Genomic DNA, 56,555 nt, shown 5'->3' on the forward strand with positions numbered 1-56,555 from the left:
CCGCCGCAGCTTGGCCTCCGACATATCGAACCCGAGCGGCTCGACAAGATGCAGTTCACTGCCCGTGCCGGCGGCGATCCTGATGGCGTTACCGGTGTTCCCCGGTATCCGGGGCTCATGGAACATCAGCTTGAACACAGCAGGTCAGCTTGTCACGGGTGGCCGCCCGATCCGGTGCCGGGTGGGGCGATCTACGCTGTGGCCGGACCGGCGCACACCACCGGCGAACCGCACCTCGGCCGTCGCCGGGCACGCGGACGCCAATAGGCTGCACCGGCGTGCGGTAGCCCCGCTCACACTGCACGAGGTTGTGGTTGATGATCGAATGGGCTGTCCGACTGATTCCCGGAGGGAGAACAGGAACATGGCCGTGTTGCAGGGCCAGGGAAACACTGGGGACGATGCGTACGGGGGCGGTCCACACAAAGAGCCGGGACTGCGCCGGCAGTTGGCGAATCGACATATCCAGCTGATCGCGATCGGCGGCGCGATCGGCACCGGGCTTTTCATGGGGTCGGGTAAGACCATCTCGCTCGCCGGCCCCTCGGTGATCCTGGTCTACATGATCATCGGCTTCTTCCTCTTCTTCGTCATGCGGGCGATGGGGGAGGTGCTGCTTTCCAATTCCAGTTACAAGTCGTTCAGCGATTTCGCGGGTGACCTGCTCGGGCCGTGGGCGGGGTTCTTCACCGGCTGGACCTATTGGTTCTGCTGGGTGGTCACCGGTATCGCCGATGTGGTCGCGATCGCCGGGTACGTGCGGTTCTGGTGGCCCGGCATAGATCTGTGGATACCGGCGCTGATCTGTATCGCGGTGCTGCTGGTGCTGAACCTGCCGACGGTGCGTGCCTTCGGAGAAACCGAGTTCTGGTTCGCGCTGATCAAGGTGATCGCCATCGGCGCGCTGATCGTGACCGGGCTGGTCATGGTGATCACCGGGTTCACCGGTGACGGCGGAACCCCCGCATCGCTGGCCAACCTGTGGAACGACGGCGGCTTCTTCCCGACCGGACCCATGGGTTTCGTGGCCGGATTCCAGATCGCGGTGTTCGCGTTCGTCGGTATCGAACTGGTGGGCACCACCGCCGCCGAGGCCAAGGATCCCGAGCGCACTCTGCCGCGTGCGGTGAACTCGATCCCGGTCCGGATCCTGCTGTTCTATGTCGGCGCTCTCCTCGTGATCTGCGCGGTGACCCCGTGGCGGCAGGTATCGCCGGACGAGAGTCCGTTCGTGGCGATGTTCACCCTGGCCGGACTCGGTATCGCGGCGAGCGTGGTCAATTTCGTGGTGCTCACCAGCGCCACCTCCAGCGCCAACTCCGGTATCTACTCGACCTCCCGGATGGTGTACGGGCTGGCCGGTGACGGTGACGCTCCGGCGCTGTTCGCCAGACTGTCCCGGCGCCGGGTCCCGGCCAACGCGCTGCTCTTCTCCTGCGCGTTCCTGCTGATCGGGGTGGTGCTGCTCTACGCCCAGTCGATCGTCGAAGCGTTCACCGTGGTCACCACGATCTCGTCGCTGTGCTTCATGTTCGTCTGGACGATGATCATGGCCAGCTATCTGGTCTACCGGAAGCGCCGCCCGCATCTGCACGCCGCATCGACCTTCAAGATGCCCGGTGGGATCCCGATGGTCTGGGCGGTCCTGGCCTTCTTCGTGTTCATCGTCTGGGCCCTGACCCAGGAGAGCGACACCCTGCAGGCCCTGCTGCTGACCCCGATCTGGTTCGTCGTACTGGCCCTCGCCTATCTGGTTGTGCGGCGCACCCCGCACCATGCCGCGCTACGCGAGCAGCATCGCCAGAAGGTTCTCGCCGAGACCGACGCGTTGGGCTGAGCTTTCGGCGCGCCGGCGCGCGCGGGGTTTCGGCCCCCTTGGGCCCTGCCTTCGGCCCTCGAGACTCGCGGCTGCGCCGCATGCGCTTCGAGGACTGAAGGCAGGGCCGGGCCAAAACCTCTCAGGGCCTCGTAGGACTCGGCGGCGCCGCTGGGCACGTTCGGTTGGTCCATGAGCTGACCCCTCCGAGTGCCGAGGGTTCGGTGTCGCCGCTGGTAGGGTCACCCTCCGCGGTCACGGCTGCCACCAACCGACCCGCGTGCCGCGAGCACGGACCCTCGAGCCGGACGGTACGAGCCGCACCTGCTGGCCGCGGTGACCGCCGGCTGCCCGCACTGCCCGCGGGGCTTCGCGTGGACATTCGGCCTGATCGGCCCCAGTACGAACCGGTCACGCGGACCTGACCGGCGGCATCTGGAACAATCGCATCCGTGACCGACGCCGAGACTGTGACCGAGGACCATCCCGGCACCGGCAGCCGCCTGGCCGTGTTCCTGCGCTGCCATCTGCCGATGGTTGTGGTTGTCGCGGTGATCGCGGTGGCCGTGGTTTTCGTCGCGCAGGATCGGTGGCGGCGCGGGGCTTTCTTCTTCGGCGGCGCGACGCTGATCGCCGCCGCGTTCCGGCTGTGCCTGCCGACCCTGCGGGTAGGTCTGCTCGCGGTGCGCAGCAGACCGTTCGATGTGGGTGCGCTGACCCTGCTGGGTGGTGCGATCGTCTTCCTCGCCGCCACGATCAATACGCTCGGCGTGGGCTGAACCGGCTGCTCAGCGGCTGGAGCGGGCCAGATCCATCGTCTGATCCAGCAGTTTGCCGATGGCCTCGGCTTCGGTGAGGAACGCGTCGTGGCCGTCCCGGGAGGCGATGATCTCGAAATGCCGGCAGCCCGGCAGCCCGTCCGCCAGCTCCCGCTGGGTGTGCAAGGGATACAGCCGGTCGGAGTCGATACCGCCCACGATGCACGGCACCTGGCAGCTCGCCATCGCCGCGTCGATCCCGCCGCGACCGCGCCCGATATCGTGGCGGTTCATCGCCTCGCTGAGCAGCACATACGTCGAGGGGTCGAAACGTCTGCCCAGCTTCTCGGCCTGGTATTCGAGGTAGCTCTGCACGGCGTATCGGCCGCCGTCCCAGGGATCCTCACCGGTCTGCGGGCTGTTGGCGAACCGGCTGTCCAGTTCGACCTCGGTGCGATAAGTAAGGTGCGCTATCCGCCGCGCGATGCCCATCCCGGCCATCGGCGCGCGGCCGGTGCCGTGATAGTTCCCGCCCTGCCAGTCGGGGTCGCTGGTGATGGCGGCGATCTGGGTGGTCTGCGTCCCGATCTGATCGGCGGTGGCGCGGGCGCCGACCGCGAGGATCAGCGCCGAGGCGATGCGTTCGGGTGCGAGGAGCATCCATTCCAGCACCCGCATCCCGCCCATCGACCCGCCGACCGCAGCGGCCAGACGGTCGACGCCGAGCAGATCGCACAGTCGTAGTTCGGCGCTCACCTGATCGCGGATGGAGATCTCCGGGAACCGCGCCCCCCAGGGCATCCCGTCCGGGTGGGGCGACGCGGGCCCGGTGCTGCCCTGACAGCCACCGAGCACATTGGTCGCGACCACACACCACTCGTCGGTGTCGATGGGCGCCCCCGGCCCGATCATTCCGTTCCACCACCCGGGCGACGGATTATCCGCATCCGGTTCGCCCACCACATGGGAGTCGCCGGTCAACGCATGCTCGATCAGCACCACGTTGTCCCGGGCCGCCGACAGTTCCCCCCACCGCTGCACGACCAACTGAACACCGGGCAGCTCGGCCCCGTTCTCCAGCGTGATATCGCCGATATCGATCAGACCGCGGGTGCCGCCGTCCGGGGGCAGCTGCGCGACGGGTACGTCCGTGACTGGTTTGCTCCCCACCTTCACGCGATGACTTCCACTAGCCCCGCGCCGCCGAAAGCGGCGCCGAAAGTACAGCACCGGCACATAACGGTGACCTCCTGACGTGCGCTTGCTCCCGGCTTTCGGGAGCCCGGTCATCACCCGGAGCACCCCGCCGCAGCAGGAGGGTTGCCGACCAGCGAGCCGGGGCTTGGCGCTGGCGCTCATGACCTGCTCAACATGGTAGCGGTGTGCTCTGGCGTACCGAAATCGGCATATGTCCCCACCAGGTAATCTTGTGGCGCGGTTCACCCGTGTGAAATTTCACGACCGGGGCTGGCTGCACCGTGAGATCACCCGAAGCAGTACGCTCGTCTTGGTTACACCAGACGTCTCGTGGACAACGCGGGATGTATACGTTGTCTATTGAACAGCTGGGGTCCGCTCACAAGCGTGTTCGCCTGGCCGTGCAATGAGGGCACCAGTCTTAGGAGGACACGAAGATCCATGTCCAAGATCAAGGTTGAAGGCACCGTCGTAGAACTCGACGGCGACGAGATGACCCGGATCATCTGGCAGTTCATCAAGGACAAGCTGATCCACCCGTACCTCGATGTGAACCTCGAGTACTACGACCTCGGCATCGAGTACCGCGACAAGACCGACGACCAGGTCACCGTCGACGCCGCCAATGCCATCAAAGAGCACGGTGTGGGCGTCAAATGCGCCACGATCACCCCCGACGAGGCCCGGGTCGAGGAATTCGGTCTCAAGAAGATGTGGCGGTCGCCCAACGGCACCATCCGCAACATCCTCGGCGGCACCATCTTCCGCGCGCCGATCATCATCTCCAACGTTCCGCGCCTGGTGCCCGGCTGGACCAAGCCGATCATCATCGGCCGTCACGCCTTCGGTGACCAGTACCGCGCCACCGACTTCAAGGTCTACGAGGCCGGCACCGTCACCCTCACCTTCACCCCGGAAGACGGCAGCGAGCCGATCGTGCACGAGGTCGTGAAGATGCCCGAGGACGGCGGCGTCGTGATGGGTATGTACAACTTCAAGAAGTCCATCGAGGACTTCGCGCGCGCCTCGTTCAACTACGGGCTGCAGCAGAACTACCCGGTCTACATGTCGACCAAGAACACCATCCTGAAAGCCTATGACGGCATGTTCAAGGACACCTTCGAGGCGGTGTTCGAGGCCGAGTTCAAGAGCGAGTTCGAGGCCGCCGGTCTCACCTACGAGCACCGGCTGATCGACGATATGGTCGCCTCCTCCATGAAGTGGGAGGGCGGCTACGTCTGGGCCTGCAAGAACTACGACGGTGATGTGCAGTCCGATACCGTCGCGCAGGGCTTCGGTTCGCTGGGCCTCATGACCTCCGTACTGCTCACCCCGGACGGCAAGACCTGCGAGGCCGAGGCCGCGCACGGCACGGTCACCCGGCACTACCGCCAGCATCAGCAGGGCAAGCCGACCTCGACCAACCCGATCGCGTCGATCTTCGCCTGGACCCGCGGCCTCGAACACCGCGGCAAGCTGGACAACACCCCCGAGGTGATCGGTTTCGCGCAGACCCTCGAGGACGTGGTCATCAAGACCGTCGAAGGCGGCCAGATGACGAAGGATCTCGCCGCACTGGTCGGCGGCGACCAGGGCTACCTCACCACCGAGGAATTCCTCGCCGCGCTCGACGCCAACCTGGCCCGCGCGCTCAAGTAAGTAGTACCCGGAAACGACCTCGCCTCCGCGGCGTCGGCATGAGATCCGCATGCCGATTCCCAGGGAGGCGGGGTCGTGGTTTCCGTGCCGCAGCCGGACCGCCGGAGATGTGTGAATGGACTGGTCGAGATGCGGACCTCCACAGCGCTGCGATATCGGTCGGCAGAGCCGGGAGGAGCGGGCCACCGGCGAGGTCGCAGGAGGGCAGGCGGTCCAGCCACCGGAGCAGCAGTCCGCCGAAATCCTCGCCCTGCGTCCACTGTTCGAAGAACATACTCGGCCGGACTGGGTATCGAGGGGCCAGCCCCCTTGCCTGGTACGACAGCGTTGTGTCGCGACTCGGCGGATACGCGAGCATGCCACCCGGTCTTGATTTTCGTCGACTCGGGATCGCCGCTTCCCTCGGCGCGAGCGTGGCCGGTCAGTAGTTTGTGTAGTCTCCGGTGCTGTTCAGGGACTTCATGCCGGGCGTATTTTCCAGCGATCCGTAGCGACTGATTGCGTACCGGGTGCCTGCGATGATGTTGTCGACCGGATTCCAGATGTCCTTGTGGCCGGGTAGGGAATGAGCATCGAAGGTGGGGTCGATGCACTGCATGATCCCCTTGGACGGAGTCCCCTTTTCCCAGTTGCTGTCCCAGTCGTTCAGTGCATGGGGGTTGCCGCTGGACTCTTTCTCGATCATGGTGGCGATGATGGCGGCGTCTGATTCGTCGACCGGGACACCGTTCTCCTGCATGATTTTTATCGCCTCGTTGATCCATTCCGCCACCTCGCCCTCGGGCTTCGTGAGGGGCGGTCCGCCGGATCCGGCGGACATACCACTGCCACCGGCGTCGTCGCTCATCAGCGAAGAGCTCGGTGATCCGCCGCCGATGGGCACCCCGGGAGATCCGCCGAGACCGCTGTAATTGTTGTTGGTCGGGGCCGGCTCGTCACGGTTGATCTTGAGTGCCTGGGCCGCCGCCTGATCAGAAACGCCGGTGACCTGTCCGTAGGTCTTGTCCAAGGTATCCCAGAGCCCATTGAAGAGCCTGTCCACGGAAGCCTTGGGCATTGCCTGCTGCTCATTGCCGTTCGCATCCAGCACCGGTTCGCCGTTCTTGGTCACCGTGTATACCGAGGCGTTGGCGTCCTTGATCGTTTTGTTGAGTTCACCGACCGAGGTTTCGATGGCGTCGTAGGCATCCGTGACTGCCTTGCCGATCTCGGCCGTCTTCACGGGAATGCCGCCGTCTTTCTCCTTGTAATCGTCTTTGACCCGGTTCACCTCGTCCTTGTGCTCGTTGTAGCGATCGAGCATCTCCGACTGGTTCTCGGGCTTGGCGATTCCTTCTCCGCGCAGCAATTCCTGCAGGTCAGGGGCTTTGGATGGAGTGCCCGACCCCAGTAGCTGGATCTGTCGTTGAATAACTCCCTCGGCCAGCGGGAACAGAAATTTCAACCCCTTGGGCGCGCACGGATGAAGGGGTATCAGATCGCCCATCTTCTTGGTGCCGGCAGGGCTCATCAGCGTTCCGCTCTCACCTGGGAAGGAATACTCGACACGACCCCATTATCGGATGTCCCCGGACGTGGGAACTGCTGTCCGGTCGGGCCGCGGCTTGCGCCGGCCGGTGGATTTCGTCGGAGTTCTTCGGGAGCGCAGCGCTGTGGGCCGGGAACTGGCAAGCTGTCAACAAGGCGCTCGTGCTGCGCCCCTGGATTTACGCTGTAACACTGCTGGTGATACCGGAGGGACGACGATGTTCGAATGGTCCGATACCGACCTCATGGTCCGCGACGCGGTCCGCACTTTCATCGATAAGGAAGTACGGCCCCACCTCGACGCGCTGGACAGCGGGGAGATGCTGCCCTATCCGGTGCTGCGCAAGCTGTACGCGGACTTCGGTATCGGCGCCATGGCCGAGGAAGGCCTGAACAAACAACTGGCCGCGAAGCGTGCGGCCGCGGAAGGCGGGGAAAAGCCGGCTTCGGGGGAGAAGGACCAGGGCGGCGGATTCGATCAGCAAACGATGATGGCCGTGGTGACCAGTGAACTATCGGGCGTGTGTATGGGCCTGTGCAGTTCGCTGGGCGTCAGCACCGGGCTCGGCGGCGCCACCATCCTGTCCCGCGGCACGCTCGCGCAGCAGGAGCGGTGGGTGCCCGATATCGTCAGTCTCCGCAAGATCGCGTGCTGGGCGATCACTGAACCCGATTCCGGGTCCGACGCCTTCGGCGGTATGAAGACCTATGTCCGCCGTGATGGTGACGACTACATCCTCAACGGTCAGAAGACATTCATCACCAACGGTCCGTTCGCCGACACTCTGGTCGTCTACGCGAAACTCGACGAGGGCGACGGCACCCCCGCCCGGGACCGCAAGGTCTTGACGTTCGTGCTCGACAAGGGCATGCCGGGCCTTACCCAGGGCAAACCGTTCAAGAAGATGGGCCTGCACGCTTCCCCGACCGGGGAGTTGTTCTTCGACAATGTGCGCCTCGGCCGCGACCGCTTGCTCGGCGAAACCGAGGAACACCGCGGCGGTGACGGCCGCGAGAGCGCCAAATCCAGTTTCGTGGCGGAACGCGTCGGTATCGGCTTCATGGCCCTCGGCGTGATCAACGAATGCCTGCGGCTGTGCACCGAATACGCCCGCAACCGCAAGCTGTGGGGTCAGGAGATCGGCCGGTTCCAGCTCATCCAGCTCAAACTGGCGAAGATGGAGGTCGCCCGGATCAATGTGCAGAACATGGTCTTCAACATCATCGAACGCGGGAAAGCCGGTAAACCACTGAGCCTTTCGGAGGCCTCCGCCGTAAAACTGTATTCTTCGGAAACCGCCACCGAGGTCGCGATGGAAGCCGTGCAACTCTTCGGCGGCAACGGCTACATGTCGGAATACCGCGTCGAACAACTCGCCCGCGACGCCAAATCCCTCATGATCTACGCCGGCAGCAACGAGATCCAGGTAACCCACGTAGCGAAGGGCCTCCTCGGAACCTGATCCCCGCGCCCCCGCCCCACCCCACCCCACCTTCCCGGGTGGGGCCCGCCCGGTTCTGGAGCGACCAGAGCGAAGGAGCGCAGCGACTGAGCGCCGAGAGTGAAGAACCGGGTTAATAGGGCCCCGCCCTCGAGCCGCGGAGCGGCTCCAAAATTACAGCCCGCCCCTTCACGGAAGGTCTACGCGGAATGCTTCCAGGGATGGTCTTCGCCGAATGCTTCCAGGGGTGATCTTCGCCGGGTGGTCTACACCGAGAGCAGCGACAGATGGACCTCGGTGAGAGCTTCCACGGCTGGTCCACGCCGAGAGCAGAGCTGATGGGCCCCGACCCACGACATCAGAGGCGACGCCGAAGCCACAGCTCGCGGCGCGCGATTACACGGCCCGCAGGTGGTCCCGGCTCGCATAGACGTGCTCCGCGATGAGGTTCGCAACCCGTTCCGGCGCCTCGAGCATCGGCACATGCCCCGCCCGGTTCAGCATGATCCGGTCCGCCGACTCCGGCAGTTCGCGCAGGAACCGGCGCCCGTGCACCGGCGCGGGCAGAACCCGATCCGAATCCGCCAGGATCACCCGGACCGGAGTCGTCAGGTCCGACATATCCGCCAGGGACGGTCCGCGCAGAGTGCCCGCGGTCAGCGCCGCGAGTGCGGGGCAGTGTATGGCCGCCAGGACCACAGCCTCGATATCCGCCCGGGACACCGCCCGCGTGTTCTTGGTGAGCAGATGCGCCATGGCCCACCGGACGATCCGGCTCTCGACCGGGAAACCACCCAACTGCCTGAGTATTTCGGCGATCGGGATCATCGGCGCGATCTTCGCCGCGGCGAGAACCTGTGTCGCCGACGGAGTTTTCCAGCCCCCGGCCGGCGCGATGGCCGTGAGCGTGCGGGCCCGGCCGCGTCGTGCCAGTTCGAAACCGACCCAGCCGCCCAGCGAATTCCCGGCGATATGGCAGGTTCGCCAGCCGAGATCGTCCAGTTGCGCCTCGACTCGATCGGCGAGGGTGGCGGCCGAATAGTGGCCGTCCGGCAGCTCCGGTCCACCCCAGTGCCCGGCGAGTGCGGGGGCGAAGACCTCGCAGCGGGCTGCCAGCAGATCGGCGGTCTGCTCCCAGCAGTGCGGCGAGAGGAGGACACCGTGGAGTAGCAGCAGCGGGGCGCCCGATCCCAGGTGCAGAGCCGTGACAGGCTCGGGTGCTGTGGTTGCGGAGGTGCCTGACATCGACGTCACCACCCCTTCCTGGCAAGTAGCGGTGACTTGTCATTGTACGGTCGGTTGGTGCCGTACATCCTCTCCACCGTCAACGTCAATGGTGTCCGGGCCGCCGCCGGAAAGGGCCTGCTGGCCTGGCTGGGCCGGACCGAGGCCGATATCGTCTGCCTGCAGGAGACGCGCGCCGACGATACCCAGATCGCCGCCGCCCTCGCCCCGGCGCTGGCCGAGGGCTGGCAGCTGGCGCATGCCGAGCCCGGTTCGAAGGGCCGGGCCGGTGTCGGGATCCTGTCGCGCCGGCCGATGCGGTCGGTACGGGTCGGGGTCGGGCCGGACAGCGAATTCCTTTCCACCGGAAGGTATATCGAGGTCGAATTCGACGATGTGACCGTCGCCAGTGTGTACGTGCACACCGGCGAGGCGGATACGCCCCGCCAGGACGACAAATACCGGTTCCTCGACGAGATCGCCGCCCGGATGGCCACGCGCACCGGCGCTTTCGTTATCGCGGGTGACTGGAATATCGCGCACACCGAGCGGGACCTGAAGAACTGGAAGGGCAATCTGAAGAAATCCGGTTTCCTGCCCGCCGAACGCGCCTGGCTCGACCGGCAGCTGGCCGCCGGATATGTGGATGTGGTGCGCAAACTTCATCCGGAGGGGGATGGTCCGTTCAGCTGGTGGTCGTATCGTGGGCGCGCGTTCGACAACGACACCGGCTGGCGGATCGATTATCAGCTGGCGACGCCGGAGGCGGCCGAGCGGGCGAAACAGGCCGTGGTCGAACGCGCCGCGACCTATGCCGAGCGCTGGTCCGATCATGCTCCGGTGACCGTTCAGTATCGATGAAGGGGAAACTGTGCGCGCGAGAGTTATGAAGATCCTGTCGGCGGTGGGCGCTGTCGTGGTGGCGATCGTCGTCGCCCTGCTCAGCACCCAAGGGGGCGGGGACGAGAGCGGATCGGCGGCCCCGGCATCCTCGCCGGGTGCAATCGCTTCCTCGACCGTGAGTGCCCCGGGTGGTGCGACAGACGCTCCGATGGCGTCGCGGACGTCCGGTGTACCCGAGCGTGCGTACGTGACCCTCGCGGAGATCGATGCGGGCCGCTGGCCGGATTCGGCGAACGCGCCGGGAACGAAGGGCGGTATCGACTTCCGGAACCGGGAGGGCCGGCTGCCTGCTACGGACGGCTCCGGAAAGAAGATCGCCTATCAGGAATGGGATGTGAACCCGAAGAAGGCCGGCCGGTCCCGCGACGCGGAACGGATCGTCACCGGCAGCGACGGTTCGGCCTGGTACACCGGCGACCACTACGACACCTTCACAAGGATGCGCTGATGCCCGAACCCCTCGCGCTCGCGGATTTCCTGGACTTCTCCTACGACGCCGAGCTCCGGCCGTCCAGGGATCACTTCACCGCCCTGGGCGCGGTGGATGTGGACGCGGCCGAGTTCAGCCGGGTCCGCTATCAGGCACCCGAGGGGTTCCAGGTGCGCGAACTCCGGGGCAGCCGGATGCGCACTGTGCCCGCACTCTTCGACGAATTCGCGGCGGCCCTGCAATTCCCGTATTACTTCCGGCCGAACAAGGACGCGTTCGACGAATGCCTGCTGAACCTCGAGGACACCCTCGGGGAGGCGGCCGGCTATGTGCTGGCGATCCGCGACGCGCACGAGTTCCTCGCGGACACACCGGGAGAACGGGAATGGTTCGCATCGGTGGTCGAGGACTGCGCGGATTTCTGGCCGTCGCGCGAGGTGGTTTTCCGGGTCGTCCTGCAGGGCGAGCCCGTGGGAGTGACCGCGGTCCTGCTTCGGCTCTGAACGATCGACTTGTGTTGATGCGCTCAGCGCATCCACTCCTACGGCGTTTGCACTCAGGCAGCGTCGGTGTGGTGGCTGGTGAAGTTCACTCGGGTCTCGCCCGCGTCGAGGGCAATATTGAGGGTGGCGTCCAAAGCATCGGCGAGCTTGGCCAGCAGGGGCAATGTCGGCACGGTGTCGGAGCCCTCGATGCGCGAGATTTTGGCTTGGGTGAGACGGGCGCGTTCGGCGAGTTCGGACTGGGTGAGTCCGAGCTCGGTCCGGCGGTCGTATACGGCTCGAGCCAATGCCATGGAGAGCCGGATTTCACGGCGAGCCTCGGCCACATCGTCGGGCTCGGTGTAACCCTCTGCGAGCTTCCGTTCCCGGAGGGTCTTCCAGCGCTATCTGATGGACGGTCGTGGTTTCTCGTCGGTATCAGCTGGGGACAACGTCGGATTGTCGCGGCGGGCGAAGTCCTCGCCCAGGAGGACGAAGACGTCGGTGGTGTAGTCGATCAGGGTGTCGCGGGTGATCGACAGGTCACCACGGACCCAGCTGGCCAGGGTTTGGACCAGGCCGCCCACCAGGTACGTGGCGCGGAAATCGATGACGGGATCCGGTGCCGGGTCGGTGACGCCGTAGAACTCGATCCCCTCACTGGCCACGAGCCTGGCGAAGATCCGGATGGTTTCGGTGGTGCGGGCGCGTAGTTGCGGGGTGGCCATGGCGGCGACCATGGTGACCTCGGTTTTGCGGGGATCGTCGGTGAGCAGGTGGATACCGGCGGTGATCGCGGCGTGCGCTTTGTCGCGGGAGTCACCGGTCGCGGTGTGTGCGGCGGCGCTGATCGCCAGGACCAGCTCCTCGGCGATACTGTCGACCAGAGCGGTGAGCACATCGTCGCGGCTGCCGAAGCTCTCGTAGTAGTAGCGCTCGTTCAGGCCCGCCTGGGTGCACATTCCCGTCACTGTCAGCTTGTCCAGGCCCTGGGTCCCGATGATCTCCAGCGCCGCGTCCAGGAGCGCCGCCCGTCGCTGGGCCCGCCGTTCCTCTGCGGACAAACCGCCATAGGTGCGCTGCGCTGCCATCTCTAAATGATGGGGGGTCGGTGACTTGTATGCGTCGGCGGGTCCTGCGCGGTCCGGGTTACGACATCGGGTTCTGTGCGGCCGCCGGCGAGTTTGCGCTCGTATCGGCCCTTCCGCCGTGCGTGGCTCAGCGGTTCGGTTCCCCGTGGGCCAGCGCAGCCTGCCATCGGTCGAGTGATCGCGGCGTCCCGAGTTCGGTGCGTGCGGCGGGGTTGTCGGCGTAGTAGGTGAGGAAGCGGAGGAGCTGGTGCCCGTCCACCGCCAGCCGGGGGCATTCCACAACGATGCTTCCGGTTCGCGCCGGCCGATCGAGCATCCAGATCTGGCGCCGTCGGTTTCCGGTCGGAAGCTGCGGTGTGGTGGCTCGCTGACTCCAGCGTGTGCCGTCCGATCCAGCGACGAGTATCAGCGGGCTCTGCTCGAAGGCGGCGATCACCCGGGGAGTGTCGGCCCAGGGCATCCGGGTTCGAGAACCCCACCCCTCGTGGATGATTTCTTCGGTGGTCAGCACGACCCGACCGCGCCCCAGCCTGCCGGCCAGCGCGAGGGCCGGGGCGGACGCGCTGCAAAGTCCGAGGCAGGCGAACAGCAACGCCAAGGGCCAGTGCGTACGCCAGGCCGCGATCGCGGTTTCGACTCCGGCGGCGAGGAACAGAACCGCGAAACAGAACCAGATCAGTTGGTACAGAACAAGATAAACGACCGACCCGGGGATGATGGTCGCGTCCTTACCGTCCGCCGCGCCCAGCACGACCGGGCCCGGCCGTCGTGTAGGCACGAAGTTCGCATACGTCCCCGTCGCCACGACAACGGCCATCGTGAGGCCGAACCAGGGTACATACTTGGCGACAACGTGCGCTGTCTGGTCCCCGCTTCGCCACATGAGCACGGCCACGGCGGCACACAGTAGAACCAGGCAGGTCAGGAAGATCGTGGACACGACTCGCTTTCGCGCGGTCCCACGCGCCGCGAGCCACGGACTCGGATAACCGGGCGGGTCAGAAGAGCGCATTCCATGCCTTCGAGACCCCGCCACCGATGGCTTCGCCTGTCGATTCCAGCGCTTGCGCTCCGCCGTCGATGGACAACGAACTCCGGTCGCGCTCACTGCAGGGCGAGTATATCGCCGTTCCCGAACTCGGCCACCACTCGCAGACGACCGCCGACAGCGCGGACATAGGCAGCCAGTGTGCCGAGTTCGGCATGAGATATATCGCCGCGCTCGATGTTGGACACCCGTGCCTGCGAGACTCCCATCTCCTGTGCGATCTCGACCTGAGTGCGAGCCTGGGACTTGCGAACCTGCGCCAGCCGGTATGCCCGCTGCGCAGAATCGATCTCAGCCCGCGCCGCTGCCATACCGCCGGGGTCGATCAGGCCACGGGCATGCGCTTCGGCTTTGATGTCCTCCCAGTTACGTGCCATGGCTTGTTTCACCTGTCCTTTTCTCTCTCTATGAGCCACTGTTCGTAGCGGGCTTCGGCCACCGGAATGTTGTCGGTGTACCACTGCTGCCACTGTCCGGCCTTATCTCCTGCGACAAGCAGGATTGCCTGCCGGTCGGGGTCGAATACGAACAGGATTCGGAAGCTGGTCGCCTGCGGTCGTAGCTCTTTCATGTTGTGTAGCCGCGATCCCTTGATGCGGTCGGACAAAGGCCGTCCGAGCGTCGGCCCTTCGTCGGCGAGCGTATCGATCGCCGCGCCGACCCGGTTGGCGTCGGCGGAGGGCAGGGCGAGAAACCATTGCTCCACCTGGTCCATCAGGATCACGTTCCACACCCTCGGTGTATATCCCACGCATTATATAACGTACAGGTTATCTAGATTCGGGTGTCAGGTCATTCGATTGGTCCCCGGCGAGGTATGGGAGGTCGTATCAACTGCTTCCCGGCTGGGCGCTGCCGGGATTCCCGCAGTGGGGCGCTGCTCGCTGCCGACCCGTGGCCCGGTGGGGTCGATCTCCGGACCGTGGAACTGGTGGTTGGTCTTGCCAGAAATCGGAAACTGGTGGATCCTATTGCCAGATGCGCGGGAGTGCAGCGCTCAGTGGTGAGCTGAACCGGGAGGCTGAGATGGCCATGGACACGGGATACTTTGCCGACGATTCGATGATCCGGCGGGTGATGCGGAAACGGGCGGTGGGTCTGACCTACGGTTTGCGCGCGCTGGTGATCGGGGCGGTCAATCCGCTGCTGTATGTGGGGACCGCCGAGTCCACCGAGCACCGGGATACGCCGTACACGCGGCTGGCGCTCACCGGGAAACTGTTCGAGGCCGTGTTCTTCGGCGATAAGGCAGAAGCGGATCGGGCGCTGGAGTTCACCGGGAAGAAGCACAAGAAAGTCGTGGGGGTGCTGCCGGAGGATGCGGGGGAGAAGCATCCGGCCGGGTCGCCGTACTCCGCCTACGATCCGCACCTGAGCTTCATGACCATGGCGTTCACCTTCGAATCGTCGGAGGTCATGTACGACCTGCTGGTCCGGCGGCTCACCGACGGTGAACGCGAGGACCTGTATCAGGATTACGTGCGCTGGGGTGAGCTGTTCGGTATGCCCCGCGAGGCCGCGCCCCCGGACTACCCGGCGTTCCGGAAATACTTCGACGGATACATCGAATCCGACGAGCTGTACCTCACGGATGAGGCGCGCAAGGTCGGCAACTATCTGTCCGGGTATACGGTGCCGTACCCGCAGCGCCCGCCGGCGCAGCAGGTGAGTTCGGCGTACTACCTGCTGGTTCAGGGCAGCCTGCCGGAGCGGATCCGGCGGATGTACGGGATCGACTGGAAGCGTCGGGACGAACTCGTCTACCGGAGTGTGTCGCATGCGGTGCGTACGACCCATCAGGTGCCGTCGGTGCTGCTACCGCGGCCGGTTAAGACCGCGCTGAACGGGCCGAGCGCGCCGGTGTACAAGCTCATCACCAAGCAGGAGCAGGAGCTCGCGCGCGAAGGTAAGCGCAGTATGCCCGGGATCGACCCGCGCAAGTGGGCAGAGCGAAATTCCGCTTGAGTCGCATGCGAGGATTGGCGGCATGTCCAGTCCTGCGCAGACCCCGGCCGCCGGGGAACGTAAACAGCGGGTGCTGTCCGGTATCCAGCCGACGAGTGCCTCGTTCCATCTCGGGAACTACCTCGGTGCTCTCCAGTACTGGGTGAGGCTGCAGGACGACTACGACGCGCTGTACTTCATCCCGGATATGCACGCCATCACGGTGTCGCAGGATCCGAAGGAACTCCGTAAGCGCACTCGTATCGCGGCGGCGCAGCTGCTCGCTCTGGGGATCGATCCGGAGCGGTCCACGCTGTTCGTGCAGTCCCAGGTGCCCGAGCATGCGGAACTGGCCTGGGTGCTGAGCTGTATCACCGGGTTCGGCGAGGCGAGCCGGATGACGCAGTTCAAGGACAAATCGGTCAAACAAGGGGCGGACAATACGACCGTCGGACTGTTCACCTATCCGGTGCTGATGGCGGCCGATATCCTGCTGTACCGGCCGCATCAGGTGCCGGTGGGCGAGGATCAGCGCCAGCATCTGGAGCTGACCCGCAATCTCGCCCAGCGGTTCAACACCCGGTTCAAGAAGACCTTCGTGGTGCCGGAAGCCCATATCGTCAAGGGCACCGCAAAGATCTACGACCTGCAGGATCCCACCGCCAAGATGAGTAAATCGGCGAGTTCGGACGCGGGGCTGGTCAACCTGCTCGACGACCCCAAGGTGACGGCGAAGAAAGTGCGGTCGGCGGTTACCGATACCGAACGCGAGATCCGCTACGACGTGGAGAACAAGCCGGGGGTCAGCAATTTGCTGGTGATCCTCTCCGCGCTCACCGAGACACCGATCGTGACGCTGGAGAAGGGCTACGCGGGCCGCGGGTACGGCGATCTGAAAGCCGATGTCGCCGACGCACTGGCCGGATTTGCCACGCCGTTGCGGGCGAAAGTGGAAGAGTACATGGCGGATCAGGGCGAACTCGATCGCATCCTCGCCGTAGGCGCCGGGCGTGCGCGCGAGATCGCCGGCAACACTCTCGCGCAGGTATACGACCGGGTCGGTTTCCTGGCTCGCTGACCGGTCGTGGCGCCTGGGCGCGTTGGCGATGAGGGGCGCGACTGTGCAGGTGATCGACAACGGTAAAGCCGCAGTCCAGCGGATGATCGGGCAGCGGCCCTGGCTCCACCACCTGGTGCGTGCCGTCGGCAGATATCAGAGCCAGCGCGGCGACTACTACGCGGCGGGGATCACCTATTTCACGGTGCTGTCGCTGTTCCCGCTGTTGATGATCGCCTTCGCCATCGCGGGTTTCGTGCTCGCCGGAAACGCCGATCTGCTCCGTGAGTTGCAGGACAAGGTCGTCGAGAACATCCCCGGTGAAATGGGCACGCAGCTCAACGATCTCATCGACCAAGCCGTGGGGTCCCGTAGCGCGGTGGGTGTACTCGGCCTGCTCACCGGTCTGTACTCCGGACTCGGCTGGATGGCGAACCTGCGCAAGGCGCTGACCGAGCAGTGGGAACAGAAATCCGAAGATCAGAACTGGTTCCGCACCAAACTCTCCGATCTGGGCGCCCTGCTGGGCCTGTTCCTGGCGCTGGCGCTATCGCTCGGGTTGTCGATCCTGGCATCGAGCCGGCTCGGCGTGCAGTTGCTCGAACGAGTCGGCCTCGGCGAGATGCCCGGGTCGCGATGGCTGTTGTGGCTGTTGTCGACGGTTCTCGCCATGGTCGCGTCGTGGGCCCTGTTCACCTGGATCATCGCCCGGCTGCCCCGGGAACCCGTGACCCTGCGCAGCGCGGCGAAAGCCGCGGTGCTGGCCGCGCTCGGGTTCGAGGTGTTCAAGAACATCGCCGGTATCTATCTGCGGTCCATCCTGAGCAGCCCGGCGGGCGCGGCGTTCGGATCGGTGATCGGCATCATGGTGTTCAGCTATGTGGTGTACCGGATCATCCTGTTCGCCACCGCCTGGGCGGCGACCGCGCGGGAGAACGAGCAACTGGCCTCGGTGCCGGTCCCCGGCCCCGCGGTGATCCGGCCGCGTATCCAGGACGCCGGGCGGCCGCGGGTGCGGGCGGTCGCGTTGTTCGGTGCGGGCGCTCTCACCGTGCTGGGACTCAGCGGGCTACGGCGTCGTCGCGGTTGATCCGGCGGCCCGCGGTGTTCAGCGGCGCCGCGTGCGGATATGCCAGGTGCTCACCAGCAGTACCGGCACCAGGATCAGCCCGGCGACCATGAGCACCATCCAGAGTTCGTCGAATGCGCCTTCGGTCGCGGGCTGTGCCGAATACGCGATATCGCCGTCGCCCGGTGGTGCGGCCAAACCAGGTGCGCCGGAATCGGATTCGGCCTCGTCGCCGGGGATATCGCCGACCTTCGCGGCCGGATTCAGCGCGAAGCCGTAGTCGAGCAGACGGGCGGCCTGCTCCCAGGGACGGATCGGCAGCACATCGGCCTGCAACAGCGTGACGGCCAGCCGGCGCCCATCGCGCTCGGCGCCCGCGACGAAGGTCTGCCGGGCGTCATCGGTATAACCGGTTTTACCGCCCAGCGCGCCCGGATAGTTGTAGAGCAGGCCGTTGTCGTTCGCGATCGGGAAACCCGGATGGTCCGGATCCCCGGGGATCGCCGGGTCGGGCGGGAAGCCGGGAAAATCGAACTGTTCGGTACCGATGATCTGCGCGAACAACGGAATCGACATGGCCTCACGGAACAGCAGCGACAGATCATAGGCCGATGTGCTCATCCCGGGACCGTCCAGACCGGACGGGGTGGCGGCGCGAGTGTCGTAGGCGTGCAGGGTTTTCGCGAGATCGTTCATCTTCGCGATCGCGGCCTCGTCCCCGCCGAGCTGGGCGGCGATCGCGTGCGCGGCATCGTTGCCGGACGCCATCACCAGGCCGTGCAGCAGCTGATGGTTGGAGTAGCGCCCACCCGGACCGATACCGATCCGGGTGCCCTCCACATTCGCGTCGTCCTGGGTGCCGACGACGACCCTGTCCAGGTCGAGAGTGCGCAGCGCGACGGTCGCCAGCAACACCTTGATCGTGCTGGCCGGGCGGTAGCGGCCGTGCGGATCCTTGGCCGCCAGCACCGCGCCGGTATCCAGATCGGAAACCATCCAGGCGGTCGCGGAGATATCCGGCGGTACCGCGGGCGCACCGGCAGGCAGGACCGTCCCGCATTCGGCGAGGCGTTTACCGCCGACCGGCGGATCGGGGACCGGCAGCGGGGCCGGTGCGGAGGCCCCGGGTGCGGGCACCTCGGAGGTGTCGATCGCCGCCGGCGGCTGGGTCCGCTGCGGACAGGTATCGGTCGCGGGGGTCGCGAACGGGGCCGGCGTGGGCGGTGGGGGCTGCGCGATCGCGGGCCCGCAAACGGTTATCGGTGCGGCCGCGAGGACCGCGGCGGCCAGCACCGAGCCGAAACGGCGGGCGGTGCGCTGGTGGAGCTCCCTCGTGTACATCGACGATGAGCCTAGAAGTTCTCGGCCTCCGATGTCGGCGCCGGGCTTCCCGGTGCGTGTCCTACCGAGTGTCGGCGCAGGTACCGGGCTATCCGCCCGGCCGGCTGCGCGCGTGATTCCGGACGGCCGGTATTCACCCCAGCAGTACCGCGTACCCGGGTTTGATGATGTCGTCGATGATCCGCAGCCGGTCCGGGAACGGGATGAAGGCCGATTTCATCGCGTTGATGGTGAAACGTTCCAGATCGCTCCAGCCGTAGCCGAAGGTTTGGTGCAGTTTCAGCATTTCGCGGCTCATGCTGGTATCGCTCATCAGCCGGTTGTCGGTGTTCACGGTGACCCGGAAGCGCAGCCGGGCCAGCAGGTCGAAGGGGTGTTTGTCCAGCGACGGAACCGCCCCGGTCTGGACATTGGACGAGGGACACAGTTCGAGCGGCACCCGGGTATCCCGGACGTACTGGGCGAGCCGCCCCAGCCGGGCATCCTCGATGCCGCCGGGCACTTCGATATCGTCGACGATCCGCACGCCGTGGCCCAGCCGGTCGCAACCGCAGAAAGCCAGCGCTTCGTGAATGGACGGTAAGCCGAAGGCCTCGCCCGCGTGGATCGTGAAATGAGCGTTGTTCACCCGCATGTATTCGAAGGCGTCCAGATGCCGGGTGGGCGGATAACCGGCCTCCGCGCCCGCGATATCGAACCCGCACACCCCGCGATCCCGGAAGCGCACCGCCAGCTCGGCGATCTCCCGCGACCGCGCGGCATGCCGCATGGCGGTCAGCAGGCAGCGCACGACGATCGGCTGCCCGGCGGCCGCGGCGGCGGCCTCACCGGCGGCGAACCCGGCCAGTACGTGTTCGACCACCTCGTCGAGGGAGAGGCCCTGCTCCAGATGCTGTTCGGGAGCGAAGCGCACCTCTGCGTAGACCACTCCGTCATCGGCCAGGTCCGCGACGCATTCCCGGGCCACCCGCTGCAGCCCCTCCGGAGTCTGCATCACTGCCACGGTGTGGCCGAATGTTTCCAGATAGCGCTCCAGTGAGCCGCTGTCGGCCGCGTCGCGGAACCAGCGCGCCAGCGATTCGGCATCGTCCGCGGGTAACTGGTCGTAACCGCATTCGTGGGCGAGTTCGAGGACCGTGGCGGGCCGCAGGCCTCCGTCGAGGTGATCGTGCAGCAGTGCCTTCGGCGCCCGGCGGAGCGTTGCGAGATCCAGCGGCATGGGTCCGGTCATGTATCGACGGTATCGCCGAATCCGCGGCCGGGCAGCCGTACGCGTCGAAAGATCCCACCTCTTCGGTTACCGCTCACCTCGAATTCCCGCGGCGGTCAGCGGATGGTCGCGGGCCGGGCGGGTGACGGCCGGCGTCGGGCCCTGGATCAGCGTCGGCCGGCACCCACTCTGTCCAGGATCAACGGGCCACGGACGCCGGACTCCTGGGAGCGCGGGCTGATCGTGATCGCCTGGGCGAGGGCCTCGAAGGCGCCGGGAAGCGCGTGCGGTGTATCGGTGTGCAGGGTGAGCAGGGGTCGGCCGGCGACGACCTGATCACCGAGGGTCGCGTGCAGCCGCACACCGGCGGCCGCCTGGACCGGGTCGCCCTGCCGGGCCCGCCCGGCACCCAGCCGCCACGCGGCGATCCCGACTGCCCGGGCGTCCAGGCGGGTCAGGGTGCCGGACGCGGGCGCGGGCAGGGTTTCGGTATGAGTGGCGGCCGGTAACGGTGCGTCCGGGTCGCCGCCCTGGGCGCGGACCATGGTGCGCCAGTGGTCCATCGCGCGGCCGTCGGCGAGTACCCGCGCGGGATCGGTATCGAGCCCGGCCAGCGCGACCATCTCACGAGCCAGCGCCAGGGTCAGTTCCACCAGATCGGCCGGGCCGCCGCCGGCCAGCACCTCCACCGCTTCGGCGACCTCGAGCGCATTGCCCGCGGTGCGTCCGAGCGGAGTGTCCATCGCCGTCAGCAGGGCGACGGTCTCCACCCCGGCGTCGGCGCCGAGTTCGACCATGGTGGCGGCCAGCGCGTGTGCCTCGGCGCGGTGCCGCATGAACGCGCCCGAGCCGACCTTCACATCGAGAACCAGGGCGGCGGTGCCCTCGGCGATCTTCTTGCTCATGATCGAACTCGCGATCAACGGTATCGATTCGACGGTGCCGGTGGTATCACGCAGCGCGTAGAGGCGTTTGTCCGCGGGCGCCAGATCGGCGCCCGCGGCGCAGACCACGGCACCGATCGCCGGGTCGGTGAGGATTTCCCGCATCCGGTCCGGGCCTATATCGGCTCGCCAGCCGGGGATGGATTCGAGCTTGTCCAATGTCCCGCCGGTGTAGCCCAGACCGCGACCCGACAGCTGGGGCACCGCCGCGCCACAGGCGGCCACGAGCGGCGCCAGCGGCAAGGTGACCTTGTCGCCGACGCCGCCGGTGGAATGCTTGTCCACGGTGGGGCGGGGCAGATCGGTGAAATCCAGCCGGCGCCCCGAGTCGATCATGGCGTTGGTCCAGCGTGTGGTCTCGCGCCCGGTCATACCGCGCAGCACGATCGCCATGGCCAGCGCCGACATCTGCTCGTCGGCCATCTCCCCGGTGGTGAAAGCGTTTATCGCCCAGACGATCTGCTCGTCGGAGAGCTCCAGCCCGTCCCTTTTGGCCCGGATGATCGATATCGCGTCGTGTGCCGTCACATCCCCAGTCTCGCAGCGTTACGGGTGGGCGGCCACGGTCCGCCGGCCCGCGGTCGTGCCGGATGGCGCGAGCCCGGAGCTCGCGATACCCGCGGTGCGGAGGAGATTCTCGGTATCCGGCGCCTATCGGCGCTCATTCCTGTAGTGCGCGCAGGGTTTCGAGGCGTTGTTGCACCGTCGGACCCGTCGGCGCCACGATGATCTCGTCCGCGCCGGTCTCCTTCACGAGGGTGTCGAGCCGGTCCATCACCTGATCGCGGGTACCGACCGCCTGGTCGGCGTTACGGTCGTCGACGAAGGCGTTCTCCGCGTCCGACCACGGGTGCGCCTCGGCCTCGGCGAGGGTCGGGATGCGCTGCGGGAGCTGTCCGGTGCGCATTCGCAACTGCACCAGGCTCTGCGGCAGTGTGCGGCGGCGGGCCTCCGCCTCGGTATCGGCGACCACCGTCGCCACCGCGAGCATCGAACGCGGTTCGCTGAGGATCTCCGAGGGACGGAACTCACGGCGGTAAACCTCGAAAACCAGCGGTGTGTTGCGCCCACCCGCGAAATGGTGCGCGAACGCGAACGGCAGACCCATCATGGCGGCGAGCCGGGCGCTGAAATCACTGGAACCGAGCAGCCACATCTCGGGTGCGTCGCCCGCACCTGGAATCGCCCGGACCCGGTCGCCCTGGCCGCCCTGTAGCGGCGGAATCGTGCCGAAATAGGCGAGTAGTTCCACTACCTGTTTGGGGAAATCCTCCACGGCCTCGGCGGTGGCACCGCGCCGGATTATGGCCGAGATGAGCGGATCCGTTCCGGCCGCCCGGCCCAGACCCAGATCGATCCGGTCCCCGTACAGCGCGACCAGGGTGCCGAACTGCTCGGCCACGACCAGCGCCGCGTGGTTGGGCAGCATCACCCCGCCGGACCCGACCCGGATCCGCTCGGTCGCCGCGGCCACGGCGGCGATCAGCACCGGCGGCGCCGAACTCGCGATCCCCGGCATCCCGTGGTGTTCGGCCACCCAGAACCGGTGGAATCCCAATCGTTCGGCTTCGCGGGCGACGGTCAGCGTATCGGCCAGCGCCTGCCGGTGTGATCCGTCGGCGGCGACGGCGGCCAGATCGAGGACAGAGAGGGGGACGGTCATACCGGGACCAACCCGCGGGACCGCGCCGAGATTCCACCCCGCCTGATTCCGTGATGGGACCGGCATACCGGACACTGTCGTGCCCCCGCCGAGCCGTTCAGGTCCGGCCCGCCGCCAGATCGTCGGGTCCGAAGGCGTCGCGCAGCAGATCGCCCAGCGGAACAGGCCCGGTGGGGTGGTCGACCAGCAGTTCTTTCCCCCCGAACTCGTAGAGCACCTGCCGGCAGCGGCCGCAGGGGAGCAGTATCTCGCCCCGCGAATCGCAGACCGATACCGCGATCAGCCGGGCGCCGCCCCGCGTGCGATGGTTGCCGGCCAGCACGCATTCCGCGCAGAGGCCGAGCCCGTAGGACACGTTCTCCAGATTGCACCCGATCGAGATCGCCGAACCGTCCCAGCCCGCCGCCCCCACCGGAAACCGCGAGTACGGGGCATAAGCCTTCAGCATCGCCTCGTAGGCGCTCGCTCGCAGACCTGCCCAGTCGATATCCATGAATACTCCCTGCTTATGGCGCCGCCTTCGGCGTCGCGGGTTCGGTGCCTGTGCTTATTTGCGCCGCCTTCGGCGTCGCGGGGTTCGGGGCCCCCTTGGTCTCGATTCTTCACTCCGGCGCTCAGTCGCTGCGCTCCTTCGCTCTGTCGCTGCAGAATCGAGACGGGCCCCGAACTACGGATGGTGACCGACCCTATGCGGGGAAACGGAGTGGGGTCGCATGGGGACAGAACTGTCAGCATCGGAACTGGCGCGCCCAGCGGCGGTGTCGAGTTCAGCGAGACCCTTGAAGTTCCCATAACCCCGATCGAACGCCGAGTATTGACGAGGCCTTTGGAGGTCTCATAACCCCGATCGAACGTGCCCAGCGGCGGTGCCGAGTCTTACGAGGCCTTGGAGGTTTTGGCCCGGCTCTGCTTTCAGCACTCGAAGCGCATGCGGCGAAGCCGCGAGTCTCGAGTGCTGAAAGCAGGACCCAAGGAGGGCCGAAACCCCGCGCGCCGGAGGCGCGCCGATAAACACTGAAACACCTCGTTGCGTGCGGAGATATGTAGGGTGCCCGGCCATCCGGCCGGGCCTCGTGGTCGCCAGGAAGGTGCCGAATGACGCTTCCGAAGTTCCTCATCGTCATGGTGTATTCGAAACTGTTGTTGTCCAAGCTCAATGCGTTCGACGAGGTCGAGGTGCGGTTGGAGTACCAGATCGTGCCCGATAGCGACGCCGATCCCGCCGTGGGCAGGTATCCGGAGAGCGCGGCGGCGAGCCAGGCGCTGCTCGGGCATGTGACCGGGGATGTCGTCGACACAGTGTTCAACTACGAAGGGGTGCGGTTGCGGGTCGAGGCGATCGGCGAAGGGGACTGACCTTCCCCACGGCGCGCTACCGGGGTTCGTGCTCGCGGCCGGGCCGGGCGGGGCTTCCCGCGCGGCCCGGCGCGGGTGTCCGGTCTGCCGGTGCCGGTGATGTGGACGCCGGGTGCGGAGTGGTGCCGGTCGCGTTCCACCGGATTTCCGCCGGAACTTCTGTAGATCTTTCGCGGAAGTATCCGAAGCGGGGCTACTCTTGGGTAACTTGGGCTACGCGACTGAGACATTTTGCACATTGCCGCGGCGCACAATGGCGGCTTCGGCATTGCGAGTATTGATCGTGGCCGGAAATCGCGCCAGTGTCGCTCAGGTTCGCTCTGTGTGACGAAAGCCGTTGTCGGGCAACAGTTTACGGTAGAAATTCCGCTGTGTCGGGTATTCGCCGGGCGAGGTCGTATGGGCAGGACCGACCCGCCGCACAACCCCGTGGCGACCGAACAAAGGCAACCCTAACCTGCGGGACAACGGTGTAACGCACGGCACGCCGAATTAGTTCCGCGATTGTCAGGGGATTAGAGTCCAGAACAGATCGGTTACGCGTTCGGCGGCAGCCAGCCCAGCGACTGCGGCCCCGGAACAGGGCTCTGTCACATCCGGCTGGCGCGTCACCGAATTCCGGCCCCGCCGCATCGGTGCCGGGAGCTGTGACCGGGTCCATCAACGATGTTGGAGGCACCGAGACTCTATGGCCACGATAGAAGCTCCGGCTCAGCCGAAGCGCAAAACGCTGTACCGAGGCGACCCCGGAATGTGGTCCTGGGCCTTGCACCGGATCACCGGTGTCACGGTCTTCTTCTTCCTTTTCGTGCACGTCCTGGACACGGCGCTGGTCCGGGTCAGTCCCGAAATGTACGACGACGCGATCGCGATCTACAAGACCCCGATCGTCGCGCTCATGGAAATGGGCCTGGTCTTCTGCGTACTCTTCCACGCGCTCAACGGCGTGCGGGTCATCCTGGTGGACTTCTGGGCCAAGGGTCCGCGCTACCAGAAGCAGATGCTCTGGGGCATCATCGGCCTGCTGGTGGTGCTCCTGGTGCCCACTATCGGCCGCATGTTCTTCCTACTGTTGACGGAGCACTGAGCCATGTCTGCACCTGTTCTCGGTAAATCCCACGATCGTCCGGCGAGTCTGGACCTGCCGCGTTCCCCCCGTGCCCACACCGGTGGCAATTTCGAGAAGTACGCGTGGGTGTTCATGCGGTTCTCCGGCCTCGCGCTGATCGTGCTGGTGCTCGGCCATATGGCGATCATGCTGCTGCTCGACGGCGGCGTGAAACGGCTGAACTTCGCGTTCGTCGCCGGTCGCTGGTCCAGCCCGTTCTGGCAGATCTGGGATCTGGCCATGCTGTGGCTGGCGCAGTTGCACGGCGGTAACGGTCTGCGCACCGTGATCGCCGACTACTCGCGCAAGGATTCGACCCGCTTCTGGCTGAACACCCTGCTGGTGCTGTCGATGATCCTGATCATGGGCGTGGGCACCTACGTCATCTTCACCTTCGACCCCAACATCAGTTAGGAACGGGCCCCCTCGCATGAGTGAGAGCAGCGAACGAACCAGCGAACCAGTTGAGTCTCGACCTGTTCAGGAGCACCGCTACGACGTCGTGATCGTCGGTGCCGGTGGCGCGGGTATGCGGGCGGCCATCGAGGCGGGCCCCCGGGCACGTACCGCGGTGCTGACCAAGCTGTACCCGACCCGCAGCCATACCGGCGCTGCCCAGGGCGGTATGTGCGCGGCCCTGGCCAACGTCGAAGAGGACAACTGGGAGTGGCACACCTTCGACACGGTCAAGGGTGGTGACTACCTGGTCGACCAGGACGCCGCCGAGATCATGGCCAAAGAAGCCATCGACGCGGTGCTGGACCTGGAGAAAATGGGTCTGCCGTTCAACCGGACGCCCGAGGGCAAGATCGATCAGCGCCGGTTCGGCGGGCATACCCGCGACCACGGTAAAGCCCCCGTGCGGCGCGCCTGCTATGCCGCCGACCGCACCGGGCACATGATCCTGCAGACGCTGTACCAGAACTGCGTCAAGCACGATGTGGAGTTCTACAACGAGTTCTACGTGCTCGACCTGGTGATGACCGATACCGAGCGGGGCCCTGTCGCCACCGGTGTGGTCGCCTACGAACTGGCCACCGGCGAACTGCACATCTTCCACGCCAAGTCGATCGTCTTCGCCACCGGCGGTTCGGGCCGGATGTACAAGACCACATCCAACGCCCACACTCTCACCGGCGACGGTATGGCGATCGTGTTCCGCAAGGGCCTGCCGCTGGAGGATATGGAATTCCACCAGTTCCATCCGACGGGCCTGGCCGGACTCGGCATCCTCATCTCCGAGGCGGTCCGCGGTGAGGGCGGAATCCTGCGCAATGTCGACGGCGAGCGGTTCATGGAACGCTACGCGCCGACCATCAAGGACCTCGCGCCGCGCGATATCGTCGCCCGCTCGATGGTGCTCGAGGTGCTCGAAGGCCGCGGGGCCGGGCCGAACAAGGATTACGTCTACATCGACGTGACCCACCTCGGCGAGGACGTCCTCGAGGAGAAGCTGCCGGATATCACCGAGTTCGCCCGCACCTACCTCGGTGTGGACCCGGTGAAGGAACTCGTCCCGGTCTTCCCGACCTGCCACTACGTCATGGGCGGTATCCCCACCCGGATCCAGGGCGAGGTACTGCGCAACAACGACGATGTCGTGCCGGGGCTGTACGCCGCCGGCGAATGCGCCTGCGTTTCCGTGCACGGCGCGAACCGCCTCGGCACCAACTCGCTACTCGATATCAACGTGTTCGGCCGGCGTGCCGGTATCGCGGCCGCCGAATACGCGCAGCGCGCCGAATTCGTCGATATGCCGGAGGCTCCCGCGCAGATGGTGCAGGAGTGGCTGGCACTGATCCTGTCCGACCACGGCAACGAGCGGGTCGCCGATATCCGCACCGAACTGCAGCGGTCGATGGACAACAACGCCTCGGTGTTCCGCACCGAGGACACGCTCAAGCAGGCCCTCACCGATATCCACGCGCTCAAGGAGCGTTACGCCCGGATCACGGTGCAGGACAAGGGCAAACGCTACAACAGTGATCTGCTCGAGGCCCTGGAACTGGGCTTCCTGCTGGAGCTGGCCGAAGTCACCGTGGTCGGCGCGCTCAACCGCAAGGAATCGCGTGGCGGGCACGCCCGCGAGGACTACCCGGACCGCGACGATGTGAACTTCATGCGGCACACGATGGCCTACAAGGAAGGCGCGGATCTCCTCTCGGATATCCGGCTCGACTTCAAGCCGGTGGTGCAGACCCGTTACGAGCCGATGGAGCGTAAGTACTGATGACCGCTGTAGCCGAGAAGCCCGCAGCCGCGAACCCGGCGCCGGTCCCCGAGGGTTCGACCATGATCACCGTCAAGGTGGCGCGGTTCAATCCGGAGGACGGTCAGGGGCAGCGCTGGGAATCGTTCCAGGTGCCGGCCCTGCCGACGGACCGGTTCCTGAACATCCTGATCTACATCAAGTCCTACCTGGACGGCACCCTCACCTTCCGTCGTTCCTGCGCGCACGGCGTGTGCGGATCCGACGCAATGCGGATCAACGGGGTGAACCGGCTGGCCTGCAAGGTCCTGATGAAAGATATGCTGCCGAAGAACGGTAAGCCGGTCACCATCAGCGTCGAGCCCATTCGCGGCCTGCCGGTCGAGAAGGACCTGGTCGTCGATATGGAGCCGTTCTTCGACGCGTTCCGGGCGGTGAAGCCGTACCTGATCACCTCCGGTAACGAGCCGACCTACGAGCGGATCCAGAGCCAGGCCGACCGCGCCCGGTTCGACGACACCACCAAATGCATCCTGTGTGCCTGCTGCACCACGTCCTGCCCGGTGTACTGGCACGACGGCAGCTACTTCGGCCCGGCCGCGATCGTGAACGCGCACCGCTTCATCTTCGACAGCCGTGACGAGGCCGCCCGGGAACGCCTGGACATCCTCAACGAGGTCGACGGTGTGTGGCGCTGCCGCACCACCTTCAACTGCACCGACGCCTGCCCCCGCGGGATCGAGGTCACCAAGGCGATCCAGGAGGTCAAGCGCGCCCTGCTGTTCGCGCGCTGAGGCCGCCGTTACCGCCGGAACCGCTCCCGTGTCTATCACGGGAGCGGTTTTGTTTTCCCGGTCTATTCGGTTTCGTGATGCGAACTTGATAATTCGGGTACCCGAACTTACCATCTCAACTGGAAGGCGGTGGTTCGATGCGGGTATCTCTCCGGATCGCCGCTGCCTTGGTGGTCTGTGGTGTGGCGTTCGCCCTGACCGCCTGCGAGGCGTTCCATCTGCCGCGCACCGGGAAACCGGTAGTGGTCACAACCTTTACAGTGCTGGCCGATATCGCCGCGAACGTCGCCGGTGAACATCTCGAGGTGCAGTCGCTGACCAAGGCAGGCGCCGAGATCCACAGCTACGAGCCGACTCCCGGTGATATCAAACGCGCCGCCAAAGCCGATCTCATCCTGGACAACGGGATGAACCTGGAGGCCTGGTTCGGCCAATTCGTCGCCGATCTGGACGCCGAGCACGTGACCGTGAGCGACGGGGTCGCCTCGGTGCCCATCACCTCGGACGCCTACGCGGGCAAACCCAATCCGCACGCCTGGATGTCGCCACTGAACGTGCAGACCTACGTGGACAACATGATCGCCGCGTTCACCCGGCTCGCCCCGGAACACGCCGACGCCTTCCGCGCCAACGGCGAGAGCTACAAACACCGGTTGCAGCAGGTGCACGACGAACTCGTCACCGAGCTGCGGGACCTGCCGCGGCGGCAGCGGGCCCTGGTGACCTGTGAAGGCGCCTTCTCCTACCTGGCCCGCGACGCCGGACTGTCCGAGGCCTATATCTGGCCGGTCAACGCCGAACAGCAGGCCACGCCGCAGCAGATCACCCGGGTTATCGAATATGTGCGGGACAACCGGGTGCCCGCGGTGTTCTGCGAATCCACCGTCTCCGACGCGCCCATGCAGCGGGTCGTCGAGGCCACCGGCGCCCGCTTCGGCGGTGTGCTCTACGTCGACTCGCTGTCCACCGCGGATGGGCCGGTGCCGACGTATCTGGATCTGGTCCGGCACGATGCCGGGACCATCGCCGCAGCACTCACCGGGAGCCGGTTATGACAGTCCCAGCGATCGACGTCGACGGCGTCACCGTCTTCTACGGGCAGGTCCAGGCCCTGGATCAGGTGCGGCTGACCGTGGACGCGGGCCGGGTATGCGCACTGATCGGAATGAACGGGTCCGGGAAATCGACCCTGTTCAAAACTCTTATGGGCATGATCGTCCCGGATCGCGGGACGGTCCGGATCGGCGGTGCGAAACCGGCGGCCGCGCGCCGGGCCGGAGTACTCGGTTATGTGCCGCAGAGCGAAGACGTGGACTGGACCTTTCCGCTGTCGGTACGCGATGTGGTCACCACCGGCCGCTACGGACGGATGGGCTTCACCCGGCGCGTGCGCCGGGAAGACCGCGCCGCCGTGGACGAGGCACTCGAGCGAGTCGAACTGACCGAACTGGCCGACCGGCAGATCGGCCGGCTGTCCGGCGGTCAGCGTAAACGCGCGTTCGTGGCGCGGGGGATCGCGCAGGGCGCCCGGATCCTGCTGCTCGACGAACCGTTCGCCGGTGTGGACAAACGGTCCGAGGCCACGATCACCGGGCTGCTGCGCGAACTGTCCGCGGGCGGGGCGACCGTGCTGATCTCCACGCACGACCTGCACGCCCTGTCCGGGCTCGCCGACGAGGCGGTACTGCTGATGCGAAAGGTGCTGGTACACGGCAGCCCTGAGGAGGCCCTGCGGCCGGAGAACCTCGCGCTGGCCTTCGGGCTCGACGTCCTGGAAAAGCGGTGAATGCGATGGATTTCCTGGAGTTCCTGCTCGAACCGCTGCGGTACGCGTTCATGGTGCGTGCCCTCACCGCCGGGGTCGTCGCGGCGATCGTATGCGGACTGCTTTCGTGCTGGCTGGTACTCGTCGGCTGGTCGTTGATGGGCGATGCAGTATCGCACGCTGTACTACCGGGAGTGGCGCTCGCCTATATCGCGGGTGTGCCCTTCGCCGTGGGCGCGATCGTCTTCGGCTTCCTGGCCGTCGCCCTGATCGGCCTGGTCCGCGATACCAGCCGGATCAAGGAGGACGCGGCGATCGGCATCGTGTTCACCACGCTGTTCGCGTTCGGCCTGGTGCTCATCTCGGTGACGCCCAGCGATACCGACCTCAACCACATCATCTTCGGCAACCTGCTCGGGGTCAGCCGGGGCGAACTGATCCAGATAACCGGTCTGGCGGCACTGGTTTTCCTGGCGCTGGTACTCAAACGCCGCGATTTCACGCTGTACGCGTTCGACCCCGTCCACGCCTATGCGATCGGCTTGAACCCCCGCGTGCTCGGCGCGACCCTGCTCGGCCTGCTCGCGCTGACCTCGGTGGTGGCGCTACAAGCGGTGGGAGTGATCCTGGTGGTGGCCATGCTGATAATCCCGGGTGCCACCGCCTATCTGCTCACCGACCGCTTCGGCCGCATGCTGGTACTCGCGCCGGGTATATCGGCGGTATGCGCCGTTATCGGCCTCTACGTGAGCTACTACGCCGATACCGCCCCCGGTGCCACCATGGTGCTGGCGCAGGGCGCGGTGTTCACCGTCGTCTACCTGTTCGCGCCACGGCAAGGCCTGATCGGATCCCGGGTGGTCGCCGCCCGGCGCCGGGCCCGGGACGCGGCATCGGGCAAGGCGGGCGAACCACTGCGCGCAACGACCGGCCGGTAGCGGTTCACGAGGCCATCTCCTCGAGCGGAGCGGCGCGGCGCCATTCCTCGCCGGCGAGCACCACATGGTCCAGGAATCGCAGGCCCACCGTCTGCGCCGCGACGGCGAGCACAGTACTCGCACGCCGGTCGTCGACACTCGGAGCCGGATCTCCGGACGGGTGGTTGTGCGCGAGCGCGAACGCGCGACCGTCGTGGCGCAGCACGGTGTTCAGGATCTCCCGCACCGGAACCGCGACCTCGTCGATCGCGCCCTCGGCCACGAAGACCGAGCGCCGCAGCCGGTTGCGGGCATCGCAGATCAACACCAGCAGACGTTCCACCCGCGCGCCGGAGAACAGCGGATACGCTGCCCGCGCGATATCTTCGGCCCGAAGCAGCGGGGCCGCGGGGAGCGCGCCGCCGCGGGCCCGTGCGGCGAGTTGAAAGGCGGCGGTGATCGCCGCGGCCTTGGCCGTGCCCACCCCGCACAGGCGGACGAGCTCCTCCGGGCGGGCCGAGGCCAGCCCGGACACACCGCCGAATTCGGCGAGCAGGGTGAGGGCGAGTTCCACCGCGCTCGCCCCGCGTTTTCCCTGGCCGAGCAGGAGGGCCAGGAGTTCGCCGTCGCTCAGCGCTTGCGGGCCCAGTGCGCACAGCCGCTCTCGCGGACGCTGGGCCCTCGGCAGATCGGTGATCGGTACCGGCATGATTCCCCCTCCAGACTCCCTGTCCGGATCATGTCAGCGGGTACCGACAGTATTCGGCGACAACCGCGGCCGGGGAGACCCGGCCGGGTTCAGCCGTCGATGATCGCCGGCTGCGGCGAACGGTTCAGGGCCGACGCGGCGAGCCGCTCGAAATGGCGCAGCTGCCTTTCGTGCACCACGATCCGGCGCAGCGCCTCGTGAATGGTTGCCTTGCTGGTGCCCGTGCCCATGATCGCGCCGGCGGCCGCCAGCAGATCCTGATCCAGATCGATCCGCACTGTCGGCATGCGTCCTCCTTCGGTACATCCGCCCTGCTACTGCGGTATGTGCCGCCCCCGTCCGGGAGGTACCGGCCGGGGCTGCGCTACGACAAACACCGCTGGCCAGACAGTTTGCCGAGTCGATGCTGGTTTATCGACCGAATGAACTGTCGTGTGTCCACATCGAGACCTAATCGGAGGAACCGGCCGGGGTATCCGGGCCCGCCGGCGGTCAGCGCGAGGTCAGCCGGGACTCGAAATTACGTTCCAGTTCCCGCCAGGCCCGGGCCTCCGCATCGAACGGCGGATTGGGTGCCATCCGCGTCGGATCCGGGTTCAGCAGATAGGAGACGTACCAGCCGAGCGGGGTCGATTTCGCCAGCGCCTGTTCGACCGCGTCGTCGTCGGCGTAATCGGCGGCGTCGGTGAACAACTCGAGTACCAGATCCAGCTGTTCGGTATCCACGGCTTCGGGGCCCTCGGTCAGATCGTCGGCCAGGCCGGTCAGCACGTAGACGTTCTCGTCGGTGACTTCGACGTCCAGCGAACCGTCCACCGCCGCCGTCTGCACCTCCGCGAAGGTACTCACCCGCGCCAGATCGTGTTCGTGATCGTCGGCGAGGAAGCGGGCGAGTGCGCGTTCGCTACCGAAGACGGAGATCGATTTCTTGGATCCGAGGAAGATCGGCTCGTCGTCGAGGTAGCAGCGCAGTGTGAAGTATTCCGCGCCCGAGGTGACGATCTTGACCGGGTCGATCCCGACTTCCTCCCAGAAGGTGAGGTCCTCGTCGCCGGTTTCGTCTTCCTCGTCGTCTTCCTCGTCTTCATCGGCGTCCAGATCGACCGGTTCGAAATCGCTGTCGTCATCGGTATCGGCGACATCGTCGGCGTCGACTTCGTTCTCCTCGGCGGCGAGCAGTTCCGCCTCGGCCAGGGCCACCGCCTCGGCGTCCACGGAGGGGACGCGTACCACCGAATCGATCGCGTCCAGTACATCGTCCCAGCTCTTGGCGACGGCGGTACCGATCTGATCCCACAGCTCCAGACCCTCGCGACCCACGAACATCGTGGTGCCGCCTGCCAGCGCGCTCAGTGCCGGGTGGGAGCCGAAGAACTTCGTCACCGCCTCGAGCTCACACACCTCGCCGATATTGCGCACCATGGCGAGGGTGTCCTCGAGTTCGGCGATGGTGTCCACATCCGGCTCGCCGGCGGCCAGTTCCGGGACCCCGACCAGGTCGAAGGAATAGTTGTCCTCGGGCTCCAATTCGGCGGCCGACAGCCCGGCGATCACCTTCCAGGCCGGATGGTCGACCAGGTCGTTATCGGAGTCGGTCCGGATGAAGGCCGCTAGTTCGGCCACGGACTCGAAGCCGTAGAGAGCGTCCTCATGTCCTAGGAACGCTTCCCACTCGTCGTCACCATCACGCCAGCGCGGTGCCCACAGGGTGACGAGATCGCCGTCGGTCAGACCGAGCTCGATCGGGACGATGTCTCCAGAAGCCATACGCGGAAGCCTAATAGGTCATGCTGGGCGAAGCCCACCCCTGGTCCGCCCCGGCCGGATCGGAGGTGTAGGTACACGAAGAGCGCAGGTCCGGAGCGGCCGCTGAGGCATCCGGGGAGCGCACGGTCCGAGCGGTCGCGCCGGTGTGCCCGGCACGGTCCGCGCCGGGCTGCCGTACACCCGGTGAATGCCGGCGATCAGGCGCCGTCCGGGCCCTTTCCGGTGGTCTCCGGGACGGCCTGCCCGGCCGGGGCGAACGATTCGTTCAAGGCGGCGACGACCTCCGAGCGCTGGTTACCGGCACTCTCCGCGGCTTGCCGGCAGGCCTGGATGATGAGCTGTGCGGCCTCGGCGGGCGGTAACGACGTGACCGCCTCGGTCAGCCGCAGACCCACCAGCGCGCCGTCGCTGTCGACCTCCGCGCTCACCATCCCGTCTTCGGTGGTGAACTGGCCCCGGACCTGTTTCAGCCCGTACAGCGCCGCCTCGAGCGCCTCCAGTTTCTGGGTGGCGCCGGCCACCAGGGCGTCCATTTCCGCGCTCATACTGTCTGTCTCCTCGCTCCCCGGTGGTGACGACGGCTCATACCGGCCGCATCCAGCTCGTGGGGCCGGTATCGGCGTCGTCCATCCGATCCAGTTCGTCCACCGCCTGCTGCCGGGTCGGCAGTCCCAGTTGGTCGAGTACCTCGTCGGGCATCCCGTTCTCGCCCAGGACCTCTCGCCGCTTGGCCTTCGCCGCGATTGTCGAACGTTTGGTCAGCCGGAGGATCTCGTCGGCGAGAGCCTGTGCGCCGTAACGGTATTCGCTGCGCTCGAATTTGATCTCCACCGGCATACCCTGATCGGTGGCGCGCACCGACAGTGTGCCGGAGCGATTCCGGCTCCCCGCCACGGTGACGTTCGGTACCTCGGGAACCTGCTGCTCACTCATACTTCTGTCCACTCGTCATGATCGGATATGCGCCGGCCGTGGGGCGGCGTCGGTATGCGGCCGAGTCATTCCGTCGGCCGGTAGAACCCGTAGAACTCCATACCGCTGTTCTCGGTGCGGATGGAACCGACTTGCACCGGATCACCGGCCTCGACCAACTGACCGTTGCCGATCACCATGGCCACATGGCCGTCCCAGACCGCCAGATCACCGGGCATGAGATCGCCCGGTGAGACCGGAGTCGCGCCGTTGGCCTGCTCATGGGCCAGCCGGGGCAGCTCCACCCCGGCCTCGCCGTAGGCGTATTTCGTCATACCGCTGCAGTCCAGTCCCGCGCCCGGGGTGTTGCCGCCCCAGACATACGGGGTGCCGACGGTGCCGAGCGCCGCCTTCACCGCGGTGGCCGCCTTCTCGTTCGGTGCCTCCACGACACTGCCGTCGGGCAGGGTGACCTTCACGCCCTCGCCGTCGGTCGTACCGGCCGTGGTGGTGGTTTTCTTACCGGGAGTTCCGGCGCTGGTGGTCGTGGTGCCGCTCGTGCTCGACATCGCGGTACTCATCAAGGTGCCGGCCACCCCGGCGACATTGGTGAGACCGGAGGTCGCCGTGGAAAGCGCCTGGGTGCTCACCGGCGCGGTATTCGCGGCGGTCGGGGTGGTCGGTGGCGGAGTCAGTTCGTTCATCGACGAGGTCTGGGTCTGCAACTCGTTCTGCACCCGGCCCACCACGCCCAGCGCCTGGCCCAGATGATCGATCGCCGACCCGACCAGCAGTGTCAACCCCGCCGGGGTGCCCAGCGTAGGGGCCGCGGCGGTGGCGGTGTTCACGAACGACTGCGCGATGGCCGTCAGATCCTTGTTACCGGTCTCGACATGTGCCGCGGCCTGGCCCATCACCGTGGCCATCTCGTTGCCGCGATCGGAGATGGTCGCGGCGGAGGTCTGCACCCGCAGTGCCTTGGAGGTGGCGGCGTCGGCGCCGGTACCGTCCCACGCGGTGTTCATAACGTTGATGCTCGTGCGGCCGAGCGTATGCACCTGATCGATCGCCGTGGATGCCGCGCGCAGGGAATCGCCCGGACCGCCGGTGCCCAGCACTCCGGTGCCGAAACTGCCGAGCAGGTCGAAAATCGGCTTGGCGAGCGCGCTGATATCGATCACCGAGTCACTCCCCGGCGGCACCGCGCAGGGCGGCCGCATTGCTGGTATCGGCCTCGGCGTAACTGACGGCCGCCACACCCGCGGCCCCGCTCATGGTGCCGAGTACCGCGGACAGTTGGCCGATCGTCGCGACATGGCCGGCATGCGCGGCGGCGTAGGCCGCCAGGAAATCGCCGCCTACCAGGCCGAAGATCGGTCCGAGGATCGCGGGCCCCGCACCCGTCGCACCGGCCCCTGCCGCCGCGAGTTCGGCGGCCATCACCCCGGCGGTGCTGCCATAGGCCGCGATGCCCTCGGCATCGGCTGAGATATTCACCATCAGTGGTTCCCCCATCGACTTCGTTAACGGGCAGAGTATGTCATCTACCGGTTTCGACGCACCGGCTTCGCGCACGGTTCCCAGGAAATCGGATCCCCGGAAACCCTGTCGCGGCGGCGGCGCACGCGGTTTCGACCTTATCGTTCCCTCATGCGCACGCACACCCTGGACCATCCGCTCGTCGCGATCCTGCTGACCACGCTCCGGGACGAACGCACGCCCGACTCCGCCTTCCGGGCCGCGTTGCGCGATCTGTCCCGGCTGCTGGTCTACGAGGCGCTGCGCGATGCGCCGGTGCGCCACCACGACATCGTCACTCCGGTCGCCACCACCCGCGGTACGCGCCTGGCACGTCCGCCACTGCTGGTTCCGGTGCTGCGGGCCGGGCTGGGCATGGTGGAGGCCGCGACCAACCTGATCCCGGAGTCGAAGGTGGGGTTCGTCGGTGTCACCCGGGACGAGCAGACCCATCTTCCGGTGCCCTACCTGGAATCACTGCCCGAGGACCTGTCCGCCACCCCGGTCATGGTGCTGGACCCGATGCTGGCGACCGGTGGATCCATGCTGTACACGGTCGAACTGCTGGTCGCTCGCGGTGCCACCGATATCACCGCGGTCTGCGTGGTCTCGGCGCCGGAGGGTATTGCGGCACTGGCGGGTTCGGGTCTGCCCGTCCGGCTGGTGACCGCGGTGATCGACGACCGGCTCAACGATGACGCGTTCATCGTGCCGGGGCTCGGCGATGCCGGTGACCGGCAGTTCGGGCCGCGGTGAGGCCGGTCAGCCGGTCAGCGTTCCGCAGTATTCGCGCAGTTCCGAAAGTCGTTGCTGCGCTGCTCGTCTGGCGGCGGCCAGCTGGTCCGGGCCGGAAACGGGCTGTATCGCCTCCAGATAGCATTTGAGTTTCGGTTCGGTGCCCGAGGGCCGGACGACCATACGCAGGCCGTCGCCCGCGAATACCAGGGCGTCGGTTCGCATCCGGCCGCGCAGCGCCGCCATATCGGTGTATTCGACCGGTGTCCCGGCGAGTTGCCCCGGTGGCGCGGTGCGCAGCGCGTTCAGCACCGCGGCCGCGGCCTGCTGGTCCGGCAGTCGCAGCGCGACCTGGTCGCCGGCGTGCACGCCGAACCGGATCGCGTAATCGTCCAGTTCGTCGACCAGTGTGCGGCCGCGGGCGCGCAGCCGGGACACCAGATCCGCCGCGACAACGGCCGCGGAGATACCGTCCTTGTCGCGCACGGCGACCGGATCCACGCAGTGGCCGATCGCCTCCTCGTACGCATAGACCAGGCCCTCGCCCGCCCGCGCCAGCCATTTGAAGCCGGTGAGGGTTTCGGCGTAGCGGGCGCCGCGTTCGGCGGCCAGCCGGGCGAGCAACCGCGATGAGACGATCGTGGTCGCGACCAGCGAATCCGGCGGGGCGGTACGCAATACATGATCGGCCAGCAGTACGCCGGTCTCGTCGCCGCGCAGCAGGCGCCAGCCCGCGGGCGTCGGCACGGCGAGGGCGCACCGGTCCGCGTCGGGGTCCAGAGCGATGGCCAGGTCGGCGTCCACTCGTTCGGCGAGTCGTAACAACAGATCCGCTGCGCCGGGCTCCTCGGGATTCGGGAAGGCGACGGTGGGGAAGTCGGGGTCGGGGGTGAACTGTTCGGCCACCACGTGGAGGTCGGCGAACCCGGCGACCGTGAGGGCCTGGACGGCGGTGGCGCCGCCGACCCCGTGCAGCGGTGTGAGCGCGATCCGGATATCGGTACGCTCCCCGGCTCCGCCGATGAGCTGCGGTAGTTGCGCGACCCGGGCCAGATAACGGGAGAACAGTCCGGTGTCCGATTCGGCCACCGGCGTGCGCGCGATCGGTTCGGTGACGGCCGCGATCCGCTGTTCGATCTCGGTATCCGCCGGAGCGAGGAGTTGCGCGCCGCCGTCGACATACACCTTGTAGCCGTTATCGAGGGGCGGGTTGTGCGAGGCGGTGATCTGGACACCGGCCACCGCACCGAGTGCGCGGACGGCGAAGGCGGTCACCGGGGTGGGCCACGGTTCGGGTAAACGGATCACCGGGAATCCGGCGGCGGCCAGAACCTCGGCTGTGACCTCGGCGAACTCCGCGGATCCGTGCCGGGCGTCACGGCCGACCACCACCCGGCCGCCGCCCAGGCATCGATCCCGCAGCCAGGCGGCGAGCCCAGCGGTCGCGCGGGCGACGGTGGTTTCGTTCATCGCGTCCGGCCCCGGACCCAGCGGGCCGCGCAGTCCGGCAGTGCCGAAGGTCAGCATCTACAGCTGCTCCAGCAGCCCGCGGAGCAGCTTCCCCAGCCGAGGGGCTGCGGCCTGCCCCTCGGCCAGCACTTCGGCGTGCGAGAGCGGCGCCCCGGTGACCCCGGCCGCCAGATTGGTGACCAGCGAGATACCGAGCAGCCGGGCCCCGAGCGCGCGGGCCGCGATGGCCTCGAGCACCGTGGACATGCCCACCAGATCGGCGCCGACGGTGGCAAGCATGTGGATCTCCGCGGGGGTTTCGTACTGGGGTCCGGTGAGTCCGGCGTACACGCCCTCGGTGAGATCCGGGTCGATCCGGCGGGCGAGGTCGCGGAGTCCGGGATCCCAGGCGTCCACGAGATTTACGAAGGTGGGTCCGGTCAGTGGAGTGGTGCCGGTGAGGTTGAGGTGATCACGGACGAGTACCGCCTCACCTACCCGCAGACCCGGCCGGATACCGCCGGCGGCGTTGGTCAGGATGACCGTTTCCGCGCCGGCGGCCACCGCGGTGCGCACCGGATGCACCACCTCGGCGGGGGCGTGGCCCTCGTAGAGGTGCTGGCGTCCCATGAGCACGAGCGCATCGATATCGCCGACCGGAACCGACAGCACCCGGCCGATATGACCCTGTGCGGTGGGCGCGGCGAATCCGGGCAGTTCCGGCATCGGGATCTCGGTGCTGGGGGCCCCGAGTTCGGCGGCGGCATCCTGCCAGCCCGATCCCAGCACCACCGCGACCCGGTGCCGGGCCACGGAAGTCCGGGCGGCGATCTCCTGGGCAGCCTGTTCGGCGAGCATGGCGGTCAGTGTATGGCCTATCCGCCTCGCGGACCGCCGATACCGAGTGCGCGGGCCTCGGCGCCGTCCGCTGTCGGGGTTCCGACGTTCTGGCGATACGCTGCACGTATGCCGTACCTGGAACGCGATGGGAACGTTTTCGTGTTGTCGCTGGGCAACGAGGGCCAGACCGACAACGAGAACCGGTTCAGCCACGCCTGGATCGACGAGACACACGCCCTGCTGGACACCGTGGAGGCGAGTGAGGGGCCCGCCGCCCTGGTCACGACAGCCACCGGAAAATTCTTCAGCAACGGCCTCGATACCGACTGGTTGTTCGCCAACCTCGACCGGATGCACGGCTATCTCGATCTCGTGCACGGCGTCTTCAGCCGGATCCTGGCCTTCCCGCTGCCCACCGTCGCCGCGGTGAACGGGCATGCGTTCGGCGCGGGCGCGATGCTGGCGAGCTCACACGATTTCCGGGTCATGCGGGCGGATCGCGGCTACTGGTGCCTGCCCGAGGTGCACCTCGGTATGCCGTTCACAATCGGGATGAACGCACTGGTCACCGGCCGTCTGACCAACCAGGTGGCGTTGACCGCGATGACCACGGGCCACCGCTTCGGCGGCGCTGAGGCACTGGCGTCGGGAATCGTCGACGAAACCGTCGACGCCGATCGATTGCGCGCCGCGGCCGTCGCCCGGGCCGCGGAACTGGCCGCCAACCGCACCCCCAGCCTTCCGGTGATCAAACGCTCACTGCACGCGGCCGCCCTGGCCGGGCTGGCGGTTCCGAATACGGCGGATAACCTGGCATTCGCCAAGAGTTAGCATCCGGGATTCTGCCCCCGCGCCCGCCCATCGGGCGGTCACAGCGGGGATGCCGCCGGGCACAGATCCGGCCGTGGTGCGAAACTGGAGGTAACGGCCGTTCCTCGGCGACGAGTAGAACCGCCGATCTGTACCGCGACACCGGTCGCGGGCGATATGTGTTACGGGTCGCCCCGGCACACGAGAAGTGGTTCACAGCCGCTCGTTCTACGACAGGAGGACATTCGGTGAGCACAACCGGCCGTTCGGTGCGCGACGGACAGGACGCGGTGACAGCGTGGCTGGCCGAGCACACGGTCGATCTCGTGCACTGGCGGCGGCATCTGCACGCCAACCCGGAACTGTCCCGCACCGAGTTCGCCACCACCGAATTCGTCGGTACCTGGCTGACGAAGGCCGGCCTGTCGTTCCGGGTGCTGCCCAGCGGAACCGGCCTGATCTGCGATATCGGACCCGTCGACGCGCCCCGGATCGCATTGCGCGCCGATATGGACGCGCTGCCGCTGCAGGAGTTCACCGGCCGCGATTTCGCCTCCACCGTGCCCGGCGTCTCGCACGCCTGCGGTCACGACGCGCATACGAGCATCCTGCTCGGTACCGCGCTGGCCCTGGCCGACGCCGACCTGCCGGTCGGGGTGCGGCTGATCTTCCAGCACGCCGAGGAAGTGATGCCCGGCGGCGCGCTGGACATGGTCGCCGAAGGCGCCGTCACCGGTGTGGACCGGATCTTCGCGCTGCACTGCGACCCGCGGCTCGAGGTGGGCCGGGTCGGCATCCGGGTCGGTGCGATCACCTCCGCGGCCGATACCGTCGAACTGGTCCTTGACTCACCCGGCGGGCACACCTCACGACCCCACCTGACCAGCGACCTGGTCTACGCCATCGGCACGGTCATCACCGGCCTGCCCGGCCTGCTCACCCGCCGCATCGACCCACGTACCAGCACGGTGATGGTCTGGGGCGCGGTCAGCGCGGGTAAAGCGCCCAACGCGATACCGCAGACCGGAATGCTCACCGGCACGGTCCGCACCGGCGACCACGCGACCTGGGCACTGCTGGAACCGACTGTCCGCGAGATCGTGGACAGCCTGCTCGCACCCACCGGTGTCCGCTTCCAGCTCGACTACCGGCGCGGTGTCCCGCCGGTAGTCAACGACGAGCATTCGGTGCGGATGCTCAGCGACGCGGTCCGCGCCATCGGCCCGGACGCACTCGCCGATACGCCGCAGTCGGGTGGAGGCGAGGATTTCTCCTGGTACCTGGAGGAAGTCCCGGGCGCGATGGCCCGGCTCGGGGTGTGGTCGGGCGAGGGGCCTCAGCTGGACCTGCACCAACCGACCTTCGACCTGGACGAACGTGCCCTCGCGGTGGGGGTTCGGACGTTCACCAACTTGGTTCTCGGCGCCGGACAGGAACTGACAACCAGCTGAGGTGAGGTCGGGCTGGTGGCTCGGTGAAGACGCGGAGCCGGCCGAGCCCGGCTCAGCTGAAGTTGTTTCCCGGGCCGACGTTTCGGCTGTTGCGGGTGCGCAGGGCGTGGACATAATCCGCTGGGGCACCGGCTTTTTCGGCGGCGTCGGCCATCACGCCCAGGTAGCGGGCGGAGGGGAGGCCGCCTTCGTAGGCGTCCAGTACGTACAGCCAGGCCAGGATCGGGTCGGTGCCGCTGCCGGGGCTGGGGGTCACCCGGAGGCGGATCTTGCGGTGGATTCCGAAATCCGAGCCCTCCCAACGGTCCAGCCGCTGTTCGTCTTCCGTGGAGACGTCGTAGAGCACTACGAAGACGCGGGAACCGGGCTCTTCCACGACAGTGGCGAGCGGACCTTCCCAGCCGATATCGTCCCCGCTGAAAGTGAGGCGCCAGCCCTCCAGCCAGCCCGTCCCGGACATGGGGGAGTGCGGACAGCGCTCGAGCATCTGGGTCGAATCCATATTGGACCCGTAGGCAGCGTAGATCGGCACACCGGCAGCTTAGTTGTGTCATGGCCCGCTCCGGTACGGGGCGTCGTAAATCGTGCTGGGAAACATGCTTCGGTGGCGGCGACGCGCTGATCCGGCCGTGCGCGGGCGGCGAGAAGGCACCCATTAGGCTTACCTCGGCGAGTGAGGGCCGCGACGCTGCCGCGCGCCGGCGCGGGTGATCAGGACAGGGGACATCTATGACCCGCATTGCAATCATCGGCGGCGGACCCGCGGGCTACGAGGCGGCGCTGGTCGCGGCCCAGCACGGTGCCCAGGTCGAGCTGATCGATTCCGACGGGATCGGCGGGGCCTGCGTGCTGTGGGACTGTGTCCCGTCCAAGACGTTCATCGCCTCCACCGGGGTGCGCACCGATCTGCGGCGTGCCCGCAATCTGGGCATAACGCTGGATCCCAGCCAGGCCGAGGTGCGCTTGCCGGAGGTCAACGAGCGGGTGAAGGCGCTGGCGTTGGCGCAGTCCTCGGATATCCGGTCCAAATTGCAGGCGGCGGGGGTCCGCGTGCTGCCGGGCCGGGGCCGATTGGCCGGGCCGGGTTCGGGAAGGTCCACCCATCAGGTCACGGTGAGCTACCCGGACGCGACCGAGGACACCGTGGAGGCCGAGGTGGTACTCCTCGCGACCGGCGCGTCACCGCGGGTGCTTCCCGGCGCCGAGCCGGACGGGGAGCGGATCCTGAACTGGCGCCAGCTCTACGACCTGGATGAATTGCCCGAGACGCTGGTGGTTGTCGGTTCGGGTGTCACCGGCGCGGAATTCGTCTCCGCTTATACGGAAATGGGCGTTCGTGTGATCCTGGTCTCCAGCCGGGACCGGGTGCTGCCGGGCGAGGACGCCGATGCCGCACTGGTTCTCGAGGACGTTTTCGCCGAGCGCGGTGTGGAACTGGTCAAACATGCCCGCGCGGACAAGGTGGAACGGACGGCGGACGGGGTACTGGTGACCTTGGCCGACGGTCGCACCGTCACCGGTTCGCACGCCCTGATGACGGTGGGCTCCACGCCGAACACCGCGGATCTCGGTTTGGATCGGGCCGGTATCGAACTCGACCGCGGCGGATATCTGCGGGTGGACCGCGTCTCCCGCACCGCCGTCCCGGGGATCTACGCCGCCGGTGACTGCACCGGCCTGCTGCCACTGGCCTCGGTGGCCGCTATGCAGGGCCGGATCGCGGTGTACCACGCGCTCGGCGAGGGTGTGAGCCCCATCCGCCTCAAGACTGTGGCCGCCGCGGTGTTCACCCGCCCGGAGATCGCGACGGTAGGGGTGAGCCAGACTGCCATCGACAACGGTGAGGTACCGGCCCGGACCGTGATGCTGCCGTTGAACACCAACCCCCGAGCGAAGATGTCGGGCCTCCGCCGCGGTTTCGTGAAGATCTTCTGCCGCCCGGCGACAGGCGTGGTGATCGGCGGCGTGGTGGTCGCCCCCATCGCCTCGGAACTGATCCTCCCGATCGCCCTCGCGGTCGAGAACAACCTCACCGTCAACGACCTGGCGCAAACCTTCTCCGTCTACCCCTCGCTCACCGGCTCGGTCATGGAAGCTGCCCGCCAGCTCATGCGCCACGACGACCTGGGGTGAGTTGCGGCGCGCGGGGGAGCCGCCTCACCCAAGAGTGAACGCTCAGTCTTACTGCCTTCGGTGAACTTTCGCCGGATTGCCGGAAGTGCTCGAGTGTGATTGACTTCCGAGGCAGAGAGTGCGATCGGCGGGCGGTCGCGAGGTTTGGTGCCGGGGGGTTCTTCCTTTCGGACTCGGACAGCGAACGGCCCACCCGGGTCCATCCGCTGGAGTCGCGCCTCCGATGAGGCAGAACTGGTTGTGGTCCACACACGGACTGCTTCCGGGAAAGGGATTGGGCGAATAGTGAAACATCGTAAGCCGAGCCGGGCGACTCGGGCGGTGGCGAGCACTTCGCTGCCGCTCGCGACCGCAGCGGCCATGGCCATCTTCGCATCGCCGGCGGGGGCCGTTCCAGGTGATCAGCCGGCTACCCCGACCACTCCGGCGCCCGCGCAGCCGGGCACCACTCCGGAGCAGGAAGGCCCGGAGACCACGCCGAGCCAGCCCGGTGTGCAGAACGAGAACGGGGATCAGCCGGGGAGCACCCCCACGCCGAGCCAGCCGGGGGTTACGACGCCCGGTCCGGGTGAGGAAGGCGAGCAGGGCCTGACGGGGCCGACCCAGCCGGGTGTCACCACCCCGCGTGTGGCTCCGCTGCCCGTTCCGGGCCAGGACGAGAAGGTGCAGCCGGCGGTCACGCCCGATAAGCCCGAAGGGCAGCAGCCCCCGGCGCCGGCGAAGCCGGGCGATCAGCCGGCGCCCCCGGAGGCCGGCGGTGACGCGCAGGCCCCCGCCCCGGGCACCGAAGCCTTGGTTCAGCCGCAGAGTCCGGAGTGGGAGGCACCGCGTCTGCAGTCGGCGCCGGTGGCGCCGGTCGTCGAGATGCAGGGCCCGCATATGGAGGTCGGTGCCGCGATCGACGGTGCCGCGCTGGCTCCCGGGCATTTCGCGAACACCCACCACTTCACCAACGAGTCCGGCTATGTCGGTACGGCCGGTTTCCGGACCCCCACGGGTACGGGCGAGGCCGGTATCTCGGTGGAGTTCGTCGACCAGAACACGATCAACGTGTCCACCTTCACCGGTGGGAACGGGCTGCCGGACCATCGGCTCGACCACACGATCGACACCACTCCGGTGAACACCGCCAAGGCGGCCGTCGAGCACTGGATCGCCATGCAGCCGGGTGGTGCGGACGCACTGAAGGCGGCATCCGAGATTCCGCCGCCTCCGCCGCTGCTGCCGCCGGGTAACTACGCGGATCAGACAATCAACGTCGCTGGCGTCAACACCCAGTGGGGTGGTTCACTCCAGTACTGACACGAGTGAAATCTTGCCGGGTGGGGCGGTCGAGTGCGGCCGCCCCACCCGCGTGTCTCGAAAGGGATAGGCCGTGACCGGCGAGGGCGAAGGTAAAGGGCGCGAACCCGATCGGGCGGATTTCGGTCCCCCCACGGGGGACTTCGGACCGCCGGTATCGGAGTTCGGACCGCCGACGGGTGAGCTGCCGGTGGCGGGTTGGAAGCCGGAGGGCGCGGATAATCCGGAGTTGGCGTGGCGGCCGGCGGGTACCACGCCCGGCACACCGGCGGAGCCGCCGCCGGTGCCTCCGCCACCCCCGCAGTATCGTGCGCCGGACAGTTCCACACCGGCATACCCGCCGCCGACCGGTGATTCGGCACCGGGTGTGCGTTCAGGTCCGGGCGACCCCGATGCCACAGTGCGCCAGCAACGGCCGAGGGACTCGTCGGCGCAGCGCGAGCCGGGTCCCGATCGGGTACCGGAGTCGGATCAGGCGACCGTCCGACACAGCACCGCCGGCGAACCGCGATGGTCTGCCCCGAACCAATCGGGTGGCCCGGGTTCCGGCCCGGCCGGTGGTTCGGTGCGTCCGCGTTCGGGCGGTCTGTCCTGGGACAGCGACCCGATCGCGCAGAAACTAACGCCGCAGTCGGTATCGAGCGCGCTGGCAGAGAAGCCCCGCCGCCAGTTGCCGGTCGGCACGATCGTCGCGGTGGCGGCGGTGGTCGTCGCGTTCATCGCGGTCGGTGTCGCGATTGTCGTGGTCCGGGGTGGCGGGGGCGAGCCCGGGACCGGGCCCACAGCGGAGTCGATCGAGGGGCTGAGCTGCCCGGCGACTCAGGACGGTGCGGTGACGGTCGGTAACGGGGCGGGGGATACGACCAGTGGTCCGGATGCGGTTCTCGGGTTCCAGTACGCGTTCTACACCCAGCGCAGCGGCGTCGCGGCGCGCGAATTCGTCGCACCGGACTCGCCGGCCATCTCCTCCGCGGAGACCATCCAGGGGGCGATCGACGGACAGATCCCGGCCGGTACGCAGCATTGTGTGCGGATCACCGAACAGGCCGCGAACGAGTTCGACGTGGATCTCACCGAGCGCCGGCCGGGCGGGAAGACGACGGTGTACAAGCAGACGGTTACCACCGTGGAACGGGACGGCAAGACTGTGTTGTGGGTGATCGCCGATCGCCACTGATCTCATAATTTGAGATCACAGTTTCATATATTGGTTTTCATGGGATGATTGGGTATCTACCAGGTAATACCCGGAGGCTCCCATGTCCCACGATGCTGCGCCGCTGGCCGGAAAACTGACCGGCCTCACCAGTTCCGCCATCCGCGATCTGCTGAAACTCACCGCGAAAGCGGATGTCATCAGCCTGGCCGGAGGTCTGCCCGACGCCGAGCTCATGCCCGGTCCGCGTATCGCGGCCGCGGCGGAATCGGCCCTGCGCAACCCTGCGGCGCTGCAGTACACCGAATCCCCCGGGTGGGGTCCGCTGCGGGAGGTACTCGCCGAACGGGAATCCGCGCGAATCGGCCGGCCGGTCGGGATCGACGAGGTATTCGTCACCCACGGCTCCCAGCAGGCACTGTCGTTGCTGGCCGAGGTGCTGCTCGACCCCGGTGCGCTCGTCGTGGTCGAGGATCCGGCCTACGTCGGCGCGCTCCAGGTGTTCCGGGCGGCGGGGGCGCGGATCGTGGCGGTGCCGCTGGACAGTGAGGGGATGCGGGTCGACCTGCTCGAGGAGCTGATCGCCGCCGGCGAGCGACCCGCGGTCGTGCATACGGTGAGCAATTTCCACAACCCGGGCGGCGTGACCATGAGCGCGCGGCGCCGGCGCGCGCTGGCCGAGGCGTCCGAGCGGCATCGCTTCTGGGTGATCGAGGACGACCCCTACGGTGAGTTGTGGTTCGACCGGCCCGCGCCGGAACCCGTCGCCGCATACTCACCCGCGGTGATCCGGTTGTCCTCGGCCTCGAAGATCATCGCCCCGACCCTGCGGGTGGGGTGGATGGTCGCCCCGGAACGTGTCTGCCGGGCCGTTGAACTGCTGAAACAAGGCGCGGATCTGTGCGGTTCGGCGCTCACTCAGCAGATCGCGGCCGAACTGCTCGCCGATACCGGCTGGCTCACCGGCCATATCGATACGGTGCGCGGTGTCTACGCGGCCCGGGCCGCCGCCCTGGTGGACTCGGTCCGGGACCGGTTCGGTGACCGCCTGCGCTGCAGTCCGGCATCCGGGGGGATGTTCGTCTGGGCGGAATTCGCCGACGGCACCGATACCGCCGAACTGCTGCCCCGCGCGCTCGACGCGGGTGTCGCCTTCGTCCCGGGGTCGGCGTTCGCGGTCAGCACGCCGTACTCGCACGCCATGCGGATGTGTTTCACCACCGCCGCGCCGGACGACCTGGCCGAGGCGGTAGCCCGCTTGGCGCGCGCGGTGGATCTGCCGGTGCCGGTCGGGGCGGCCGGTCAGTCCGCCCAGTCGTAGGTCCGGTCCACGGCCTTGTTCCAGTCGCGCAGGCGCGCGTCGCGATCGGCGGCGGACATGGCGGGGGTCCAGGTCTTGTCGGCGGCCCAGTTGGCGCGGATATCGTCGGTGCCCGCCCAGTAGCCGACCGCCAGTCCCGCGGCGTAGGCGGCGCCGAGAGCGGTGGTCTCGTTGACCAGCGGCCGGACCACCGGCAGGTCTAGGATATCGGCCTGGAATTGCATGAGCAGATCGTTGGCGACCATCCCGCCGTCGACCTTGAGCGCGACCGATTCCAGCTCCAGCGATCGGGCCGCGGCGTCCGCGCGCATGGCGTCCATAACCTCGCGGGTCTGGAACGCGGTCGATTCCAGGATCGCGCGGGCGAGATGGGCCTTGGTGACGAACCGGGTGAGGCCCGCGATAACGCCGCGGGCATCGGGCCGCCAGCGCGGCGCGAACAGCCCGGAGAACGCGGGAACGATATAGGCGCCACCGTTGTCGTCGACGGTGCGGGCCAGATCTTCGATCTCCGGCGCCGAATCGATGATCCCCAGGTTGTCCCGGAACCACTGCACCAGCGCACCGGTGACGGCGATCGACCCCTCCAGCGCGTATACCGGCGGCTGATCGCCGAGCCGGTAGCAGACGGTGGTGAGCAGACCGTGTTCACTGAAAACCGGTGTGGTGCCGGTATTGAGCAGCATGAAATTGCCGGTGCCGTAAGTGTTCTTGGCCTCACCAGGGGCCAGGCAGGCCTGGCCGAAGGTCGCGGCCTGCTGATCACCGAGGATTCCCGCGACCGGGATCCCGGCCAGTGGCCCGGCCGAGATTTCCGCGTAGACCTCCGACGAACTGTGGATCTCCGGCAGCATCTGCATCGGCACGCCGATCTCCTCGCAGATCCGGGGGTCCCACCGCAGACTCCGCAGGTCCATCAGCAGCGTCCGGGAGGCATTGGTGACATCGGTGATGTGCCGGCCGGTCAGGTTCCACAGCACCCAGCTGTCCACGGTGCCGAAGCACAGCTCCCCGGCCGCGGCCCGCTCCCGGGCGCCCGGGACGGTATCCAGGATCCAGCGCACCTTCGGCCCGGAGAAATACGTCGACAGCGGCAGTCCGGTGCGGTCGGCGTAGCGGCCGGTGCCGTGCTCGCCGGCCAGTTCGGTGCACAGCCGGTCGGTACGGGTGTCCTGCCAGACGATGGCGTTGTGAATGGGCCGGCCGGTCTCGCGCTCCCACACCACCGTCGTCTCGCGCTGGTTGGTGACACCGACCGCCGCGATATCGCCCGCGCGGGCTCCCGCGTCGTCCAGTGCCGCACCGAGTACGAATTCGGTATTACGCCACAGTGTTTCGGGGTCGTGCTCGACCCAGCCCGGTTTCGGGAAGATCTGGTCGTGTTCCCGCTGGGCGACCCCGGCGATCTGCCCCGAACGGTCGAAGAGGATGCATCTGCTCGAGGTCGTGCCCTGATCGATGGCGGCCACATAGCGCATGGCAGGAGGCTAGCGCAATCACGCATATCGGTGACGGGTGTCTCGCTGCGGGCCCTTGCGGCTCGATTGCGCCTAGTGTTGCTGTCGGGTGGTACCCCGCCGCAGCCTGCGCACGGCAGCAGCGAAGGCCGGGGTTACGCCTACGCTGTAGATCGAACTCGCGGAAACCACAGCCGACCTTGTCGAACGCGTACTCCAGGAGTCGAAACCGATGATGCGTTATCTCCGCCTTGGCAACAGACTCTGCCGACCGCATGACTCCGCCTCGAAGGAGGGACTATGACGGTGCAGTCGGGATCGCAGTTTCTAGGTCCGGATCAGCGTCGTACGGCATGGGACCGTCTGGGTAAAGATCATTTCGATGTGGTCGTGGTGGGGGGAGGTGTCGTCGGGGCCGGTATCGCGCTGGACGCCGCCACCCGCGGATTACGGGTGGCGCTGGTGGAGGCGCGGGATCTGGCATCGGGAACGTCCAGCCGCTCGTCGAAGATGTTCCACGGGGGCTTGCGGTATCTGGAGCAACTCGAATTCGGGCTGGTGCGGGAGGCGCTGAAAGAGCGTGAACTCGCCATGGCCAGGATCGCGCCCCATCTGGTGAAACCGCTGCGCTTCCTCTATCCGCTGACCCGCCGTGTCTGGGAGCGGCCGTATGTGGCCGCGGGTTTGTTCCTCTACGACACCATGGGTGGCGCGAAATCGGTTCCGGGACAGAGCCATCTGTCCCGGCACGCCGCGCTGCGGCTGGCGCCGGGGCTGCGGCGCGATTCGCTGGTCGGCGGGATCAGCTACTACGACACGGTGGTGGACGATGCCCGGCACACCATGACGGTGGCCCGCACCGCAGCCCACTACGGCGCGGTGATCCGCACGTCGACCCAGGCCGTGGGTTTCCTACGGGAGGCCGACCGGGTCGTCGGGGTCCGGGTACGCGACAGCGAGGACGGGCGGACCGCCGAGGTCCGCGGGCATGTGGTGATCAATGCCGCCGGTGTGTGGACCGATGAGGTGCAGGCGCTGTCGCGGCAGCGGGGCCGGTTCCATGTGCGGGCATCGAAGGGCGTGCATATCGTCGTGCCCCGCGACCGGATCGTCAGCGATGCCGCGATCATTCTGCGCACCGCGACCTCGGTGCTGTTCGTGATCCCGTGGGGCGCGCACTGGATCGTGGGCACCACCGATACCGACTGGAATCTGGACCTGGCGCATCCGGCCGCCACCAAAGCCGATATCGACTATCTGCTCGACCGCGTGAACGAAGTACTTGTCACGCCGCTGACCACCGAAGATATCGACGGCGTCTACGCGGGCCTCCGGCCGCTGCTCGCGGGGGAGAGCGACGAGACGTCGAAGCTGTCGCGCGAGCACGCGGTCGCCCGTACCGCGCCGGGACTGATCGCTATCGCCGGCGGGAAGTACACCACCTACCGGGTGATGGCCTACGACGCGGTCGACGAGGCTGTGCGGGACATCCCCGCCCGGGTCTCGCCCTCGATCACCGAGAAGGTTCCGCTGCTCGGCGCGGACGGGTATTTCGCGCTGGTGAACCAGACCGTGCAGCTGGCCGAGGAATACGGTCTGCACCCATACCGGGTCGAACATCTGCTGGATCGCTACGGTTCGCTGATCGAAGAAGTCATGGCCCTCGCCGCCGACCGTCCGGAACTCCGGCAGCCGATCAGCGCGGCACCGTCCTATCTGAAGGTGGAGGCGGTGTACGCGGCCGCCGCGGAAGGGGCGCTGCACCTCGACGACGTCCTCGCCCGCCGCACGCGCATCTCCATCGAGTATCCGCATCGCGGCACCGAGTGCGCCGAGGAAGTGGCCCGCCTGATGGCCGGGGTGCTCGGCTGGGACGATGCCGAGATCGACCGGGAGGTTCGCACCTACCTGGCCCGGGTGGACGCGGAGGTCAGATCGCAGACCCAGCCCGACGATGCCTCCGCCGACGCACTGCGGGTCGCCGCGCCCGAACCCCGCCCGGAGATCCTGGAACCGGTGCCGACCGAACGCTGAGCGGTCAGTGCGTGGCGGGATAGTCGGTGGCCGGTGCGGTCGGAGTCGCGGCGGGCCCGAGCTGTGCGGGCGTCGGCCCCGACGGGGCGGTTGCCGGATGCAGCAGGAAGTAGCAGAACACCGCGGTGGCCACGACAGCCAGCACCGCGGACAGCAATTTGCCGGTGACGGCTGCCAGGTGGACGGCTCGGGTGTTCATGGGACTCGCTTCCGGTGCGGTACCCGTGTGTCGTCGAAAAGGTGCCGATTATTACCAGAGCAATGACGACCGTCACACAAGTGGCAACGGCCGATATGCGACAGGCTACGCGCTCACACCGGCGAGACCTGGCATTTCGGACAGAAGTAGATTCCGCGTTCCCGCCGGCTCACCCTGTCGGTGCGTGGTGCCGTCTCCCCCAGGAGCTCGACCCGCAGCGCCGTACCGCACCGCTGACAGGGCCGCCGGCCCCGGCCGTACACCAGCGGCCGCCACGGCGGCTGGTGCGCGGCCCGGTGCAGTACCCGGTGCGCTTCGTTGACGAGGGCCAGTAGATCGTCGATCTCGCCGACAGGGCGCGCCGGGTGGACCTTGCGCAAATAGCAGACCTCACTGCGATAGATATTGCCGATCCCGGCGAGGTTGCGTTGATCCAGCAGCGCCAGGCCGATCGGGAGGTCCGGTTCCCGGGACAGCCGGGCCACCGCCTCGCCGGGGGCCCAGCCGGGGCCCAGCAAGTCGGGGCCGAGATGCGCGATCGCGGCCGGCTCGTCGCCGCGACGCAGCACCTCCACGAGACCGAGGTCGAACCCCACCGCCTCGACCTCGGCGGTACCGAGCACCACCCGGGCGCTGACCCGGGGCTTCGTCCACCGTTGCCCACAGCGGAACACCCGCCAGCTGCCCTCCATCTTCAGATGGCTGTGGATACTGACCGTCTCGGTGCGGACGAAAAGGTGCTTCCCGTAGCTGGCCACACTGTCCACGACCTGGCCACGCAGATCGACAGTCGCGTAGCGCGGGACCCGGAAATCGCTCCGAGTCAGCGTCTCGCCCGCCAGCGCCGCCCGAAGCCGGCCGGCCGCGAGAAACACCACGTCACCCTCCGGCATCGCTGTCCAGACCCGAACCGTGCACGGGCCAATGATACGGGCCCAGAACACCACGTTGTCAGTCTTCGAAGCGCATGCACCGCAGCCGTGAGTCTCAGCGCCGACAGCATGCACCAGGTCACCCGAACCCGCACCACCACAATCCGCCAGAACACACCCCACCCGCGGCAGCCGCCCCCCAACACAATTACCGGCCCCACCGCCGCCCCCACGCGCGTTCAATTCCCCTACCGCCAGCCTGTCCACATGCAATCCACCCCCGTTTCCCGCATGCGGCCCGTCCACTTTGGTGGTTCGGGGCCCGTCTCGTTCTGGAGCGACAGAGCGGGGGAGCGAAGCGGAGGAGCGCCGGAGTGAAGAACGAGACCAAGGGGGCCCCGAACCCGCGACGCCGGAGGCGGCGCCAAAAAACACAGAACCTTCCCGAACTGCCCGACTTGTCACCTTCGCGGTCCAGCGCGCCGAAACACAGCCAAACCCCACGGTGAGCCAAACCTTGTCCCGCGAGATCCGTGCTCACCCCCACCGCAGACGGTCAACCTTGTCCCGCCAGATCCGCACTCGCCCACTCCGCCCCACCCCGCCGCCCGGGCACTTTCAATGCACCTACCTGCACTCTGTCCGCTTGCGACCCCGCCCCTTGCTTCCCCGAATGGGGGGTCGGCCCAACACATCTCATCGCCGCCCCCGTAGCCGCAGCCCGCGCGGGGTCGCGCTGAACCCCGCCGTCGTGAGGAAGCCCGCGAACGTGTTGCCGTGAACCGACTCCCCGTCGACCCGGTCGATAACGAGTGAGTCCACCCGCCCCGAATGCACCAGCTCAGCCAGCGCCGACGCCGCGGAGTGCCGGGCATCCGGGTCTTCGGTGCAGGTCAGCAGGGTCCGCCCGCCTCGCTCCAGGTAGAGCACCAGTTCCCCGTCGACCAGCACAACCAGTGCGCCCGCTTTGCGCCCCGGCCGGTGACCTGCCCCGCCGGCGGTTTTGGGCCAGCCGAGCGCGGCACCGTACGGGTTGGCCGGATCGCACGCCGCGAGCACCAGCGCCGTCCCGGCCGTCCGCCGGTCGCCTTCGAAGGACCGCAGCCGATCCACCACGTCGGTAGTGGAGAACTGGGCTCCGCCGAGCGAATCCACGAAGTAGCCGCGCCGGCACCGGCCGCGGTCTTCGAATTCGCTGAGCACCCGGTACACGAGAGCGAAGCCGCCGGGTACCCCCTCGTTCTGGACCGAGCCCTTGGTCACCACGCCGTAGCGCTCGAGCAGCAGGTCGGCGGTGGCCTGGGCACGGACAGTGTTGTCGGTGTCCCGCTCGGGCAGCAGCGACCAGCGCCCGGCGACCGTGGGCGGTCCCGAACGGGTCGGCATGGCGGGCCGGGGGAGGTATGTGCGTCCGCGGGGGGCCCGCCGAGGCGTGCGGTGCGCGGTCGGTGTCCGGGTCGACCCGGACAGGCGCGCCCGGACGGGAGCGAAGGTATCGCCGGAGACCAGACCCGCCCAGACCAGATCCCACAGCGCGGCCGCCACCCCCGTGTCGTCGAGGACACCCGTCGCGTCGGAGAGCTGGCGGAAGAAGTAGGCGCCGCCACCGCCCCGCAATGCGGTGCGGGACGCCGCGCCGCGACCCGGTTCGAGCGGGTGGTCACCGGACGCGGGGGTCCCCGGGCTCGTGGCCCGGCCGGATGCCGAGCCCGCCGACCACGCGGCGGGCTCGGCACCCAGGGCGGTGAGCAGGGCGAGGTGGAGCTCGTCGAGATCCAGTTCGTCCGGAGGCGGGAGCGTGACGGGAGCCTGGTCGGCTGGGTGCAGGGCGACCCAGCCGTCCTTGGCATTGATGACCCCGTGCCCGGACCAGCGGACCTCGCCGGTGGCCATGAGTTCGTCGAGCAGGGCCGGGCTGTAATCGCGGACGCGGGCGGGTAGTACCAGCGATTCCCACGCCGAAGCCGGTATCGGAACCCCGGCGAGCTGATCGACCACCGCGGCCACCCCGTCGACACCGCGTAATTCACCGCTGCCCACGTGCTGCCAGTCGGGCAGGAAGCGAGCCAGTGCGGCGGTGGCGACCGGTTCGATCTCGTGCCGGGCGGCCGCCAGGCTGCGGCGGCGCAACCTGCGCAGTACCTGGGAGTCACACCATTCCGACCCCGCCGTCTCGGGCGTGAATTCGCCTTCCACCACCCGCTTTTCGGCCACCAGCTGATGAAGTGCCGAGCTGACGACGGCGGTGCCGAGCCCGAACCGATACGCGACCGATTCGGTGCCGAAGGGGCCGTGAGTACGGGCGTAGCGGGCCACCAGATCGCCCAGGGGATCGGGTACCGGTTCGATGAAGGCGGCCGGGGTGCCGATCGGCAGGGGGACGCCCAGCGCGTCGCGGAGCCGGGCGGCGTCCTCGACCGCGGCCCACCAGACCCGGCCCGCGTAGGACACTTCGAGCGCCCGCCGGGCACCGGCCAGTTCCGCGAACCAGCCCGTGGGGTCGTCCAGGCAGCGCTGTCGTGCCTCGTCCGCCGTCAGCGGGCCGAGTAACCGCAGCAGATCGGCCAGACCCTCCGCGTCCCGGGCCTTGCGTTCCGGCGTGAGCCGTTGCAGTTCCAGTTCGGTCTGCGCCATCACCTCGCTGTCCAGCAGTTCGCGCAGTTCGACCCGGCCCAGCAGTTCGGCCAGCAGCCCCGAGTCGAGGGAGAGCGCCGCGGCCCGGCGTTCGGCGAGCGGGCTGTCGCCGTCGTACATGAACTGGCCGATGTAGTCGAACAGCAGGGCGTTGGCGAACGGCGACGGGGTGGCGGTCTCCACTTCGACCAGGCGTACCTGCCGGCGTGCGACGTGACCGAGCAGATCGCGCAACGCGGGCAGGTCGTAGACATCGCGCAGGCATTCGCGCACCGTTTCGAGCAGGATCGGGAAATCCGGGAATTTGCGTGCCACATCGAGTAATTGGGCCGAACGTTGCCGCTGCTGCCACAGCGGCGCGCGTTTACCGGGATCGCGCCGCGGCAGCAGCAGTGCCCGGGCGGCGCATTCGCGGAACCGGGAGGCGAACAGCGCCGATCCGCCCACCTGTTCGGTTACCAGATCGTCGATCTCGTCCGGTTCGAATACGAACAGTTCCGCGCCGGGCGGATCGTCGGTGGTATCGGGTAGACGCACGACGATTCCGTCGTCGGAGGCGTTGGGTGCCGCGTCCACCCCGAACCGCTCGCGCAGCCGGGAGCCGACGGCCAGCGCCCATGCCGCGTGTACCGGCAGGCCGTAGGGGGAGTGCAGTATCAGCCGCCAGTCGCCGAGTTCGTCCCGGAACCGTTCGACGACGAGGGTTCGGTCGGTGGGTAGCCGGCCGGTGGCGGCGCGCTGATCGTCCAGCAGCGCACGCAGATTGGCGACAGCGTTCTCGTCCAGGCCTGCGGCGGTGGTGCGTGCGGTGAACTCCCGCTCGGATTTCTCCGAACCCGCGCGGCGGACGAATTCGCCCAGCGCGGCGCCCAGTTCGGCCGGGCGGCCGAGCGAATCGCCGTGCCAGAAGGGTAACCGGCCGGGGTGGCCGAAGGCGGGTGTCACGAGTACGCGGTCGTAGGTGATGTCCTCGATCCGCCAGCTGGTGGCCCCGAGCGCGAAAACATCGCCGACCCGCGATTCGTAGACCATCTCCTCGTCGAGTTCACCTACCCGCGAGGCTTTCTCACCCACCATGTACACCGCGAACATTCCGCGGTCGGGGATGGCGCCGCCGGAGGTCACCGCCAGTCGCTGGGCGCCGGGGCGACCGGTCAGGGTGCCCGCGTCGCGATCCCAGACCAGGCGCGGGCGTAGTTCGGCGAATTCGTCGGAGGGGTAGCGGCCGGCCAGCAGGTCCAGGATCGCGTCGTAGGACGAACGCGGCAGCGCGGCATAACTTCCGGTGCCGCGCACGGTCTCGAACCAGGTATCGACATCCAGCGGTTCGAGCGCGCAGGCCGCCACCGTCTGCTGCGCGAGAATATCCAGCGGATGCGCGGGTATCTTCAATTCCTCGATTTGCCCGGACAGCATCCGCTGTGCCGCCACCGCGCAGTGCACCACATCGGTGCGGTGTTTCGGGAACAGCACCCCACGCGATATCTCGCCCACTTGGTGCCCGGCTCGGCCGATCCGCTGCAACCCGCTGGCCACCGACGGCGGGGCCTCGACCTGCACCACCAGGTCCACGGCACCCATATCGATACCGAGTTCGAGGCTGCTGGTGGCCACCACGCAGCGCAACCGCCCGCTCTTCAGATCATCCTCGATGAGGGCCCGCTGCTCCTTGCTCACCGACCCGTGGTGCGCCCTGGCCAGCAGCTGTTCGGCGCCGTGGCTGACCTCGGTGGAAGGGCCCATTTGCGCGGGCGGGCCGTGGGTGGTGTCCACCTCGTCCCCGAGCTGTCCGGCATAGGTTTCGTTCAACCGGGCGGTGAGCCGTTCGGCAAGGCGCCGGGAATTGGCGAACACGATCGACGAACGATGGCCGAGTACGAGTTCGACGATGGCCTCGTCCACATGCGGCCACAGCGAACCGGGCTGTTCCGAATCGCCCGGCTCGGTCATATCCGCGACCGGGACCCGGACCGATAATTCGAAGGTTTTGGGTGCGGGCGGGGACACGATGGTGATGGGTGCCGCGCCCACCAGGAACCGCCCCACTTCCGCAGGCGGGCGCACCGTCGCCGACAACCCGATCCGCTGGACCGGCCGTTCGGTGAGCGTATCCAGCCGGGCCAGCGAGAGCGCCAGATGCGAACCGCGTTTGGACCCCGCGATCGCGTGGACCTCGTCCACGATGACCGTCCGGACCCCGCGCAGCGTCTCCCGGGCCGCCGAGGTGAGCATCAGGAAAAGCGATTCCGGTGTGGTGATCAGGATATTCGGGGGTGTGCGCTGTAACCGCCGCCGCTCCGGT

At 67.4% G+C, this 56,555-nt stretch carries 54 protein-coding genes and 1 riboswitch (2 of these 55 cut by a window edge); of the genes, 26 read left to right on the forward strand and 28 right to left on the reverse strand.

Translation table 11 applies throughout. From position 1 onward, the window contains the following. A protein-coding gene (locus ABZ827_RS25730) for a tRNA (cytidine(34)-2'-O)-methyltransferase (protein WP_357241599.1) crosses the window boundary here: on the reverse strand, positions 1 to 138 show its beginning. Its footprint begins 327 nt before the window's first position; the window shows 138 of its 465 coding nt (coding positions 1-138); the start codon lies at positions 136 to 138; its stop codon lies off the left edge, out of view. Positions 139 to 364: 226 nt separating this feature from the next. Here ABZ827_RS25730 and cycA point away from each other — a divergent pair, with 226 nt between their 5' ends. Further along, complete coding sequence (gene cycA / locus ABZ827_RS25735; protein ID WP_357241601.1) at positions 365 to 1,837, forward strand: D-serine/D-alanine/glycine transporter; 1,473 nt, start codon at positions 365 to 367, stop codon at positions 1,835 to 1,837. A 512-nt stretch (positions 1,838 to 2,349) separates the two neighbouring features. Further along, positions 2,350 to 2,595 carry a DUF3017 domain-containing protein gene (locus tag ABZ827_RS25740; protein WP_357241790.1) on the forward strand — a complete coding sequence of 82 codons (246 nt, stop codon included), beginning with the start codon at positions 2,350 to 2,352 and terminating at the stop codon, positions 2,593 to 2,595. A 9-nt stretch (positions 2,596 to 2,604) separates the two neighbouring features. On the opposite strand, the gene ABZ827_RS25745 is transcribed toward ABZ827_RS25740, so the two are convergent. Beyond that, a complete protein-coding gene (locus tag ABZ827_RS25745) occupies positions 2,605 to 3,705 on the reverse strand; it encodes a homoserine O-acetyltransferase (RefSeq protein ID WP_357241793.1) in 1,101 nt (366 codons plus the stop codon). 121 nt (positions 3,706 to 3,826) lie between these two features. Next, positions 3,827 to 3,937: riboswitch (SAM riboswitch) on the reverse strand. A gap of 275 nt (positions 3,938 to 4,212) precedes the next feature. On the opposite strand from ABZ827_RS25745, the gene ABZ827_RS25750 reads away from it, so the two are divergent. Next, positions 4,213 to 5,430, forward strand: coding sequence for an NADP-dependent isocitrate dehydrogenase (locus ABZ827_RS25750; RefSeq protein ID WP_357241604.1), 1,218 nt, complete (start codon positions 4,213 to 4,215; stop codon positions 5,428 to 5,430). A 421-nt stretch (positions 5,431 to 5,851) separates the two neighbouring features. On the opposite strand, the gene ABZ827_RS25755 is transcribed toward ABZ827_RS25750, so the two are convergent. Next, entirely contained in the window at positions 5,852 to 6,940 is a 1,089-nt protein-coding gene (locus ABZ827_RS25755; RefSeq protein WP_357241607.1) for a transglycosylase SLT domain-containing protein, read from the reverse strand. Between the two features lie 235 nt (positions 6,941 to 7,175). Here ABZ827_RS25755 and ABZ827_RS25760 point away from each other — a divergent pair, with 235 nt between their 5' ends. Continuing rightward, positions 7,176 to 8,420 (forward strand): acyl-CoA dehydrogenase family protein, encoded by a 1,245-nt coding sequence (locus ABZ827_RS25760; RefSeq protein ID WP_357241610.1) that lies wholly within the window; start codon positions 7,176 to 7,178, stop codon positions 8,418 to 8,420. 375 nt (positions 8,421 to 8,795) lie between these two features. Here the strand turns inward: ABZ827_RS25760 and ABZ827_RS25765 are convergent, their stop codons facing one another. Next, the gene (locus ABZ827_RS25765; RefSeq protein ID WP_357241613.1) at positions 8,796 to 9,644 is read right to left on the reverse strand and encodes an alpha/beta fold hydrolase; all 849 of its coding nucleotides are present in this window, start codon (positions 9,642 to 9,644) and stop codon (positions 8,796 to 8,798) included. A gap of 57 nt (positions 9,645 to 9,701) precedes the next feature. On the opposite strand from ABZ827_RS25765, the gene ABZ827_RS25770 reads away from it, so the two are divergent. Genes ABZ827_RS25770 through ABZ827_RS25780 form a run of 3 tightly spaced genes read left to right on the forward strand, consistent with a single transcriptional unit; the run spans position 9,702 to position 11,459 of the window. Continuing rightward, positions 9,702 to 10,484 (forward strand): exodeoxyribonuclease III, encoded by a 783-nt coding sequence (locus ABZ827_RS25770; RefSeq protein WP_357241616.1) that lies wholly within the window; start codon positions 9,702 to 9,704, stop codon positions 10,482 to 10,484. Positions 10,485 to 10,494: 10 nt separating this feature from the next. Next, on the forward strand, positions 10,495 to 10,974 hold the full coding sequence (locus ABZ827_RS25775; RefSeq protein ID WP_357241619.1) for a ribonuclease domain-containing protein: 480 nt from the start codon (positions 10,495 to 10,497) through the stop codon (positions 10,972 to 10,974). Further along, entirely contained in the window at positions 10,974 to 11,459 is a 486-nt protein-coding gene (locus ABZ827_RS25780; RefSeq protein ID WP_357241622.1) for a barstar family protein, read from the forward strand. The genes ABZ827_RS25775 and ABZ827_RS25780 overlap by 1 nt, the downstream gene beginning before the upstream one ends. A 53-nt stretch (positions 11,460 to 11,512) precedes the next feature. On the opposite strand, the gene ABZ827_RS25785 is transcribed toward ABZ827_RS25780, so the two are convergent. From ABZ827_RS25785 to ABZ827_RS25805, 5 genes are all read right to left on the reverse strand, one after another. Further along, positions 11,513 to 11,785, reverse strand: a complete 273-nt coding sequence (locus ABZ827_RS25785; protein WP_357241624.1) for a helix-turn-helix domain-containing protein — start codon at positions 11,783 to 11,785, stop codon at positions 11,513 to 11,515. Between the two features lie 57 nt (positions 11,786 to 11,842). Next, a complete protein-coding gene (locus tag ABZ827_RS25790; RefSeq protein WP_357241627.1) occupies positions 11,843 to 12,529 on the reverse strand; it encodes a TetR/AcrR family transcriptional regulator in 687 nt (228 codons plus the stop codon). Between the two features lie 127 nt (positions 12,530 to 12,656). Beyond that, positions 12,657 to 13,469 (reverse strand): hypothetical protein, encoded by an 813-nt coding sequence (locus ABZ827_RS25795; protein ID WP_357241630.1) that lies wholly within the window; start codon positions 13,467 to 13,469, stop codon positions 12,657 to 12,659. Between the two features lie 164 nt (positions 13,470 to 13,633). Beyond that, a complete protein-coding gene (locus ABZ827_RS25800) occupies positions 13,634 to 13,954 on the reverse strand; it encodes a helix-turn-helix domain-containing protein (RefSeq protein WP_357241633.1) in 321 nt (106 codons plus the stop codon). Between the two features lie 8 nt (positions 13,955 to 13,962). Further along, positions 13,963 to 14,292, reverse strand: a complete 330-nt coding sequence (locus ABZ827_RS25805) for a type II toxin-antitoxin system RelE/ParE family toxin (protein WP_357241796.1) — start codon at positions 14,290 to 14,292, stop codon at positions 13,963 to 13,965. Positions 14,293 to 14,555: 263 nt separating this feature from the next. Between ABZ827_RS25805 and ABZ827_RS25810 the strand changes: the two genes are divergently transcribed. Genes ABZ827_RS25810 through yhjD form a run of 3 tightly spaced genes read left to right on the forward strand, consistent with a single transcriptional unit; the run spans position 14,556 to position 17,668 of the window. Next, the gene (locus ABZ827_RS25810; protein WP_357241635.1) at positions 14,556 to 15,542 is read left to right on the forward strand and encodes an oxygenase MpaB family protein; all 987 of its coding nucleotides are present in this window, start codon (positions 14,556 to 14,558) and stop codon (positions 15,540 to 15,542) included. A 22-nt stretch (positions 15,543 to 15,564) separates the two neighbouring features. Continuing rightward, the gene (trpS, locus tag ABZ827_RS25815; RefSeq protein WP_357241638.1) at positions 15,565 to 16,599 is read left to right on the forward strand and encodes a tryptophan--tRNA ligase; all 1,035 of its coding nucleotides are present in this window, start codon (positions 15,565 to 15,567) and stop codon (positions 16,597 to 16,599) included. A gap of 43 nt (positions 16,600 to 16,642) precedes the next feature. Next, positions 16,643 to 17,668 (forward strand): inner membrane protein YhjD, encoded by a 1,026-nt coding sequence (yhjD, locus tag ABZ827_RS25820; RefSeq protein ID WP_357241799.1) that lies wholly within the window; start codon positions 16,643 to 16,645, stop codon positions 17,666 to 17,668. A gap of 18 nt (positions 17,669 to 17,686) precedes the next feature. On the opposite strand, the gene ABZ827_RS25825 is transcribed toward yhjD, so the two are convergent. From ABZ827_RS25825 to ABZ827_RS25845, 5 genes are all read right to left on the reverse strand, one after another. After that, a complete protein-coding gene (locus tag ABZ827_RS25825; protein ID WP_357241641.1) occupies positions 17,687 to 18,988 on the reverse strand; it encodes a D-alanyl-D-alanine carboxypeptidase family protein in 1,302 nt (433 codons plus the stop codon). 133 nt (positions 18,989 to 19,121) lie between these two features. Further along, positions 19,122 to 20,219, reverse strand: a complete 1,098-nt coding sequence (locus tag ABZ827_RS25830) for an adenosine deaminase (protein WP_357241644.1) — start codon at positions 20,217 to 20,219, stop codon at positions 19,122 to 19,124. 146 nt (positions 20,220 to 20,365) lie between these two features. Then, positions 20,366 to 21,670 (reverse strand): thymidine phosphorylase, encoded by a 1,305-nt coding sequence (locus tag ABZ827_RS25835; RefSeq protein ID WP_357241647.1) that lies wholly within the window; start codon positions 21,668 to 21,670, stop codon positions 20,366 to 20,368. A gap of 133 nt (positions 21,671 to 21,803) precedes the next feature. After that, complete coding sequence (locus ABZ827_RS25840) at positions 21,804 to 22,805, reverse strand: LLM class flavin-dependent oxidoreductase (protein ID WP_357241650.1); 1,002 nt, start codon at positions 22,803 to 22,805, stop codon at positions 21,804 to 21,806. A gap of 97 nt (positions 22,806 to 22,902) precedes the next feature. Further along, positions 22,903 to 23,298 (reverse strand): cytidine deaminase, encoded by a 396-nt coding sequence (locus ABZ827_RS25845; RefSeq protein ID WP_357241653.1) that lies wholly within the window; start codon positions 23,296 to 23,298, stop codon positions 22,903 to 22,905. Between the two features lie 602 nt (positions 23,299 to 23,900). On the opposite strand from ABZ827_RS25845, the gene ABZ827_RS25850 reads away from it, so the two are divergent. From ABZ827_RS25850 to ABZ827_RS25885, 8 genes are all read left to right on the forward strand, one after another. Then, positions 23,901 to 24,161, forward strand: a complete 261-nt coding sequence (locus ABZ827_RS25850) for a hypothetical protein (RefSeq protein ID WP_357241656.1) — start codon at positions 23,901 to 23,903, stop codon at positions 24,159 to 24,161. A 688-nt stretch (positions 24,162 to 24,849) separates the two neighbouring features. Continuing rightward, positions 24,850 to 25,248 (forward strand): succinate dehydrogenase, cytochrome b556 subunit, encoded by a 399-nt coding sequence (gene sdhC, locus ABZ827_RS25855; protein WP_357241659.1) that lies wholly within the window; start codon positions 24,850 to 24,852, stop codon positions 25,246 to 25,248. 3 nt (positions 25,249 to 25,251) lie between these two features. Further along, positions 25,252 to 25,683: a succinate dehydrogenase hydrophobic membrane anchor subunit gene (locus ABZ827_RS25860; protein WP_357241661.1), complete on the forward strand. Its 432-nt coding sequence runs from the start codon at positions 25,252 to 25,254 to the stop codon at positions 25,681 to 25,683. A gap of 16 nt (positions 25,684 to 25,699) precedes the next feature. Next, positions 25,700 to 27,499, forward strand: coding sequence for a succinate dehydrogenase flavoprotein subunit (gene sdhA / locus ABZ827_RS25865; protein WP_357241664.1), 1,800 nt, complete (start codon positions 25,700 to 25,702; stop codon positions 27,497 to 27,499). Next, positions 27,499 to 28,272, forward strand: a complete 774-nt coding sequence (locus tag ABZ827_RS25870) for a succinate dehydrogenase iron-sulfur subunit (RefSeq protein ID WP_357241667.1) — start codon at positions 27,499 to 27,501, stop codon at positions 28,270 to 28,272. The genes sdhA and ABZ827_RS25870 overlap by 1 nt, the downstream gene beginning before the upstream one ends. 137 nt (positions 28,273 to 28,409) lie before the next feature. After that, entirely contained in the window at positions 28,410 to 29,327 is a 918-nt protein-coding gene (locus tag ABZ827_RS25875; RefSeq protein WP_357241670.1) for a metal ABC transporter substrate-binding protein, read from the forward strand. After that, positions 29,324 to 30,058, forward strand: coding sequence for a metal ABC transporter ATP-binding protein (locus ABZ827_RS25880; protein ID WP_357241673.1), 735 nt, complete (start codon positions 29,324 to 29,326; stop codon positions 30,056 to 30,058). The genes ABZ827_RS25875 and ABZ827_RS25880 overlap by 4 nt, the downstream gene beginning before the upstream one ends. Positions 30,059 to 30,063: 5 nt before the next feature. Next, positions 30,064 to 30,975, forward strand: coding sequence for a metal ABC transporter permease (locus tag ABZ827_RS25885; protein ID WP_357241676.1), 912 nt, complete (start codon positions 30,064 to 30,066; stop codon positions 30,973 to 30,975). 4 nt (positions 30,976 to 30,979) lie between these two features. On the opposite strand, the gene radC is transcribed toward ABZ827_RS25885, so the two are convergent. The 7 genes from radC to ABZ827_RS25920 form a co-directional block, all read right to left on the reverse strand. Next, positions 30,980 to 31,663, reverse strand: a complete 684-nt coding sequence (radC, locus tag ABZ827_RS25890) for a DNA repair protein RadC (protein ID WP_357241679.1) — start codon at positions 31,661 to 31,663, stop codon at positions 30,980 to 30,982. 89 nt (positions 31,664 to 31,752) lie between these two features. Next, the gene (locus ABZ827_RS25895) at positions 31,753 to 31,950 is read right to left on the reverse strand and encodes a type II toxin-antitoxin system VapB family antitoxin (protein ID WP_357241682.1); all 198 of its coding nucleotides are present in this window, start codon (positions 31,948 to 31,950) and stop codon (positions 31,753 to 31,755) included. 205 nt (positions 31,951 to 32,155) lie between these two features. Beyond that, on the reverse strand, positions 32,156 to 33,430 hold the full coding sequence (locus ABZ827_RS25900; RefSeq protein WP_357241685.1) for a primosomal protein: 1,275 nt from the start codon (positions 33,428 to 33,430) through the stop codon (positions 32,156 to 32,158). A gap of 197 nt (positions 33,431 to 33,627) precedes the next feature. After that, positions 33,628 to 33,975 (reverse strand): YbaB/EbfC family nucleoid-associated protein, encoded by a 348-nt coding sequence (locus ABZ827_RS25905; RefSeq protein WP_357241688.1) that lies wholly within the window; start codon positions 33,973 to 33,975, stop codon positions 33,628 to 33,630. A gap of 37 nt (positions 33,976 to 34,012) precedes the next feature. Continuing rightward, the gene (locus ABZ827_RS25910; RefSeq protein ID WP_357241691.1) at positions 34,013 to 34,363 is read right to left on the reverse strand and encodes a hypothetical protein; all 351 of its coding nucleotides are present in this window, start codon (positions 34,361 to 34,363) and stop codon (positions 34,013 to 34,015) included. Positions 34,364 to 34,428: 65 nt separating this feature from the next. Next, positions 34,429 to 35,523 (reverse strand): C40 family peptidase, encoded by a 1,095-nt coding sequence (locus ABZ827_RS25915; RefSeq protein ID WP_357241694.1) that lies wholly within the window; start codon positions 35,521 to 35,523, stop codon positions 34,429 to 34,431. Positions 35,524 to 35,527: 4 nt separating this feature from the next. After that, the gene (locus ABZ827_RS25920) at positions 35,528 to 35,842 is read right to left on the reverse strand and encodes a type VII secretion target (RefSeq protein WP_357241697.1); all 315 of its coding nucleotides are present in this window, start codon (positions 35,840 to 35,842) and stop codon (positions 35,528 to 35,530) included. Positions 35,843 to 35,992: 150 nt separating this feature from the next. Here ABZ827_RS25920 and upp point away from each other — a divergent pair, with 150 nt between their 5' ends. Beyond that, the gene (gene upp, locus ABZ827_RS25925) at positions 35,993 to 36,616 is read left to right on the forward strand and encodes a uracil phosphoribosyltransferase (RefSeq protein WP_357241700.1); all 624 of its coding nucleotides are present in this window, start codon (positions 35,993 to 35,995) and stop codon (positions 36,614 to 36,616) included. Positions 36,617 to 36,622: 6 nt separating this feature from the next. Here upp and ABZ827_RS25930 read toward each other — a convergent pair whose 3' ends face one another. Together ABZ827_RS25930 and ABZ827_RS25935 are read right to left on the reverse strand one after the other, a co-directional pair. Further along, positions 36,623 to 38,122, reverse strand: a complete 1,500-nt coding sequence (locus ABZ827_RS25930) for a phospho-sugar mutase (RefSeq protein ID WP_357241703.1) — start codon at positions 38,120 to 38,122, stop codon at positions 36,623 to 36,625. After that, positions 38,123 to 38,902 (reverse strand): purine-nucleoside phosphorylase, encoded by a 780-nt coding sequence (locus tag ABZ827_RS25935; protein ID WP_357241706.1) that lies wholly within the window; start codon positions 38,900 to 38,902, stop codon positions 38,123 to 38,125. It lies immediately after the preceding gene. Between the two features lie 108 nt (positions 38,903 to 39,010). On the opposite strand from ABZ827_RS25935, the gene ABZ827_RS25940 reads away from it, so the two are divergent. Then, complete coding sequence (locus tag ABZ827_RS25940) at positions 39,011 to 39,715, forward strand: enoyl-CoA hydratase-related protein (RefSeq protein WP_357241709.1); 705 nt, start codon at positions 39,011 to 39,013, stop codon at positions 39,713 to 39,715. Positions 39,716 to 39,942: 227 nt separating this feature from the next. Beyond that, entirely contained in the window at positions 39,943 to 41,145 is a 1,203-nt protein-coding gene (locus ABZ827_RS25945) for a M20 family metallopeptidase (RefSeq protein ID WP_357241712.1), read from the forward strand. A 52-nt stretch (positions 41,146 to 41,197) separates the two neighbouring features. Here ABZ827_RS25945 and ABZ827_RS25950 read toward each other — a convergent pair whose 3' ends face one another. Further along, positions 41,198 to 41,677: a gamma-glutamylcyclotransferase gene (locus ABZ827_RS25950; protein ID WP_357241715.1), complete on the reverse strand. Its 480-nt coding sequence runs from the start codon at positions 41,675 to 41,677 to the stop codon at positions 41,198 to 41,200. A 197-nt stretch (positions 41,678 to 41,874) separates the two neighbouring features. On the opposite strand from ABZ827_RS25950, the gene ABZ827_RS25955 reads away from it, so the two are divergent. The 4 genes from ABZ827_RS25955 to ABZ827_RS25970 all read left to right on the forward strand — a co-directional run bounded on the left by ABZ827_RS25955 (position 41,875) and on the right by ABZ827_RS25970 (position 47,057). After that, on the forward strand, positions 41,875 to 43,278 hold the full coding sequence (locus ABZ827_RS25955; RefSeq protein ID WP_357241718.1) for an NAD(P)H-quinone dehydrogenase: 1,404 nt from the start codon (positions 41,875 to 41,877) through the stop codon (positions 43,276 to 43,278). Positions 43,279 to 43,599: 321 nt separating this feature from the next. After that, positions 43,600 to 44,580 (forward strand): hypothetical protein, encoded by a 981-nt coding sequence (locus tag ABZ827_RS25960; protein WP_357241721.1) that lies wholly within the window; start codon positions 43,600 to 43,602, stop codon positions 44,578 to 44,580. A gap of 565 nt (positions 44,581 to 45,145) precedes the next feature. Beyond that, positions 45,146 to 45,757 (forward strand): hypothetical protein, encoded by a 612-nt coding sequence (locus tag ABZ827_RS25965; RefSeq protein ID WP_357241724.1) that lies wholly within the window; start codon positions 45,146 to 45,148, stop codon positions 45,755 to 45,757. Positions 45,758 to 45,839: 82 nt separating this feature from the next. After that, complete coding sequence (locus ABZ827_RS25970; protein ID WP_357241727.1) at positions 45,840 to 47,057, forward strand: PLP-dependent aminotransferase family protein; 1,218 nt, start codon at positions 45,840 to 45,842, stop codon at positions 47,055 to 47,057. Here ABZ827_RS25970 and glpK read toward each other — a convergent pair. Then, complete coding sequence (gene glpK, locus ABZ827_RS25975; RefSeq protein WP_357241730.1) at positions 47,039 to 48,535, reverse strand: glycerol kinase GlpK; 1,497 nt, start codon at positions 48,533 to 48,535, stop codon at positions 47,039 to 47,041. The genes ABZ827_RS25970 and glpK overlap by 19 nt on opposite strands. Positions 48,536 to 48,814: 279 nt before the next feature. Between glpK and glpD the strand changes: the two genes are divergently transcribed. After that, positions 48,815 to 50,548 (forward strand): glycerol-3-phosphate dehydrogenase, encoded by a 1,734-nt coding sequence (gene glpD / locus ABZ827_RS25980; RefSeq protein ID WP_357241732.1) that lies wholly within the window; start codon positions 48,815 to 48,817, stop codon positions 50,546 to 50,548. 4 nt (positions 50,549 to 50,552) lie between these two features. Here glpD and ABZ827_RS25985 read toward each other — a convergent pair whose 3' ends face one another. From ABZ827_RS25985 to ABZ827_RS25995, 3 genes are all read right to left on the reverse strand, one after another. Beyond that, positions 50,553 to 50,747, reverse strand: a complete 195-nt coding sequence (locus ABZ827_RS25985; RefSeq protein ID WP_357241735.1) for a hypothetical protein — start codon at positions 50,745 to 50,747, stop codon at positions 50,553 to 50,555. Positions 50,748 to 50,860: 113 nt separating this feature from the next. After that, positions 50,861 to 51,640: a DNA-formamidopyrimidine glycosylase family protein gene (locus ABZ827_RS25990; RefSeq protein ID WP_357241738.1), complete on the reverse strand. Its 780-nt coding sequence runs from the start codon at positions 51,638 to 51,640 to the stop codon at positions 50,861 to 50,863. Between the two features lie 675 nt (positions 51,641 to 52,315). Then, positions 52,316 to 56,555 carry the 3' portion of an ATP-dependent helicase gene (locus tag ABZ827_RS25995; RefSeq protein WP_357241741.1) on the reverse strand. Its footprint extends 356 nt past the window's final position, so only the last 4,240 of its 4,596 coding nucleotides appear in the window; its start codon lies off the right edge, out of view; its stop codon occupies positions 52,316 to 52,318.

Source organism: Nocardia sp. NPDC019395, assembly GCF_040632335.1.
Lineage (GTDB): Bacteria > Actinomycetota > Actinomycetes > Mycobacteriales > Mycobacteriaceae > Nocardia.

Bases quoted from the DNA above. Each gene is read 5' to 3' on its own strand.
- ABZ827_RS25755 (WP_357241607.1), bottom strand. From the start codon at position 6,940: ATGAGCCCTGCCGGCACCAAGAAGATGGGCGATCTGATACCCCTTCAT.
- ABZ827_RS25900 (WP_357241685.1), bottom strand. From the start codon at position 33,430: ATGGCTTCTGGAGACATCGTCCCGATCGAGCTCGGTCTGACCGACGGC.
- ABZ827_RS25875 (WP_357241670.1), top strand. From the start codon at position 28,410: ATGCGGGTATCTCTCCGGATCGCCGCTGCCTTGGTGGTCTGTGGTGTG.
- ABZ827_RS25870 (WP_357241667.1), top strand. From the start codon at position 27,499: ATGACCGCTGTAGCCGAGAAGCCCGCAGCCGCGAACCCGGCGCCGGTC.
- glpD (WP_357241732.1), top strand. From the start codon at position 48,815: ATGACGGTGCAGTCGGGATCGCAGTTTCTAGGTCCGGATCAGCGTCGT.
- ABZ827_RS25910 (WP_357241691.1), bottom strand. From the start codon at position 34,363: ATGAGTGAGCAGCAGGTTCCCGAGGTACCGAACGTCACCGTGGCGGGG.
- ABZ827_RS25760 (WP_357241610.1), top strand. From the start codon at position 7,176: ATGTTCGAATGGTCCGATACCGACCTCATGGTCCGCGACGCGGTCCGC.
- ABZ827_RS25985 (WP_357241735.1), bottom strand. From the start codon at position 50,747: ATGAACACCCGAGCCGTCCACCTGGCAGCCGTCACCGGCAAATTGCTG.
- upp (WP_357241700.1), top strand. From the start codon at position 35,993: ATGCGCACGCACACCCTGGACCATCCGCTCGTCGCGATCCTGCTGACC.
- ABZ827_RS25825 (WP_357241641.1), bottom strand. From the start codon at position 18,988: ATGTACACGAGGGAGCTCCACCAGCGCACCGCCCGCCGTTTCGGCTCG.
- ABZ827_RS25810 (WP_357241635.1), top strand. From the start codon at position 14,556: ATGCGCGGGAGTGCAGCGCTCAGTGGTGAGCTGAACCGGGAGGCTGAG.
- ABZ827_RS25800 (WP_357241633.1), bottom strand. From the start codon at position 13,954: ATGGCACGTAACTGGGAGGACATCAAAGCCGAAGCGCATGCCCGTGGC.
- ABZ827_RS25740 (WP_357241790.1), top strand. From the start codon at position 2,350: ATGGTTGTGGTTGTCGCGGTGATCGCGGTGGCCGTGGTTTTCGTCGCG.
- ABZ827_RS25765 (WP_357241613.1), bottom strand. From the start codon at position 9,644: ATGTCAGGCACCTCCGCAACCACAGCACCCGAGCCTGTCACGGCTCTG.
- ABZ827_RS25885 (WP_357241676.1), top strand. From the start codon at position 30,064: ATGGATTTCCTGGAGTTCCTGCTCGAACCGCTGCGGTACGCGTTCATG.
- ABZ827_RS25895 (WP_357241682.1), bottom strand. From the start codon at position 31,950: ATGCCGACAGTGCGGATCGATCTGGATCAGGATCTGCTGGCGGCCGCC.
- ABZ827_RS25840 (WP_357241650.1), bottom strand. From the start codon at position 22,805: ATGACCGTCCCCCTCTCTGTCCTCGATCTGGCCGCCGTCGCCGCCGAC.
- sdhA (WP_357241664.1), top strand. From the start codon at position 25,700: ATGAGTGAGAGCAGCGAACGAACCAGCGAACCAGTTGAGTCTCGACCT.
- ABZ827_RS25920 (WP_357241697.1), bottom strand. From the start codon at position 35,842: ATGGTGAATATCTCAGCCGATGCCGAGGGCATCGCGGCCTATGGCAGC.
- ABZ827_RS25935 (WP_357241706.1), bottom strand. From the start codon at position 38,902: ATGCTCGCCGAACAGGCTGCCCAGGAGATCGCCGCCCGGACTTCCGTG.
- ABZ827_RS25930 (WP_357241703.1), bottom strand. From the start codon at position 38,122: ATGCTGACCTTCGGCACTGCCGGACTGCGCGGCCCGCTGGGTCCGGGG.
- ABZ827_RS25880 (WP_357241673.1), top strand. From the start codon at position 29,324: ATGACAGTCCCAGCGATCGACGTCGACGGCGTCACCGTCTTCTACGGG.
- cycA (WP_357241601.1), top strand. From the start codon at position 365: ATGGCCGTGTTGCAGGGCCAGGGAAACACTGGGGACGATGCGTACGGG.
- ABZ827_RS25830 (WP_357241644.1), bottom strand. From the start codon at position 20,219: ATGACCGGACCCATGCCGCTGGATCTCGCAACGCTCCGCCGGGCGCCG.
- ABZ827_RS25905 (WP_357241688.1), bottom strand. From the start codon at position 33,975: ATGAGCGCGGAAATGGACGCCCTGGTGGCCGGCGCCACCCAGAAACTG.
- ABZ827_RS25790 (WP_357241627.1), bottom strand. From the start codon at position 12,529: ATGGCAGCGCAGCGCACCTATGGCGGTTTGTCCGCAGAGGAACGGCGG.
- ABZ827_RS25955 (WP_357241718.1), top strand. From the start codon at position 41,875: ATGACCCGCATTGCAATCATCGGCGGCGGACCCGCGGGCTACGAGGCG.
- ABZ827_RS25940 (WP_357241709.1), top strand. From the start codon at position 39,011: ATGCCGTACCTGGAACGCGATGGGAACGTTTTCGTGTTGTCGCTGGGC.
- ABZ827_RS25750 (WP_357241604.1), top strand. From the start codon at position 4,213: ATGTCCAAGATCAAGGTTGAAGGCACCGTCGTAGAACTCGACGGCGAC.
- ABZ827_RS25860 (WP_357241661.1), top strand. From the start codon at position 25,252: ATGTCTGCACCTGTTCTCGGTAAATCCCACGATCGTCCGGCGAGTCTG.
- ABZ827_RS25850 (WP_357241656.1), top strand. From the start codon at position 23,901: ATGACGCTTCCGAAGTTCCTCATCGTCATGGTGTATTCGAAACTGTTG.
- ABZ827_RS25845 (WP_357241653.1), bottom strand. From the start codon at position 23,298: ATGGATATCGACTGGGCAGGTCTGCGAGCGAGCGCCTACGAGGCGATG.
- ABZ827_RS25805 (WP_357241796.1), bottom strand. From the start codon at position 14,292: ATGGACCAGGTGGAGCAATGGTTTCTCGCCCTGCCCTCCGCCGACGCC.
- sdhC (WP_357241659.1), top strand. From the start codon at position 24,850: ATGGCCACGATAGAAGCTCCGGCTCAGCCGAAGCGCAAAACGCTGTAC.
- radC (WP_357241679.1), bottom strand. From the start codon at position 31,663: ATGCCGGTACCGATCACCGATCTGCCGAGGGCCCAGCGTCCGCGAGAG.
- ABZ827_RS25780 (WP_357241622.1), top strand. From the start codon at position 10,974: ATGCCCGAACCCCTCGCGCTCGCGGATTTCCTGGACTTCTCCTACGAC.
- glpK (WP_357241730.1), bottom strand. From the start codon at position 48,535: ATGCGCTATGTGGCCGCCATCGATCAGGGCACGACCTCGAGCAGATGC.
- ABZ827_RS25990 (WP_357241738.1), bottom strand. From the start codon at position 51,640: ATGCCGGAGGGTGACGTGGTGTTTCTCGCGGCCGGCCGGCTTCGGGCG.
- ABZ827_RS25970 (WP_357241727.1), top strand. From the start codon at position 45,840: ATGTCCCACGATGCTGCGCCGCTGGCCGGAAAACTGACCGGCCTCACC.
- trpS (WP_357241638.1), top strand. From the start codon at position 15,565: ATGTCCAGTCCTGCGCAGACCCCGGCCGCCGGGGAACGTAAACAGCGG.